The organism is Saccharopolyspora soli, from assembly GCF_022678645.1.
GTDB lineage: Bacteria > Actinomycetota > Actinomycetes > Mycobacteriales > Pseudonocardiaceae > Saccharopolyspora > Saccharopolyspora soli.
In genome coordinates, this window is record NZ_JALBWV010000017.1 from 55,962 (window position 1) to 113,389 (window position 57,428).

The 57,428-nt window shown below is 68.0% G+C and carries 53 protein-coding genes (2 of these 53 cut by a window edge); 15 read left to right on the forward strand and 38 right to left on the reverse strand.

Annotated features, from left to right (window positions below):
• From MOQ72_RS15155 to MOQ72_RS15210, 12 genes are all read right to left on the reverse strand, one after another.
• Window positions 1-321: the 5' end (the start) of a LacI family DNA-binding transcriptional regulator gene (locus MOQ72_RS15155; protein ID WP_242184155.1), read on the reverse strand. Its footprint begins 699 nt before the window's first position; only the first 321 of its 1,020 coding nucleotides appear in the window; its start codon is at window positions 319-321; the stop codon falls past the left edge of the window.
• 37 nt (window positions 322-358) lie between these two features.
• Window positions 359-565, reverse strand: a complete 207-nt coding sequence (locus MOQ72_RS15160) for a hypothetical protein (protein ID WP_242184157.1) — start codon at window positions 563-565, stop codon at window positions 359-361.
• Between the two features lie 82 nt (window positions 566-647).
• Window positions 648-1,145 carry a LeuD/DmdB family oxidoreductase small subunit gene (locus MOQ72_RS15165; RefSeq protein ID WP_242184159.1) on the reverse strand — a complete coding sequence of 166 codons (498 nt, stop codon included), beginning with the start codon at window positions 1,143-1,145 and terminating at the stop codon, window positions 648-650.
• Window positions 1,142-2,398, reverse strand: a complete 1,257-nt coding sequence (locus MOQ72_RS15170; protein ID WP_242184161.1) for an aconitase family protein — start codon at window positions 2,396-2,398, stop codon at window positions 1,142-1,144. The genes MOQ72_RS15165 and MOQ72_RS15170 overlap by 4 nt, the downstream gene beginning before the upstream one ends.
• Window positions 2,395-3,663 carry an aconitase/3-isopropylmalate dehydratase large subunit family protein gene (locus MOQ72_RS15175; protein WP_242184163.1) on the reverse strand — a complete coding sequence of 423 codons (1,269 nt, stop codon included), beginning with the start codon at window positions 3,661-3,663 and terminating at the stop codon, window positions 2,395-2,397. Before MOQ72_RS15175 ends, MOQ72_RS15170 begins: the two co-directional genes overlap by 4 nt.
• Window positions 3,664-3,820: 157 nt before the next feature.
• A complete protein-coding gene (locus MOQ72_RS15180; protein ID WP_242184165.1) occupies window positions 3,821-4,327 on the reverse strand; it encodes a LeuD/DmdB family oxidoreductase small subunit in 507 nt (168 codons plus the stop codon).
• The gene (locus MOQ72_RS15185; RefSeq protein ID WP_242184167.1) at window positions 4,324-5,403 is read right to left on the reverse strand and encodes an ornithine cyclodeaminase family protein; all 1,080 of its coding nucleotides are present in this window, start codon (window positions 5,401-5,403) and stop codon (window positions 4,324-4,326) included. Before MOQ72_RS15185 ends, MOQ72_RS15180 begins: the two co-directional genes overlap by 4 nt.
• The gene (locus MOQ72_RS15190; protein WP_242184168.1) at window positions 5,400-6,377 is read right to left on the reverse strand and encodes an aminopeptidase P family N-terminal domain-containing protein; all 978 of its coding nucleotides are present in this window, start codon (window positions 6,375-6,377) and stop codon (window positions 5,400-5,402) included. Before MOQ72_RS15190 ends, MOQ72_RS15185 begins: the two co-directional genes overlap by 4 nt.
• A complete protein-coding gene (locus MOQ72_RS15195; RefSeq protein ID WP_242184169.1) occupies window positions 6,377-7,549 on the reverse strand; it encodes a M24 family metallopeptidase in 1,173 nt (390 codons plus the stop codon). The genes MOQ72_RS15190 and MOQ72_RS15195 overlap by 1 nt, the downstream gene beginning before the upstream one ends.
• A 32-nt stretch (window positions 7,550-7,581) precedes the next feature.
• Window positions 7,582-8,982 carry an MFS transporter gene (locus tag MOQ72_RS15200; protein WP_242184170.1) on the reverse strand — a complete coding sequence of 467 codons (1,401 nt, stop codon included), beginning with the start codon at window positions 8,980-8,982 and terminating at the stop codon, window positions 7,582-7,584.
• Between the two features lie 72 nt (window positions 8,983-9,054).
• Complete coding sequence (locus MOQ72_RS15205; protein ID WP_242184171.1) at window positions 9,055-9,531, reverse strand: MarR family winged helix-turn-helix transcriptional regulator; 477 nt, start codon at window positions 9,529-9,531, stop codon at window positions 9,055-9,057.
• Between the two features lie 192 nt (window positions 9,532-9,723).
• The gene (locus MOQ72_RS15210; RefSeq protein ID WP_242184172.1) at window positions 9,724-10,389 is read right to left on the reverse strand and encodes a class I SAM-dependent methyltransferase; all 666 of its coding nucleotides are present in this window, start codon (window positions 10,387-10,389) and stop codon (window positions 9,724-9,726) included.
• Window positions 10,390-10,459: 70 nt separating this feature from the next.
• Between MOQ72_RS15210 and MOQ72_RS15215 the strand changes: the two genes are divergently transcribed.
• Together MOQ72_RS15215 and MOQ72_RS15220 are read left to right on the forward strand one after the other, a co-directional pair.
• Complete coding sequence (locus MOQ72_RS15215) at window positions 10,460-11,425, forward strand: helix-turn-helix transcriptional regulator (RefSeq protein ID WP_242184175.1); 966 nt, start codon at window positions 10,460-10,462, stop codon at window positions 11,423-11,425.
• Window positions 11,426-11,647: 222 nt separating this feature from the next.
• Window positions 11,648-12,586 carry a 2-dehydropantoate 2-reductase gene (locus MOQ72_RS15220; protein ID WP_242184176.1) on the forward strand — a complete coding sequence of 313 codons (939 nt, stop codon included), beginning with the start codon at window positions 11,648-11,650 and terminating at the stop codon, window positions 12,584-12,586.
• A gap of 29 nt (window positions 12,587-12,615) precedes the next feature.
• Here the strand turns inward: MOQ72_RS15220 and MOQ72_RS15225 are convergent, their stop codons facing one another.
• Genes MOQ72_RS15225 through MOQ72_RS15240 form a run of 4 tightly spaced genes read right to left on the reverse strand, consistent with a single transcriptional unit; the run spans window position 12,616 to window position 16,382 of the window.
• Window positions 12,616-13,254 (reverse strand): alpha/beta hydrolase, encoded by a 639-nt coding sequence (locus MOQ72_RS15225; protein ID WP_242184177.1) that lies wholly within the window; start codon window positions 13,252-13,254, stop codon window positions 12,616-12,618.
• Entirely contained in the window at window positions 13,251-14,429 is a 1,179-nt protein-coding gene (locus tag MOQ72_RS15230; protein ID WP_242184178.1) for an acyl-CoA dehydrogenase family protein, read from the reverse strand. The genes MOQ72_RS15225 and MOQ72_RS15230 overlap by 4 nt, the downstream gene beginning before the upstream one ends.
• Before the next feature lie 5 nt (window positions 14,430-14,434).
• Window positions 14,435-15,418, reverse strand: a complete 984-nt coding sequence (locus tag MOQ72_RS15235; RefSeq protein ID WP_242184179.1) for an alpha/beta fold hydrolase — start codon at window positions 15,416-15,418, stop codon at window positions 14,435-14,437.
• Window positions 15,419-15,428: 10 nt separating this feature from the next.
• Window positions 15,429-16,382, reverse strand: a complete 954-nt coding sequence (locus MOQ72_RS15240; protein ID WP_242184180.1) for a VOC family protein — start codon at window positions 16,380-16,382, stop codon at window positions 15,429-15,431.
• Between the two features lie 202 nt (window positions 16,383-16,584).
• On the opposite strand from MOQ72_RS15240, the gene MOQ72_RS15245 reads away from it, so the two are divergent.
• Together MOQ72_RS15245 and MOQ72_RS15250 are read left to right on the forward strand one after the other, a co-directional pair.
• A complete protein-coding gene (locus MOQ72_RS15245; protein ID WP_242184181.1) occupies window positions 16,585-17,574 on the forward strand; it encodes an AraC-like ligand-binding domain-containing protein in 990 nt (329 codons plus the stop codon).
• A 222-nt stretch (window positions 17,575-17,796) separates the two neighbouring features.
• Window positions 17,797-18,948, forward strand: a complete 1,152-nt coding sequence (locus MOQ72_RS15250) for a glycosyltransferase (protein WP_242184182.1) — start codon at window positions 17,797-17,799, stop codon at window positions 18,946-18,948.
• Window positions 18,949-19,103: 155 nt separating this feature from the next.
• On the opposite strand, the gene MOQ72_RS15255 is transcribed toward MOQ72_RS15250, so the two are convergent.
• Complete coding sequence (locus MOQ72_RS15255) at window positions 19,104-19,367, reverse strand: hypothetical protein (protein ID WP_242184184.1); 264 nt, start codon at window positions 19,365-19,367, stop codon at window positions 19,104-19,106.
• A gap of 680 nt (window positions 19,368-20,047) precedes the next feature.
• Here MOQ72_RS15255 and MOQ72_RS15260 point away from each other — a divergent pair.
• The gene (locus MOQ72_RS15260) at window positions 20,048-21,028 is read left to right on the forward strand and encodes a tripartite tricarboxylate transporter substrate binding protein (protein WP_242184185.1); all 981 of its coding nucleotides are present in this window, start codon (window positions 20,048-20,050) and stop codon (window positions 21,026-21,028) included.
• A gap of 7 nt (window positions 21,029-21,035) precedes the next feature.
• Here the strand turns inward: MOQ72_RS15260 and MOQ72_RS15265 are convergent, their stop codons facing one another.
• The 6 genes from MOQ72_RS15265 to MOQ72_RS15290 form a co-directional block, all read right to left on the reverse strand.
• Entirely contained in the window at window positions 21,036-22,070 is a 1,035-nt protein-coding gene (locus MOQ72_RS15265; protein WP_242184186.1) for a LacI family DNA-binding transcriptional regulator, read from the reverse strand.
• Between the two features lie 134 nt (window positions 22,071-22,204).
• Window positions 22,205-23,329, reverse strand: a complete 1,125-nt coding sequence (locus tag MOQ72_RS15270) for a mandelate racemase/muconate lactonizing enzyme family protein (RefSeq protein ID WP_242184187.1) — start codon at window positions 23,327-23,329, stop codon at window positions 22,205-22,207.
• Window positions 23,326-24,693, reverse strand: coding sequence for an MFS transporter (locus MOQ72_RS15275; protein ID WP_242184188.1), 1,368 nt, complete (start codon window positions 24,691-24,693; stop codon window positions 23,326-23,328). Before MOQ72_RS15275 ends, MOQ72_RS15270 begins: the two co-directional genes overlap by 4 nt.
• Complete coding sequence (locus tag MOQ72_RS15280) at window positions 24,690-25,826, reverse strand: mandelate racemase/muconate lactonizing enzyme family protein (protein ID WP_242184189.1); 1,137 nt, start codon at window positions 25,824-25,826, stop codon at window positions 24,690-24,692. The genes MOQ72_RS15275 and MOQ72_RS15280 overlap by 4 nt, the downstream gene beginning before the upstream one ends.
• 251 nt (window positions 25,827-26,077) lie before the next feature.
• Complete coding sequence (locus MOQ72_RS15285) at window positions 26,078-26,713, reverse strand: hypothetical protein (protein WP_242184190.1); 636 nt, start codon at window positions 26,711-26,713, stop codon at window positions 26,078-26,080.
• A gap of 103 nt (window positions 26,714-26,816) precedes the next feature.
• Complete coding sequence (locus tag MOQ72_RS15290) at window positions 26,817-28,280, reverse strand: beta-galactosidase (RefSeq protein ID WP_242184191.1); 1,464 nt, start codon at window positions 28,278-28,280, stop codon at window positions 26,817-26,819.
• Between the two features lie 136 nt (window positions 28,281-28,416).
• Here MOQ72_RS15290 and MOQ72_RS15295 point away from each other — a divergent pair, with 136 nt between their 5' ends.
• Both MOQ72_RS15295 and MOQ72_RS15300 read left to right on the forward strand, forming a co-directional pair.
• Window positions 28,417-29,037 (forward strand): TetR/AcrR family transcriptional regulator, encoded by a 621-nt coding sequence (locus MOQ72_RS15295; protein WP_242184193.1) that lies wholly within the window; start codon window positions 28,417-28,419, stop codon window positions 29,035-29,037.
• 280 nt (window positions 29,038-29,317) lie between these two features.
• Window positions 29,318-30,004, forward strand: a complete 687-nt coding sequence (locus tag MOQ72_RS15300; RefSeq protein WP_242184195.1) for a dienelactone hydrolase family protein — start codon at window positions 29,318-29,320, stop codon at window positions 30,002-30,004.
• Window positions 30,005-30,049: 45 nt separating this feature from the next.
• On the opposite strand, the gene MOQ72_RS15305 is transcribed toward MOQ72_RS15300, so the two are convergent.
• The 6 genes from MOQ72_RS15305 to MOQ72_RS15330 form a co-directional block, all read right to left on the reverse strand.
• Window positions 30,050-32,665, reverse strand: coding sequence for a type 1 periplasmic-binding domain-containing protein (locus MOQ72_RS15305; RefSeq protein WP_242184196.1), 2,616 nt, complete (start codon window positions 32,663-32,665; stop codon window positions 30,050-30,052).
• Between the two features lie 133 nt (window positions 32,666-32,798).
• Window positions 32,799-33,533, reverse strand: a complete 735-nt coding sequence (gene fabG, locus MOQ72_RS15310) for a 3-oxoacyl-ACP reductase FabG (protein ID WP_242184197.1) — start codon at window positions 33,531-33,533, stop codon at window positions 32,799-32,801.
• Between the two features lie 25 nt (window positions 33,534-33,558).
• Window positions 33,559-35,145, reverse strand: coding sequence for an acetyl-CoA acetyltransferase (locus tag MOQ72_RS15315; protein WP_242184198.1), 1,587 nt, complete (start codon window positions 35,143-35,145; stop codon window positions 33,559-33,561).
• A 39-nt stretch (window positions 35,146-35,184) separates the two neighbouring features.
• Window positions 35,185-37,314 (reverse strand): acetate--CoA ligase family protein, encoded by a 2,130-nt coding sequence (locus MOQ72_RS15320; RefSeq protein ID WP_242184199.1) that lies wholly within the window; start codon window positions 37,312-37,314, stop codon window positions 35,185-35,187.
• A 22-nt stretch (window positions 37,315-37,336) separates the two neighbouring features.
• Window positions 37,337-38,479 (reverse strand): acyl-CoA dehydrogenase family protein, encoded by a 1,143-nt coding sequence (locus MOQ72_RS15325; protein WP_242184200.1) that lies wholly within the window; start codon window positions 38,477-38,479, stop codon window positions 37,337-37,339.
• Between the two features lie 18 nt (window positions 38,480-38,497).
• Entirely contained in the window at window positions 38,498-39,814 is a 1,317-nt protein-coding gene (locus tag MOQ72_RS15330; RefSeq protein ID WP_242184201.1) for an MFS transporter, read from the reverse strand.
• A 250-nt stretch (window positions 39,815-40,064) separates the two neighbouring features.
• On the opposite strand from MOQ72_RS15330, the gene MOQ72_RS15335 reads away from it, so the two are divergent.
• The 4 genes from MOQ72_RS15335 (at window position 40,065) to MOQ72_RS15345 (ending at window position 44,151) form a co-directional block, all read left to right on the forward strand.
• Window positions 40,065-40,952 carry a LysR substrate-binding domain-containing protein gene (locus MOQ72_RS15335; protein WP_242184202.1) on the forward strand — a complete coding sequence of 296 codons (888 nt, stop codon included), beginning with the start codon at window positions 40,065-40,067 and terminating at the stop codon, window positions 40,950-40,952.
• Between the two features lie 389 nt (window positions 40,953-41,341).
• On the forward strand, window positions 41,342-42,664 hold the full coding sequence (locus MOQ72_RS15340; protein ID WP_242184203.1) for an MFS transporter: 1,323 nt from the start codon (window positions 41,342-41,344) through the stop codon (window positions 42,662-42,664).
• Between the two features lie 131 nt (window positions 42,665-42,795).
• Window positions 42,796-42,903 (forward strand): DUF397 domain-containing protein, encoded by a 108-nt coding sequence (locus MOQ72_RS45560; protein WP_372495387.1) that lies wholly within the window; start codon window positions 42,796-42,798, stop codon window positions 42,901-42,903.
• Between the two features lie 912 nt (window positions 42,904-43,815).
• A complete protein-coding gene (locus tag MOQ72_RS15345; RefSeq protein WP_242184204.1) occupies window positions 43,816-44,151 on the forward strand; it encodes a putative endonuclease domain-containing protein in 336 nt (111 codons plus the stop codon).
• A 72-nt stretch (window positions 44,152-44,223) separates the two neighbouring features.
• Here the strand turns inward: MOQ72_RS15345 and MOQ72_RS15350 are convergent, their stop codons facing one another.
• Together MOQ72_RS15350 and MOQ72_RS15355 are read right to left on the reverse strand one after the other, a co-directional pair.
• Window positions 44,224-45,756, reverse strand: a complete 1,533-nt coding sequence (locus MOQ72_RS15350) for a UxaA family hydrolase (protein ID WP_242184205.1) — start codon at window positions 45,754-45,756, stop codon at window positions 44,224-44,226.
• 184 nt (window positions 45,757-45,940) lie between these two features.
• Window positions 45,941-47,329, reverse strand: a complete 1,389-nt coding sequence (locus MOQ72_RS15355; RefSeq protein ID WP_242184206.1) for a M20 family metallopeptidase — start codon at window positions 47,327-47,329, stop codon at window positions 45,941-45,943.
• A gap of 330 nt (window positions 47,330-47,659) precedes the next feature.
• Between MOQ72_RS15355 and MOQ72_RS15360 the strand changes: the two genes are divergently transcribed.
• From MOQ72_RS15360 to MOQ72_RS15370, 3 genes are read left to right on the forward strand one after another with little or no spacing between them, the layout of a single operon-like run.
• Window positions 47,660-48,925: an MFS transporter gene (locus MOQ72_RS15360; RefSeq protein WP_242184207.1), complete on the forward strand. Its 1,266-nt coding sequence runs from the start codon at window positions 47,660-47,662 to the stop codon at window positions 48,923-48,925.
• A 4-nt stretch (window positions 48,926-48,929) separates the two neighbouring features.
• Entirely contained in the window at window positions 48,930-49,883 is a 954-nt protein-coding gene (locus MOQ72_RS15365) for a ribonucleotide-diphosphate reductase subunit beta (protein WP_242184208.1), read from the forward strand.
• A gap of 2 nt (window positions 49,884-49,885) precedes the next feature.
• On the forward strand, window positions 49,886-50,314 hold the full coding sequence (locus MOQ72_RS15370) for a hypothetical protein (protein WP_242184210.1): 429 nt from the start codon (window positions 49,886-49,888) through the stop codon (window positions 50,312-50,314).
• On the opposite strand, the gene MOQ72_RS15375 is transcribed toward MOQ72_RS15370, so the two are convergent.
• The 5 genes from MOQ72_RS15375 to MOQ72_RS15395 all read right to left on the reverse strand — a co-directional run bounded on the left by MOQ72_RS15375 (window position 50,294) and on the right by MOQ72_RS15395 (window position 54,982).
• Window positions 50,294-51,202, reverse strand: coding sequence for a GlxA family transcriptional regulator (locus tag MOQ72_RS15375; RefSeq protein ID WP_242184211.1), 909 nt, complete (start codon window positions 51,200-51,202; stop codon window positions 50,294-50,296). The two genes, MOQ72_RS15370 and MOQ72_RS15375, sit on opposite strands and share 21 nt — an antisense overlap.
• Before the next feature lie 262 nt (window positions 51,203-51,464).
• A complete protein-coding gene (locus MOQ72_RS15380) occupies window positions 51,465-51,758 on the reverse strand; it encodes a hypothetical protein (RefSeq protein WP_242184212.1) in 294 nt (97 codons plus the stop codon).
• 318 nt (window positions 51,759-52,076) lie between these two features.
• Complete coding sequence (locus MOQ72_RS15385) at window positions 52,077-52,667, reverse strand: isochorismatase family protein (RefSeq protein WP_242184213.1); 591 nt, start codon at window positions 52,665-52,667, stop codon at window positions 52,077-52,079.
• Between the two features lie 69 nt (window positions 52,668-52,736).
• Window positions 52,737-53,519 (reverse strand): SDR family NAD(P)-dependent oxidoreductase, encoded by a 783-nt coding sequence (locus MOQ72_RS15390; protein ID WP_242184214.1) that lies wholly within the window; start codon window positions 53,517-53,519, stop codon window positions 52,737-52,739.
• Window positions 53,516-54,982, reverse strand: a complete 1,467-nt coding sequence (locus MOQ72_RS15395; RefSeq protein WP_242184215.1) for a DHA2 family efflux MFS transporter permease subunit — start codon at window positions 54,980-54,982, stop codon at window positions 53,516-53,518. The genes MOQ72_RS15390 and MOQ72_RS15395 overlap by 4 nt, the downstream gene beginning before the upstream one ends.
• Window positions 54,983-55,170: 188 nt before the next feature.
• Here MOQ72_RS15395 and MOQ72_RS15400 point away from each other — a divergent pair, with 188 nt between their 5' ends.
• Entirely contained in the window at window positions 55,171-56,088 is a 918-nt protein-coding gene (locus MOQ72_RS15400; protein ID WP_242184216.1) for an SDR family oxidoreductase, read from the forward strand.
• A 149-nt stretch (window positions 56,089-56,237) separates the two neighbouring features.
• On the opposite strand, the gene MOQ72_RS15405 is transcribed toward MOQ72_RS15400, so the two are convergent.
• Together MOQ72_RS15405 and MOQ72_RS45185 are read right to left on the reverse strand one after the other, a co-directional pair.
• Entirely contained in the window at window positions 56,238-56,690 is a 453-nt protein-coding gene (locus MOQ72_RS15405) for an Imm1 family immunity protein (RefSeq protein ID WP_242184217.1), read from the reverse strand.
• A protein-coding gene (locus MOQ72_RS45185; protein WP_242184218.1) for a DddA-like double-stranded DNA deaminase toxin crosses the window boundary here: on the reverse strand, window positions 56,687-57,428 show its 3' portion. It continues 8 nt past the right edge of the window; only the last 742 of its 750 coding nucleotides appear in the window; its start codon lies off the right edge, out of view; it ends in the stop codon at window positions 56,687-56,689. The genes MOQ72_RS15405 and MOQ72_RS45185 overlap by 4 nt, the downstream gene beginning before the upstream one ends.

A 57,428-nucleotide genomic window follows, 5' to 3' on the forward strand; every position in this document is an offset into this window, starting at 1 on the left:
TTCCAGCTCCCGCTCGCGCATGCCGCCGGTCTGCTCGACCAGCACGGTGTAGCCGCGCTCCGCCGCTGCCACGATGATCTCGTCGGAGAGTTCGGCGAAGTACGGCAGCCGCAGTTCGGGCACCGCGAGCGCGATCATCCCGGTGCGCCCGAGGCTCAGGTTCCGCGCCGAGAAGTTCATCTGGTAGCCGAGTTCGGCGATCGCGGCGAGCACCCGTGCCCGCGTCGCAACGCTCACGTGCGGGAAGTCGTTGACCACATTGGACACGGTCTTGACCGACACCCCGGCGAGCCGCGCGACGTCGCGCATCGTCGCGGACACTGCTCGTCACCCCCGTAGCTGGTTCGTCGACGTCCCACTATGGCATCCGGCCACCCGGCCTGGTGGACAGCGGGCGCGGCACCGGATTACGTTCAAGGTAACCGGTTACCACTGGCGAGGAGAAGTCGTGACAACGCTGCCGTGGCTGCACGTCGAAGGTGCCCGGATCGTCGATGAGCAGGGCCGCGCGGTCATCCTCCGCGGCGTCGGCCTGGCACTTGGCGTCAGCCGGTTTCGCGCTCACAAACCCATTCACTTTCGCCTTGTGGTGCAACGGAGTTTCCGGTGGTGGCGAGCGGTCGGTCTCGCCACCACCGGAACCTTCCTTACTCGAACAGGTCGCTTCGGGCGGCGGCTAGCTTGATCAGGCCGCCTGCTTCGAGCATCTGGAGCAGGAACGGGTCCGCCGGGGCGGCGGTTCGGACCGCTCCCGTGGTCTCGTTGCGGAATTCGCCCGTGGCGATGTCGACCGTGAGCCGGTCGCCGTCGTCGACCATCCCCGTCGCCCCGTCGAGCGCCAGCGCGGGCAGGCCGATCTCGAAGCAGTTGCGGTAGAAGGTCCGGGCGAAGGTGTCGGCCACCACGCAGCCGATTCCGGTCGCTCGCAGGGCTTTCGTGGCGATCGCCCGGCCCGAGGACTGGCCGAAGTGCTTACCGGCCACCACGATGTCGCCCGGCTGGACCTTCGCCGGGAACTCCGGGTTGAGATCTTCCAGCACGTGCTTGACGATCTCCTCCATCGGATCGAACACGTATCGGGACTTGACGAGCTGGTCGGTCGGGATGTTGTCGCCGAACTTCCAGCACCGGCCGGTGAACTTCATGCGCCGACCTCCCTCGGATCGGTGATCACGCCCGTTACCGCCGCCGCCGCGACCGAAGCCGCCGAAGCCAGGTACATCGCGGCCTCCGGACTGCCGTTGCGGCCAGGGAAGTTCCGGGAGTGGGTGGAGATCATCGCTTCGCCGGGCGCCATCGCGCCCATGTTGATGGCCTGGTTGGAGCCGGTGCTCGGCGGGAACCAGGTCGCCCCCGCCTCGTGCAGCTGGAGCACGAGCCCTTCGCGGGCCGCTTCGGTGAACACCTCGCGGCTGGAGGGGACGATGTTGAACCGGACCGACGGGTGCACCTTGCGGTCCCGCAGCACCGCCGCGGCGGTCCGGATGTCCTCCAGCCGTCCGCCGCCGTGCCCGCCGAGCTCGGTCCAGCCGACCGGGTTCCCGGCCACCGAGGTGACCGACTTGACGTTGCCGACCGTGGGCGGGCAGGCGACCTGCGGATCCACCTCGCCGACGTCGAAACGCAGCACCTGCGCCGCCTCGCCGCCGTCGCTGCGCGGGAACACCGCGGGCATCTGGCCGGGCAGAGTGCGGACGTATGCCTCGGTCGCCTCGTCGGGCTCCACGAAGCTGCACTTGGCGCCCAGGTCAACGCACAGCAGCGGGAACAACCACCGGTCCCAGAACTCCAGCTGCTTCACGTACGGACCGGCGAACTCGACGGCCGCGTAGTTCAGCGCGCCTTCACCGATCTTCGCGACCAGCCACAGCGCGATGTCGCGCGGCGAGGTGCCCGGCTGCGGGGTGCCGGACAGCTCGATGCGCACGGTGTGCGGCACCTTGAACCACGCCTTGCCGTAGGGCAGCACGGTGCCCGCGTGCGAATCGTTGCCCAACGCCACCGCGAGCGCTCCGACCGTGCCGTGCACCGGGGTGTGGCTGTCCGAGCCGACCACGATCATGCCCGGCTTGACCAGGCCGCGGCGCACCAGCACGTGGTGGATGTTCCCGCTGCCGCAGTCGAACAGGTGGATGCCGCGCTTGCGGGCCCATTCGCGGTTGGACTCCAGCACCTTCGCCTGCTGCTCGGTCGGCGGGGAGAAGTGGTGGTCGAAGACCATCACGACGCGGTCCGGGTAGCGCACCTCCCCGCCCACCTGCTTGTCGAACACGCCCGCGGTCAGGTAGCCGGACAGGTCGTGCATGATCAGCCGGTCGACATTGGCGATCACGATCTCGCCGGGCTCCACCGACGTCCGGCCGCTGGCCTGGGCGAGGATCTTCTCGACGACGTTCATCCGACCACCGCCATGACCTCGCGCGGGTTGGCGATGCTGCCCCGGATCGCGGTCGCCGCCGCGGTGGCCGGGCTGCCCAGGTAGATCTTGGACTGGTAGCTGCCCATCCGGCCCTGGAAGTTGCGGTTCGCGGTGGAGAACGTCGCCTCGCCGTCGGCCATCGCGCCGCCGTTGCCCGCGCAGGCCCCGCAGCCGGGGTTGGTGATCATCGCGCCAGCGTCGATCAGCGTGCTCACGATCCCGTCGGCGGCGGCCTTGGCCATCACCGAGCTGGACGCGGGCGTGACGATCAGCCGGACACCGCTGGCGATCCGCTGCCCCTTGAGCACCGATGCCGCGATCGCCAGGTCGTCGTACTTGGCGTTGGCGCAGGAGCCGATGAACACCTGGTTCACCTTGGTGCCCTCGACCTCTTCCACCGGCACCACGTTGTCCACCGTGTGCGGCACCGCGACCTGGGGCGAGAGGTTCGTGCCGTCCACGGTCAGCGTCTGCTGGTAGTGCGCGTCCGGGTCGGGCAGCAGGACCTCGTAGTCCGCCGCGCCCGCCTCGTCGAGGTAGCGCAGGGTGGTCGCGTCCGGAGCCACGAAGGCGTTCTTGGCGCCCATTTCCATTGCGAGGTTGCAGAAGGTCATCCGCTCCGACACCGACATCGAGGAGGTGAAGGAACCGGCGAACTCGACCGAGCAGTAGGTTGCCCCGTCCGCGCCGAGGTCGCCGATCAGCCGCAGCATCACGTCCTTCGGGTAGGTGCCAGCTGGCAGCTCACCCTCGATGTCGATCCGGATGCTCTGCGGCACCTTCATCCACAGCTTGCCGGTCACCCAGGCCGCGGTGATCTCGCTGAACCCGACCCCGGTGCCCAGTGCGCCGAGCGCGCCGTAGATCGTCGAGTGCGAGTCGGTGCCGATCACCAGCTGGCCGGGCTTGATGAGCCCGTTCTCCATCAGCACGATGTGCGCGATGCCAGCGTTGACGTCGAAGAAGTGCTTCACACCCATCTTCTCGGCGAACTCCCGGCACAGCTGGTGGTCGGCCGCCGTCTTCGCGGTCGACGCCGGGGAGATGTGGTCCATCACCATCGCGATGCGGTCCACGTCGTATAGCTCTTCCACGCCCATCCGCTCCAGCGTGCGGATGCACCGCCAGCTCGCGGTGTGGCTCATGTAGAGATCTGGGAAGGCGTCGACGATCTGGCCTGGTTCCAGGTCGGTCTCGCCGGATGCGCGTTCCAGGGCCTTCTGCGCGAATGTCTTGCCTGCCACTAGTCCGCCTCTCCGCGATTCACTGTTCCGCCTCTCCGCGATTCACAGTGGTGGTTGCTTCCAGCACGAATCTCCCGTTTCGCGGTTTCTTGTGGCTGGCTTGCGTCACGGTCCCCTGAGGTGCGGTTGAGGAGGACTGGGGTTGACACAGGGCTACTCATGCGGTTCTCCGCATCAGATAGGGGATCAGCCCGCCACTGGCCAGAATTTCTTTGATGCCCTGCGGGTACGGCGCGAATTGGAAGCGCTGCTCGCCCACCTCGACCACGCCGGTGTCGTAGTCGACCCAGACCGGTGTGTCCTCGCCGACCGCGGCGACCGCCTCGGGGCACTCCACGGCGATCAAGCCGGTGTTGATCGCGTTGCGGAAGAACACCCGCGAGAACGACTCCGCGACCACGGCCTTGATGCCCGCGCCGATGAGGCAGCTCGCCGCCTGCTCCCGCGCGCTGCCGCACCCGAAGTTGCGGCCCGCCACCACGACGTCGCTGTCCCGCAGGTGCTGCTGGACCTCCGGTCCCAGCGGCTCGAACGCGTGCTGGGCCAGTTCCTCCGGGTCGATGCTGACCAGGTAGCGGCCGGGAATGATCACATCCGTGTTGATGTTGTCGCCGAACACGATCGGCGCGCCACCCGCGCGGGTGGTCGTCGTTTCGTCCGTCACGGGCTCGTCTCCTCCAAGAACCAGTCGGTCGGCACCTGGTGGCCGAGGTCTTGCTCCTCCGCGAGCTTGAGCGCGCGGGCGCACACGGCGGCGAACTGGATGCCCATGCCGGTGTTGTTGGCGAAGATCGTCACGTCGTCGTGGCTGGTGCGCACCGGGGCGTCGTCGAGCAGGATGTCGCCCAGCTCCTTGATGTCCTCCCAGGCCATCAGCCCGCGCTCGACCGGGCCGAGGATGTCGAACTGCTTGTCGTGGTGGACCTGTTCGCGGGAGAGCACCACGATGCGGTTCGCCCGGTCGAACGTCGCGTCGTCGAGTTCGCGCCGGGTGGCCGTGCCGTCCGGTGAGGTGATCGCGGTGATGTGCGTGCCGGGCTCGACCCAGCCGCCCTCGAAGCACGGGTCCATCGCGGCGGTCGCGCAGGTGACGATCCCGCAGCCCTCGACGGCTTCCCGCGCCGTTTCGGCTGGCACGATGCGGCGCCCGGTGCGCTCGCTCCAGGTCTTGGCGAAGGAGATCCGGTGCTCCGGGGTCGGGCTGTAGACGCGCACCTCCTCGATCTCCGGGCGAACCATCAGCAGGCACTCCAGGTGCGCTTCAGCTTGCCAGCCGGACCCGAACATGCCAGCGACCCGAACGTCCTCATTGGACATCTCGCGGATGCCCAGCGCCGAGGTGGCGCCGACGCGCATCTTCTGGATGAAGCTGTCGTGCAGGATCGCCAGCGGTTCCAGGGTGGTCATGCTGTAGAGCGTGACCAGGCCGACGTAGCGACCGCCGGGTGCGGCCGGGATCAGTCGACGGCGCTTGACCCCGCTGGGCAGCGTCTCCACCCCGGCGATGTCGGAGGTGATCCGCAGCGCCCAGACGCCGCTGGAGACGTTGCCGCCCTCCTGCGACTTGAACCGGTAGCGGAATCCGGGATGACGCGGGTCCTCCACCGGGAAGTACGTGTGGTTGCGGGGCCGGTTGGCACCCTTGCCGGAGGACAGCTCCCGGTATGCGGTCTCCAACGCGTCGATCGTCTCACCGGGCGTGAGAACCTTCTCCACATCCGAGTTGGACAGCACCCTCATGATCCGACGACCTCCTTTCCTGTCAGGTTTTCCACGCCCGACTCGGTGATGACAACGGTGTCCGCTGCCGTGGATTCGGGACTTCCCACCGACACCACGACCACGTCACCGGCCGCGAGCTGGCGGCTGGGGGAGTGGCTGGCGTACTCCCCGTCGGTGGACAGATCGGCGTGGTGCACCACGCGCACCTGCGCGTCGGTCGCCTCGGCCAGGGAGCCGGTCGTCACGCCGTCGGCCACTGCGGCCAGCACGTTCCGCAGTGCAGCCGCCAGAGTGCCCTGCTCGACTTCGCGGGCGATGCGCAGCCAGCTGTTGCGGTGTTGGCCGGTGATCTCCACCGAGGTGTCCGTGGCCCGCACGAGCACATCCGTGAACCCGGCGTCGCGCACCACGCGTTCTGCGACGGAAATCCGCTCCTGGCGGGAAAGTCCGGCGCCGGTCGCCTCCTCGGCCGCCTTCGCCAACGCGACCGACGCCTGCCGCAGCAGGGCCTTCTCCTCCTCGGAGGGCCGGATGCGGAACTGGCGGACCAGGCCCTCCAGCGGGCGCACCACCCAGCCGGGGGCCGCCGCGCTCACCTCGTCGATCAGCGCGGTGGGCCACAGGCTGGCGTCCACCAGGCCCAGCGTGCCGGGCTCGCGCCCGGCGACCAGTTCGGCCACCAGCGTGCCGAAAGCCTTGCCGCTGCGCAGATCCGTCAGCGTCGAGGTGCGTCGCATCCAGGTGTGCACCCGCGGGGACAGCTTGGTCAGCAGCGCCGGATCCCCGTCCGCGGGGATCGCGAGCATGCCCTCGTTCCAGTAGATGCACAGGTTGGTCAGGTAGGCGATGTCGTCCGAGCGGAACACGTCGCCGTAGACGAGCGCGACTTCGACCTCTTCGGCGACCAGCTGGGCGCGGACCTGCTCGATCCGCTGCCGCCACTGGGCCTCCGGGATCTCGTTGTGGTCGAGGACCACGAGACCTCGCTTCATCAGGCGTTCACCTCGCTCGTCTCGAAGAGCTTCCGCTCGGTTTCCAACAGCACCTCGCAGCCGTCCGCGGTGACCCGGACGGGGTCGCCCAGCACGTGGTAGCCAGCGATGGGGGTGTAGGTGTTGGGGTGGATGATGAACACCGCGTTCTCCGGCAGCACCGTGTGGTTGCCCTCGATGATCGGCGTCTCGTCCAGGTGCAGCCCGTGCCCGTGTCCGCGCACGCGGGTGTACTGGCTCGTGCAGTACTCGCCGTAGCCCTGCGCGCGGAACACGTCGTTCTGCGCCACCGCCACCTCGTGCGCGGTGATGCCCGGCCGCACCACCGACATCCCGGCCTCGACAGCCGCGTTGAACAGGTCGAAGGACCGCTTCTGCGCGTCGCTGGCCCGGCCCACCACCGCGGAGCGGCAGATCTGCAGCCAGTACCCGTCCATCTGCGGGGTCAGCTCGGTGCGCACCATGTCACCGTCGGCCAGCAGCCGGTCCGAGGGCGGGGTCATGCCGCGCACCTCGTCCTTGCCGGAGGCGATCAGCATGAAGTTGTCCTCGGCGCCGAGCCGCTTGATCTCGGCTTCGACCGCCGCGACGATCTGGTACTCGGGCAGGCCCGGTTCGAGCACGTCGACGAAAGCGCGCCAGCCCGCGGCGCAGACCTTCGCGCTGCGCCGCATCCGCGCCAGCTCCCACTCGCTCTTGACCAGCCGGGCGTTGTCCAGCAGGGCGGTGGCCGAGACGACCTCCGCGCCGGGCAGCGCTTCCCGCAGGATGTTCAGCAGCACCGAGGGCAGCAGCTCGTAGTGGGCGACACCGACCCGCTTGGCCCCGCTGTCGCGCAGCCAGGTCAGGAACTCGGCCGGGTCGTGGGGATCCAGGTGGTGGACGTCGGTGACCCAGCCGTGGCTGGCGATCTCCGGGAGGTCCTGGTGCCTGGTCGAGAACGCGCTGGGTGCGCCCTCGGCGGGCAGCGCGACGAACGCGGCGCTGCCGGTCACCCGAGCGTCGGCCAGGTAGCGCACGTTCTCCCGGCGCCAGCCCGGTCCGAACGCCAACAACAGGTCCAGCCCGTCCTCGGCCATCGCGTCGCGGACCCGCCGGTAGCGCAGCTCCCGTTCGGCGTTGTCGTCCTGGTCAGGGGGACCGGCGTCCACCACGGCATCGGTCAACGTCATGCTTTCCTCGATTCCTGGTCGAACGGTGGTGTTCAAGAGCGGATCGGATCGGCCTGCCGATCCGCTTGGCTCGGCGCGCCGCCGAGTTCGGCCGCGATCTGCTCGACGCTCTTGCCGCGGGTCTCCAAGGTGGCGATCGCACCCGCGAGTGCGGCGATGCCGGAGATGACGGCGAAGAGCACGAAGAAGACGTAGGAGGAGACGTGCCAGGACAGCACGACCCCGGCCGTCACCGGCATGAGCAGCCCGCCCACCTTCTGCCAGGCGGCGGCCCAGCCCAGCCCGGTGGCGCGATTGGCCGTCGGGTACAGCTCGCTGGCGTAGACGAACAGGGTGCTACCGGCGACGCCGCTGCCGAAGAAGGTCGCGAGCGCACCGGTCACGACCACCGCGGCCGTCCCGGAGACCGAGCCCCACACCAGGCACAGCAACCCGCTGAGCAGGAAGGCCGGGGCCAGCGCCCAGCGCCGACCGACCCGGTTGACCACCTGCCCGGCGGCGATCGCCCCGGCGACACCAGCGGCCGTGATGATCCCGGTGTAGGCGAAGCTGGAGAGGATGCCGATGCCTTGCGACTTGAGCACCGTCGGCAACCACGTGGACAGTCCATAGAGGAATGCCCCGGCGCAGACCTCCATCACCCACATCGCGATCGTGTAGCGGAAGTACCTGCCGCGCAACAGGTTCCGCACCGAACCAGCCGTTTCGCCGTGCGCCGGGGCGGTCGACGCCGCAGGTTGCGGCGCGCCTGGCGCGTGCCGGGCGAGCTGGTCGACGATGGCGTGCGCTTCCCGGTGTCGTCCTCGCTGCAACAGGCACCGCACGGACTCCGGTAGCGTGAGCGCGACGGCCAGCGCGACCAGCAGCGGCAAGGCACCGACGAAGAACATCGAGCGCCAACCCAGCGTTGGCACGATCGCGATCGCGATCGCCGACGCGACCGGCAAGCCGATCAACCAGCACGCGGTGGCCAGCGTGACCAGCGGGCCGCGCTTGCTGATGGGCACGAATTCCGTGATGTAGGGCAGCACGATCGCGATCTCGGCGCCCAGCCCGATGCCCTGCACGGTCCGGGCGATCACCAGCACGGGGAAGTTCCAGGCGAAGGCCGCCAGCAACGAGAACCCGGCGAAGACGAGGATGGCCAGCGCCAGCGGGTACCGGCGGCCGAGCCGGTCGGAGATGACGCCCGCGACCGCCGCGCCCACCAGCATCCCGGCGAACATCGCCGAACTGAGCAACCCGGCCGCGCTGCTGGTGATGGCGAAGGTCGCGATGATGCCCGGCAGCACGAAGCCGGTCAGGTTGATGGTGAAGCCGTCGAAGAAATGCCCCGCCACCGCGGTCAGGTAGATGCGGGCGTGCCGCGGGGTGAAAGTCGAATTGTCCAGACGGTGCAGCAGTTGCGCGTCTGTGCTGCCTGTTCTAGCCATGGGTGGGTGACACCTCTCTGTGTACGGGCACCCCGGTAGTCAGCGCGATTCGCCGAACCCACGTGTCGACCGTCAGTCGTCGTCGAGACGACCCTCGGTCTCGGCGTAGAGCCGGTGAATGACGTTGAGGAGATCTTCTTTGACCTGCTCGTCCAGCCCCGACGTGAGCTCGGAGCTGAACTTTTCCAGCGCCAGGCGCCCGGCCTCGTGGGCCACGCGCCCGGTTGCGGTCAGCGCCAGCGCCATCGTGCGCCGGTCGGCCGCTTGCATCGTGCGGGTCAGCAGTCCCTGCTTGACCAGCTTGTTGACACTTTCCGACATGGTCGGCGGGTTGCGGTGCGCGAGGCGGCACAACGCCATCAGCGAGGTGTGCCCGGCATCGACCCTGGAGAGGATCCGGTACTGCCGAATGGTCAGCGGTACGTCCAGCCCGGCGAGGATCTCCGTCTGCAGACGGGTCAGCCGCCCGGCGAACGAGAGCAGCATTTCGCCGAAGGGCTGCACGGCGGGCTTGGCTGGCGCCGCCGTACGGTCAACTTCTTCGCTCACTTCGCCCACCATAACTTTCGGTGCCCGAAACATTTGATGAGCGGACAGTACAGCCGCGTCGGTGCCGATGACAAGACCCCGCCGCGCGCCGTTCTGGACCGGCATAACGGCGCTGACCAGGACAATCTGGACCTACCGCCCCCTCGCTCAGGCGGAGCGGCGGGCTGCGGCACCGGGCTGTCCGAACCGGGGCTACTCCTGGGCTGGTCCGCTCGGACGGGCCAGTTCGATGCCGACCTTCCCGCCGATCCGCAGTGCCATCGTGCGGGTCGGCTCCACGGCGAAGCCAGCTGCGGCGATCCGCTGCGACACGGCGTCGCCGACGTTGTCCCGCATCCGGTCGCGGGCGCCCGGCCGATGTCCGTGGCCGTGCTCGTCGAGCACCATGTCGGCCAAGACCAGCAGGCCGTCGGGCCGCAGCACTCGGCGCACCTCGGCGAGTAGCGCGTCCTTCGACGGGCTGTCCAGGTGGTGCAGCATCAGGCTGGAGAAGACCCGGTCGAACGAGCCGTCGGGATAGGGCAGTTCCTGGGCGAACCCGCGGTCCAGCCGCATTGCGAGGCCAGCCCGCCGGGCCTTGCGCGAGGCACGGGACAGCGCGTTCGGGTCGGGGTCCAATCCGACGAGTTCGGCCTTGCGGGACTGCTTGCCGATCGACCGCAGCAGGTTTCCGGTGCCGCAGCCGACGTCCAACACCTGTTGCCCGTCCCGCAGCTCAGCGAGCGCGATCATCTTCAGGTGGATCGGGTGCAGCCCGAACACGCTGTGCGCCACGTCGTAGAGCGGTTGCAGGAAATGCTTTCCCAGACCCGGGATGTAGTCCCGTTCGGGTTGCGATTGAGACATTCTTTCGGTCATGTCGAAATTCTGACCCCTCCCGGAGCTGCGAATCTGTACTGATACGTGGCTCCAGTGGGACGATTCGACGGTGCGGACCACGCGGATGGCGCCCGGCCGGGACCGGCCGCCGACCTACTCGATGGTGCCGATGCCCGGCGAGCTCCCCGTGGCGACTTGGCGGCTGGAGCACGCCTGGGAGACCAACGACTCGTTCGAGGAGCACGCGCACGACTTCCCCGGCCTGGCGTACTTCCAGACCACCGGTGGGCTGCTGCGCACCGGTCGGCAGGTGTGGCCGATCCAGGCGGGCGACCTGTTCGTGATCGCGCCTGGCGACGTGATGGGCCGGATCCAGACCGCCGACCTGGTGGACAGCCGCGGCTGGGGCGTGTTCTTTACCGCCGACGCGCTCGGCCCGGACGCCCCCGGTGCCCACCTGGCCTGGCGTACCCACCCGCTGTTGTTCCCGTTCGTCCGCGGCGGGGCGATCGGTGCGCTGCGGTTGCGGGTGGCCGAGCCGGAGCGGCCCGAGTGGGAGGCCCGGATCCGGGCCCTGCACGACGAACTGGTGCAGCGCCGGGACGGCTACCGGGAGGCCGTGCAGGCCCACCTGGTGTTGCTGCTGGTCGGCGTTTCCCGGCTGGCCGCCGACGTGGTGGGCGACCTGCGCGAGAACCGGGAACCGTTGCTCGCCGAGGTGTTCGAGGTCATCGAACGGCGCTACCCGCAACCGCTGTCGCTGCGCGACGTGGCCGCCGCGATGAACATCTCCCCAGGTCACCTGACCTCGACGGTGCGCAGGCGGACCGGCCGCACCGTGCAGGAGTGGATCACCGAGCGCCGGATGATGCAGGCCCGGCGATTGCTCGCCGTGACCGAGCTACCGATCGGTGAGGTGGGTAGGCGGGTGGGCTTCCCGGACGCCGGGTACTTCGCCCGCGTCTTCGGCAAGGTGCACGGGGTGAGTCCCGCGCGGTGGCGGCGGGCGGGCACCGACCCCGCAGCGGGTCGAGACGATGCGAAATCCCGGTCCGCGCTGGTGGAATCCGAGTGAGGAGCTTCGGACCGGCGGTCCGGGGAGAAGCGGACCGCGGACGGGTGTGCCTATCCTCGGGAGGACGCACCGGTCCCAGGCGGTGCGGTGGCAGGGGGTCTCGTCATCGGGGGTGGAATTCGTTGGTAGTGGCTCGTTCTGCCATCCGCTGCGACGTCCGCACGTCGATCGCCGCGTCCCGAGTTCTGCTGGCGGCTGCTTCGACTTCTCGGTGTTCCGGCCATGTCCGCGCCTGACGCCGTCGCCGTGGTGGGCACCGGTGCCGTCGGGATGACGCTGGCGGGTCATCTCGCTGCCGCCGGGCATCCGATCGTCGCGTGCGGGGGCACCTCGATCGAGGGCATCGCGATCACCGACGACGCTGGTACCCGCGACTACCCGGTCACCTGGCTCGCCACCCCGAGCGCGGCCCGCCGCGCCGCGTGGGTCGTGCTGGCCACCAAGATCCACCACACCCCGAACGTCACCGAGTGGCTGGACGCGCTCACTGACGCGGACAGCCACCTCATCGCCGCTCAGAACGGAGTCGACCACCACGAGCGCCTCGCGCCGTGCACGGCGGCGCACATCGTCCCGACTTTGTTCTACCTCAACGCCGAACGAACCAGGCCCGGTCACGTCCACTGCCGCAGCACGGGGCGGGGGATCGTGGTGCCTGACGATCCGGCCGGGCGTCGAGTCGCGCGGCTGTTCAGCGCCACCGATCTGCCGGTGGAGACGGTGACCGACTTCGGCACGGCGGCCTGGGAGAAGCTGCTCACCAACGTCACCGCCAACCCGCTGACCACGCTGACCGAACGCCGCGTCGAAGTGCTCCACGATCCCGCCGTCGCGGCGGTCGCCCTCGACCTGCTCCGCGAAACCATCGCCGTCGCGAGGGCGGAGGGGGCCGCGCTGACCGACGAGAACGCGCACACCACGCTCGCCTGGCTGCAGAACCTTCCGCCGCACGCCACGACTTCCATGCTGCAAGACCGGGTGGCCGGACGGTCGCTGGAACACGACGGGCTCATCGGTCCGGTGGTCCGCCTCGGTGCGAAGCACGGCATCCCCACCCCGGTCAACCGCGCCATGCTCGCGCTCGTGGCCAACCTGCGCGGTCCGGAACAAGCGCCGAACCCGGTCACCGCAGCCGAGCAGGACGACTCACCCGAGCACTGAGGCCAGAACCCCCGTGCACGCGGAATTCTTCATCGAGACGAGCGTCCGGCTGCGAGCAGGTTCGTCGCGGCCGCGCACGCCTCGTCGGTGATGATGTGCTCGTTTCCGGGGTCGATGCGCAGATCGACCGATGCCCCGGCGTGCCGCAGCGTCGCCGCGGTGCTCGCCACCCGGTGACGCGGCACCCAGGGGTCCTCGTCGACGCTGCGCATCAGGACTTCCACACCGCGCAACGGCGAGCCGCCCGGTGGCCGCAACGGAAGTGGCCCGATATAGCCGCCGGTGAACAGGATGATGCCGCCGAACTGCCTGGGCGCGACGGTCAGCACGTAATGCGAAAGCAGGCAGGCGCCCTGCGAAAAACCCCACAGGACAACGCGTTCCGGCGGGAAACCCTTGCTCGCCAACTGATCCACGCACTCGCCGACAACACCGAGCGAGATGTCCAGCGCGGGCTGGTTCTCTTCGATGGGCACCAGGAACGGCTTCGGGTACCAGGTGTTGCCGACCGCCTCCGGCGCGTGGAAGCGAACCGGCGCCGGACCGAAGCGATCCGCGGTCTCCCGCATGAAACTCGGACTCTGATCGCGTCCGTGCACCGCCAGCACAACGAGCTCCGCGCGCTCCAGCGGCACGCCCCACTCGACCATCGGGACGTCGGTTTTCACTTCTGCTCCGCCAGATCGAGGAACACCCAGCGCGCGTTCGGGGCCAACCCGCTGAGCAGCTTTCCGCAGTTCTGCAGCACCACCGGACCGGAGGTGACGTGCTGGGTGCCAGCGTGCAGGTCGCGGAAGAAGCGTTGCAGCGCGCCCTGGCGCAGCGCCGCGGTGCCCGCCCACTTGTACACCGTCTGGCCAACCGAGTGCACCGACCACGTGGTGTTGTTCAGCATCAGCCGGGTGAGCGTCTCCTGCTCGGTCGTCAGGCGCTCACCGCGATCGAGCGTCGCCTCGCAGTCCGCCCACACCTCCATCGCGAACGCCCGCGCCGACCGCAGCTTGGCCTCCGCCTGGGCGTACTCGGCGTAGAACTGCTGGGTGTCCACGGTGGCGTTGGGAGCGCCGGATTTCCTCGCGGCCAGCGCGCGCATCTCGTCCAGCATGCGGCGCCCGACTCCGAGCGCCCATCCGGTGTGGCAGATGCCCGCCATGTTGGCCAGGCCCATCCGGTAGATGGCGCCGCCGGTGCGCACGTCCATCGTGGCGATCTCGTAGGCGTAGGCGTCCGGTACGAACACGTCCTCGAAGGTGTAGTCGATGCTGCTCGTCGCGCGCAGCCCCATCACGTCCCAGTTGTCCACCAGGGTGGCCTGATCGCGGGGCAGCGTGAAGATCAGCGCTTCACCGGTCTCCTCGCACAACGCGGCGGTGTGGACGTGGCTGGCCATGGAAATGCCGGAGGCGAAGTGCCAGTGCCCGCTGATCCGGTAACCGCCGTCGACCTTGATCGCCTTGCCCAGTTTGGTGCCCTGCCCGGCCATCAGCGCGTGGCGTCCATTGTGGACGTCGGGGAACAGCTCGGCCGCCGCCGCTGGTCCGAGGTAGGCGGCCGTCGTGCCGGTGGCCAACTGCAACGCCATGAACGCCCAGCCGGTCGAGGCGTCCGCGTACGAGATCTCCGCGATCGTGTGGATCACCTGCCGAGGCGAGAACTCGTATCCGCCGAGCTCGTGCGGGATGCCGATGCGCAACGCACCGCTGGCCAGCAGGGCCTTGGCGGCCTCGTCGGTGAGCCGCCCCAGTTCCTCGCCCTGCTCCGCGTTCTCCCGCAGCACCGGGGAGATCTCCGCCAACCGTCCGATGAGGGCGTCGAACTCGTCGCTGACGTGCAACTGGCTCATGGTGGTCAATCCCCTTCTACCGTGCGGATCCAGTCGATGACCGGTTTCACCGTTTCATCGGAGTTGGCTTCGAAGATCAGCGCGTGACCGTTGCCGGTGATGCCGTGGTCGGGCAGGTGCAGGTGTTCGGCGCGGGCTCCGGCTGCCTGGAGGAATTCCACGACCTGCGGTGCGAATCCGGCGAATGCCGACGCGCCACCGGTGACGACCGCGACCGGCTTGTCCGCCAGCCCCGGAATCCGCCGCCCGGCAACGTCTTCGGGACGCTGGGCTGGCGGATCGCAGGTGATCTTCGCACTGGTCAGTCCCCAGGTGAGGGTGCCGAGGCCGGGGAATTCCGCGTATGCCGGTCCCATCGGCTCGATCGCGACGATCGCCGCGACCTGGTCCGGTCGGGCGTTGGCGGCCAACCAACCGACCGGCCCGCCCGCGGAATGCGTCACCAGCACGGCCCTGCCGATGACATCAAGCAGGCGGGCCAGCCGGTCGGCGTCCAAGCGCTGCGATTCGGCGAGATCGGCCGGTAGCGGTCCCATCGGACTCACCAACTGGTCGACGTCGGCGGAACCGATCTCCCGCTGGAGGGTCCACTGCGTCTGTTCACCGCGAGCGTCGTCGGGCAGGAACAGGGCGGTGGCCGCCTCGTACGGAAACTGCGCACCCATCGGTCCGACGACGTCCGGGTGGTAGGGCGAGCGCCCGTGGCCGCAGCGGTCCACCACGTACACCGCGAAACCCGCCTCGACCAACCGGGTCGCCCAGCCGGGGCGCCCGTCCGGCGTACCGGTCCAGTCGGTGCCCTGCCCACCGCCACCGTGCACCAGCACGAGCGGCAGCGGGTGCGCGTGCTCGGGCGGCGCCTCCCACTGGACGAACATCGGTGCCCGCTGCACGGTGCCGCCGGGGGTCGCCACCCGCTCACCGGGAATCCAGAACTGGCCGCGCCGGATGGTGATCTCCCGGCCAGGAAACTCGTGAGGTGCTGCCATCCGCCTGCCCCTAGATGTTGATCGGTTCGAGTTGGCTGAAGATCTCCTCCCGGCGGTGCTCGAACTGCTCGGGCAGTTGGAACTTCGTGCCGAGCTCCTGCGGCGACTCGTCGCAGGTCCAGCCGCCCTCGGCGTGCGTGACCGCGAGTTCGAAGAGCGCGCCGCTGGGGGTGCGCACGTAGACGCTCTTGAAGTACTTGCGGTCCTTCAGTTCTGAGATGTCGGTGTAGCCGTGGCCTTCGATCTCGAACTTGACGTCGTCCTGGTTCTCCAGCGTGGCAACGTTCCACGCGAAGTGGTGGTAGGTGCCCGCGCCGTACCGCCAGGTGCCCTGGTCGTCGGTCCGGTTGAAGGTGATCTCGATGTGGTTGCCGTACTTCTGGTTGCCCACCTGCAGCGCGGCGACGTCGCCTTCCTCGGCGAGTTTCCCCTGGGAGAAGAACGATTCGCTGGCGAATTCCAGCATTCGGTCCGGTGTGGTCATGTGCACGCCCACGCCGTGCAGGCCGTGGATCGCGTGTTCCTGCGGCACGCCGTGACCGGTGTGCCCGACGCGCTGGTCGCCGGAGTTGCCGACGAAGAAGTACTCGATGCCGCAGGGATGGCGGAAGGCCAGCCGCCGCTGCCCGAAGCGCTCGACGTCGGTCACCTGGATGTCGTGCTCGGTGAGCCGCTGGTGCCAGTAGCTCATCGACTCGTGCGGGATCGACAGCAGCACCTCGCGGGCCTGGTTGGTGCCGCGCTTGCCGAAGAAACCCGCCTGCGCCCACGGGAACGTGGTCACCACGCTGGACGGATCGCCGTTGGCGTTGGAGTAGTACAGGTGGTAGATGGGCAGCGAACCGTCGAACAGCACGGTGCGCTTGATGAAGCGCAGCCCGAGGACCTTGACGTGGAAGTCGACGTCCTCCTGGGCATGCGCCACGGACAGCGTTACGTGGTGCGAACCTTCGACGTAAGCCATGAGCAACCTCCGCAATGCGCCGACGGACTTGCGTCGACCCTAGGAATGGCCTGCGGGGCAGGCGTTGTGCGAGAGCGCACGGACATCTCGTATCCGCGCATGGTCTCGGCTGTGACGTGTATCATGTCGGCGTCTTGTTCCGCGATCGCGCTTGAGCAGCGTGTCCCGATCGAGCGCGCGACCGTGAGCCGTGGAGATGACGATGACGTCGCTGGCGGAGCACACTGCCGACCTGCTCGCCCCGCCGCGCGATCCGGAGGTGCCGTTCGGCGCGTGGACCAGTGCCGTGCGGCGCAGCGTGATGAGCTTCCAGTTCGACTGCGATCGGCCGCGCGCCTTCGCCGGGATGATCCGCGACCGGTCGCTGGGCGGCGTCGACTTCGTCAACATGGCCTGCGCGAAGCACGCCGCCTATCGCGACCACAGCGCGATCTCGGCTGCCGACGCCGGTTTTTACGTGATGACGTTGCAACTGTCCGGGGAGTTGCGGATCGCGCAGGACGACCGGGTCGCGGTGCTCAAACCGGGGTTGTTCGCGATCTACGACTCGTCCAGGCCTGCGGCGCTGACCGCCAGCGATGACTACAAGTCGACCTGCATCCGGTTCCCGAAGGAGCGGCTGGGTTCCCGCAACGCCGACCCGCTCGGTGGCGTCACCGCGACCGCGTTCGAATACGCGCCCGGCCTGCCCTCCGTCGTGTGGGACATGCTGATCAGCCTGAACCGCAACCTGGATTCGCTGGGCGCGCACGGCGCGGTCGCGGTGCACAACGTGATGGACCTGGTGAGCACCATGCTGCGAACCGAACTGGGCGGGAACGTCGAGCCCAGCACGACGCGGCGAGACGTCCTGCTGCAACGGATCCGGGAGTACATCGACGACCACCTCGGCGACCCGGAGCTGGGCCCGGCGCAGATCGCTGCGGCGCACTACATCTCGCTGCGCCACCTGCACAACCTGTTCGAGCAGACGGATTCCAGCGTAGCCCGGTGGATCCGCACGCGTCGGATCGAGCTGTGCCAACGAGATCTGTCCGACCCGGCGATGGCGGGCATCACGGTCTCGGCCATCGCGGCCCACCGGGGCTTCACCAGTCCATCGCACTTCGGCCAGGTGTTCAAGCGGGAAACCGGCCAAGCTCCAACCGAATACCGCCACCAAGCCATGGCCAATCGCGTCCTGCTGCACTGACCGTCCACAGTGGCCACCGATGGCTCACGTCGTCAGTCGCGTGGCTGATCATGACCTCGTCGTCGATGCCGGACAACTGGCTGTTGCGTCGCATCGGTGGTCCGACATCACCTTTCTGGGTTATTGGAAGATTGGGCGAGCCGGGCTCGGCTGAACCGTGCCGACCGGGTTCGTCGCCCGTGTTCGACCCCGGTGTCGTGGTGCGCGGCTAGAGTCGGTGGAGTGCGTTTGCTCTTCACTTCCTTGGCGACCCATGGACACATGTATCCGCTGCTCCCGTTGGCGGTAGCCGCTCGCGATGCCGGGCACCACGTCGTCTTCGCGACGGCTGACGAGTTCCTGCCGACCGCGCGGAAGGCCGGTCTGGAAGCCGTACCCGCCGGGCTCAGCGTGCGTGCCGCGTTCGGTGCGGCGTTCGCCGGGGAGACCCGGCAACGGGAGGAGATCTCCACGGCGGAACTGGACCAGGTCATCGCGTCCGTGTTCGGTGATGTCCTGCCGCGCCGGTTCGTCACCGACCTCGGTGCGCTCTTCGAACGGCAACGACCCGACCTGGTGGTCTACGAGGCCGGGAACACCGGCGGCGCGATCGCTGCCGAGCTGGCCGGGCTTCCCGCGCTCAGCCACGGGTTCGGCCGGGTCTCGCAGAGCGATCTGGGCTCCGCGATCCAGCAGCGCATGGCCGCCTGCGCGGCCGAGTTCGGTATCGGGGGAGCCGATTTTCCATCCTTCGGCAACCGCTTCATCGACATCTGCCCGGAATCGGCGCAGGCGCCCGAATTCAAGGCCCGTGCGAACCGCGTGCCGTTGCGACCGGTCGGTTGGAACGAGCCGGGCGACCTGCCCGCGGGCATCGCGGACGAGGGCCGGAGCCGTCCGCTGATCTACCTGACCCTGGGGACCGCGATGGGCAGCGTTCCGGTCCTGGGCGAGGCCATCGCGGGTCTCGCCGTGCTCGACGCCGACGTCCTGGTCGCGACGGGGCCGACGGTGCAGGTGGCGGAGCTGGGCGACGTCCCGGCGAACGTGCGCCTCGAAGCCTGGGTGCCGCAGGCGGACCTGCTGCCGCACGTCGACCTCGTCGTGCACCACGGAGGTAGCGGCACCACGCTCGGTGCGTTCGGGGCCGGGTTGCCGCAGCTGCTGCTGCCGCAGGGCGCGGACCAGTTCACCAATGCCGACACGGTGTTCGAACTCGGCGTCGGCGACCGCCTGTTGGGCGAGCAGGTCACCGCGGAAGCCGTCACCGAACAAGCGCGACGGCTGCTGACCGACGAGTCCGTCCACTCGGCAGCCGAACGCCTGGCCGCCGAGGTAGCCGCCATGCCAACCCCCGCCGAGGTAGCCGCACAACTCCCCGCTCTCGCGGTCTGAAACCTACCGGTGAACAACCCGCACACGGCTCCGCTCCGACGCGGCGCACCACCAATCGAGTGGTGAGCGAAGGGCACCTCCTACCAAGTAACTTGGTAAAAGGTGCCCTTCACCCTTCACGCGAACGGAGTATGTAGCGGTGTGGTGGGTGGGGTTCAGCAGTAGGTGGCTGTGCCGTCGGTCCACTCGTCCAGGCGGGTTCCGACGTGGCCGGGGAAGTCCTCCAGGGAGTTCAGCCGCCGCCGGATTTCCGCCTGGACGACCAGCACTTCACGGCGGTGCCGCTTCACGAGTTCCCAGCACTGCTGTTCGAGGGCGTGGTTCATGCAGAGCTCCGCGAGATTGGCCCGCCGATCGAGTTCGTCCAACGAGCAGGCGGCGAGTTCCGCATTGCGAGATTGCTGGATGAGCTGGGACATGGTCACACACCCCGATTCCTCGGTGGCTGTCTGGTGGGTCAACCTGTTTTCCGTGCTGTCCAGCGTGACGTTCGACACCGGAGTCGGATATGCGCCGAACTACTCATCCCGCGCACGCATTCGGCCTGAGTACTGCCGCGACCACCCCGCAGCTCAACCGGTCTGCGCTGGTCAGGCGCCCTTCGGGCGTGCGCGGCCCGCCGATGGCGCCGAGCGGATCGGTCGGCCTGCGGGTGCTCTGACGTGCGGGGCGACCGCGTTGGGCGCCTCGACGCCGACCCGCCTGGCTCTCATGGCACCGCTGCTGGAGCGGTGCCACGCCGGAGTGCGGTCGACCGCCGCCGGGCACGTGGCGCTGCACGGTCTACAACGACCTGAACCGCGAGCAAGCCGACCGAACCTGAAACCCGGTCGGCATCAGTTTTAGGCAGTCAAACCTGACCGGATATTTCAGGCGCTGAAGGCTGCCAGTTCTAGGCAGCACTGTCCGCCCGTTCGCCATGCACCGGCCTCACCTGACATCGAGTCCATTGTGGACAAGCTATTCATGCACAATGGACACCATCTCGATTGAGATCGAAAACCTATCAATCGTGGTCGGAAAACGAATCAAAGCATGATCCGGATTCGGGCTAGTGTCCCCGATCGAAGCCGCGCGTTCCCGACGGTGTGAGGTTGGCATGGCTCGATCGACATGGCAGGCGCTGTGCGCCTTGACCGCCGCGCTGTTGGCGGCGTTGTTGCTCGCCGCCTGCGGTTCGGGCTCGCGCAGCGGCGAGGAGGCTTATCCCACCAAGCAGATCCGCATGTTGGTGCCCTACACCGCAGGTGGCCCCACCGACATCGCGGCCAGATCCCTCGGCCGCTACATCGAGCGGGAACTCGGCCAGCCGGTCGTCGTGGAGAACCTGCCCGGCGCATCCGGCACCGCGGCGTACCAGGAATTGCTCTCGGCCAAGCCGGACGGCTACACGATCTCGATGTGCGCCCTGCCGACCCTGGTGCTCAACTACCTCACCAACGACGTCGGGTACACCCGCGAGAACTTCAAGCCGATCGCCGTCGCGACGCAGGTCCCGTCGGCGCTGGTGGTGCCCGCCGATTCGCCCTACCAGGACTTGAAGTCCCTGTTCGAGGACGCCAAGGCCAATCCGACCAAGGTCAAGGTCGGGACGCCCGGCGCGACCAACACCCACGCCGCGGAGACCAGGCGGATCACCAAGCTCTACGGCGTGCCGCTGGAAGTCGTTCCCTTCAACGGGAACTCGGAGGTGCAGGCGGCGTTGCTCGGCGACAACGTCACCGTCGGCTTCGTCAACGCCTCGCAGGACGTGCTGCCAGCCATCGAGTCCGGTCAGCTGCGACCACTGGCCGTGGGCACCCCGACACGGCTGGACTACCTCGACGCGCCGACCTTCGCGGAGCTGGGATATCCCGAACTAGTCCACAGCACCACGACATTCGGCGTGCTCGCTTCGCAGGAGACGCCCGATCCGGTGGTGCGCAGGCTCGAAGACGTGCTGCGCCGCGCTTCGGCCGACCCCGGCGTGCTCGACAACCTCGACCGGCGTTACGTGCCCACGCAATTCCTCGGCGGCGCCGACCTTGCCCGCATGCTCGTGGAAACCGAGGAAACCTTCCGCGGCGTGGTCGGCAACTGAACCGGGATCACCTCGGGCGGGTGATGCTTTCACCTGGTTCGAAGGACGTCGGCAGGTGCAGGTCTTCGAGTTTCCCGGTTCCCGCGAGGTTTTCCACGAGCATCCCGGCCGCCGCCCGCCCGAGTTGGAAGGGGTCCCGGCGCACGGTGGCGATCCTGGGCCGGAAGAACCGCAACAGCGGCACGTCGTCGCAGGTGACCAGGGATACGTCTGCTGGATGCGACAGGCCGGCCGTCTCCAGCGCGGCCAGCACGCTGCCGAGCATCTGGTTGTTCCCGGCGATGAACGCGGTCGGCGCGTCGGGCGCGTCGAACAGCCCGAGCACGTCATCCGTCCCGATCGGGGTGAAGCCTTCGGTGGCTCGCACGGTGCAGCGCAGACCGAGGGATTCGGCTGTCGTGGTGGCCGTTTCGATGCGTTCACGGCCCGGACGAAGAGTGGCGAGTCCGGCGATCAACGCGATGTGCCGGTGACCGGCCTGGTGCAGCGCGCGCACCGCGTCCGCGATGCCGGTCCGGTGATCGGAGCACACCGAGCCGATGGCGGTGCTCAGCCGGATCTCCCGGTCGATGGCCACCATGGGTCCTTCGAAGTGCTCCAGGTTGGTGAGCAGCTTCGCGTCCCGTTCGGTCGTGACGGACAACAGCAGCCCGTCCACGCGCCGCTGCTCCAGCATCCGGAGGTTGCGCAGTTCGCGGTCGGGGTCACCCATCGAGTTGCTGAGCAGGAGGGAGTACCCGTGTTCGCCGAGCACGGCCTCGGCGCCGAGTGCGATCTGCGCGAACAGCGGATTGGAGATGTCGCCGATGGCGAAGCCGACGGTCCGGGTAGCGCCGCGCCGCAGCATCTGGCCGAGAGCGTTGGGCTGGTACCCGAGTTCGTCGACGACGGCCATCACGCGGTCGCGGGTGGCCTCGCTGACATCGGGGTGGTCGGACAGCACCCGCGACACGGTGGACATCGCGACTCCGGCGCGCTGGGCGACGTCGCGCAGGTTGACGCGGCCGCCCGGCTCGGTCACGGGCTTCGACTCGCCGCCCAACACGTCTCCAGATGATTTCCGGCCGCCCGCGGCGGCGCTCGCACTCCGGCGCAATGGTAACGCCGCCACAACGGACCGAACCCGCCCAGCTGCGTCACCCGCACCGCCACGCAAAACGAGTTCGAAGACGGCTCCTAGGTGTCGAGGCGGTGGCGGTGGATGTAGTCCCAGTCCAGGTCCCAGCCGAAGCCTGGTCCGGTCGGCAGGGCCAGGTGGCCGTCGACGAGCCGCGGCCGGTTCCGCACCAGGGACCACCAGAACGGGTCGCGGTCCGGGTGGAAGCACTCCGCGAACGTGCCGTGCGGCACGCTCGCCACCAGATGCGTGCTGACCTGCGGTTCTTCGTGGTGTCCCATCTCCACGTCGTAGGTCGTCGCCACCGCGGCGGTGCGCCGCCAAGCGGTGGGCCCTCCTGACCAGGACGCGTCGAAGTTGCACACGTCGATCGAACCGGTCTCCATCAGATCGCGGCAGCCGCTCGGCGTCAGCTCGGTCTGCCCCGCGGCGACCGGGATGCCGCCGATGCTGCGCACGTCGCGCAGCCCCCTGCGGTCGTTGTGCCAGCGGACCGGTTCTTCGAACCACCGGATGTCCAGGTGCCGGATCCGCTGGCACAGCGCGACGGCCTCCGGCACCGTGTAGCCCTGGTTGGCGTCGATGCAGATCACGAAGGCGTCGCCAGCCGCCTCGCGGGCGGCCTCGACCCGCTCGGCGTCGACGGCCGGGGCGCGTCCGCCCACTTTGAACTTCACCCCCGCCAGCCCCAACTCGTCGCGGTAGTAGGAGATCTCCTCGGCGATCGACCCCAGCGGCTCGCCGTAGTAGCCGCCGATGGCGGTCATCGGCACCCGGTCGCGAGCCCCGCCCCACAGCCGCCACAGCGGCTGCCCGAGCGCCTTTCCCACGGCGTCCCAGATCGCGGCGTCGACCGCCGCGAGGGCGACGAGCCCGATGCGGCGATCCCGCAGGATGTCGAACGTCACCGGGTACATCGCTGCCCAGCACCGTTCGGTGGCCATGGCGTCCATCCCGACGACCACCGGGGTGACCTCCTTCCGGATCACCGCCAGGATCTCGGCCGCGGTGGCGTCCTCGTCCCCGGCGTACGCCTCGCCGACGAGGCCCTGGTCCGTGATCAACCGCACGACGATCGTCGCCCGGTGCGTCATCCGGTAGTAGCTGCCCTTGAACTCGCGAGCCAGCGGAGCCCGGATGGGGATCGCCTCGACATCGACGATCTTCAGCGGTGTCAAGCTCATTCAGTCGATCCAATCGGTTTCGAAGGGAGTTCGGCCGCGCGGGCGTCCTCGGCTGCTTCGGGGAACATGTCGACGTCGCGCGTCTCGGGTCCGAGCCAAACGGAGACGGTCGTGATGACCGCCAGCCCGGCGATGTAGACGACGACCCAGTGCGGCGACCCGCCGCCCAGCGCGAGCAGCGAGGCCGAGATCAACGGCGCGAGCCCACCGGAGAGCGGCGCCATGCCTTCCCTGGCGAGCGCGAACCCGCTGTAGCGCACGGCCGACGGGAACATCTCGGCGAACCACCCGGCCTGGGCCGCGGTCATCATGGTCTTCGCCACCCCGGACGCGAAGATGATCGACAGCCAGATCCACAAGGTGCTCCCGGTGTCGAGCAGCAGGAAGAACGGGTAGGCGAACAGCGCCGAGAGAACCGCGCCGAGGATGTAGACCGGTCGGCGCCCGATGCGGTCGGACAGCGCCGCGAACGCCGGGATGGTGACGAACTGGATCGCCGAGGCGACGAGCAGACCGGTCAGCACCATCTGCTCCGGCAACCCCAACTCGTCGGTGACGTAGACGATGACCAGCGACTCGAAGATGTAGGCCAGCGACTTGTCGCCCATCTGCGCGCCCCAGGCGCACAGCAGGTTCCGCCAGGACCGCCGGAACACCTGGACGATCGGACGCTTCGCCTGCTGACCGGCCTGCTTGATCTCCTGGAAGACCGGGGTCTCGTGCAGCCGGAGGCGCATGACGAGTCCGATCGCGACACCGACGATGCTGAGCAGGAACGGGATTCGCCAGCCCCAGCTGAGGAATTCCTCCTCCGGCAGCCCCGACATCAACGCGTAGACGCCGTTGGCCATGATCAGCCCGGCCGCGACGCCGGTGTAGGGGAGTGCCGAGTAGAACCCGCGGCGCCGCACCGGCGCGGTCTCGGCCAACATCAGCACCGCGCCGCCGTATTCGGCCCCGGCGCCGAATCCCTGTGCGGCGCGCAGCAAGGTGAGCAGCACCGCGCCCCAGATCCCGACCGAGGCGTAGGTCGGCAGCAGCCCGATCAGGGTGGACGCCACGCCCATCATGATCAGCGTGATGACCAGGACGTTCTTCCGGCCGATCCGGTCGCCGAAGTGGCCGAAGAACGCCCCGCCGAGGGGACGCACGAAGAACCCGATGGCGAAGGTGGCGAACGCGCTGATCGTCCCGGTCGTCTCGTCGAACTGCGGGAAGAACAGCTGCCCGAAGACGACCGACGACGAGATCGCGAACAGGTAGAAGTCGTACCACTCGACCGCCGTGCCGATGACGCTCGACACCAGCACCCTGCGCAGTTCCGATCGGCTCAGCTCCCGCGGAGCGGCCGACGCCGCGCTCACCGCGGACCCTCCGCGATGAGCCCGTTCTCGTCGTAGACCACGGCGTACTTCCGGATGAAGTCCTCGTCGAGTTCCCAACCCAGCCCCGGTCGGTCGCCGAGGGTGATCGTGCCGCCTGCCAGGTCCGGCTTGTTGGCGATCAGCCCGTGCCAGATCGGATCGCGGTCGACGTGCATGGTGTCGGCGAAGGTGCCGTTCGGGATCGCCGCGAGCAGGTGGGCGCCGATGTGCGCTTCCTCGTGGTGGCTCATGGTCACGTCGAAGGTCAGGGCCATCGCCGCGACGCGCAGCCATTCGGTCGGCCCGCCGGACCAGGAACCGTCGAAATTGCAGAAGTCGATCGCCCCGGCGACCATCAGGTCCCGGCAGCCACCGGCGGAGAACTCGCTCTGCCCCGCGCAGATCCGCGCACCCGACCGGTAGCGGACGTCCCGCATCCCGCGGTGGTCGTTGTCCCACCGCACGGGCTCCTCGAAGTAGAACAGGTCGTGGTCGGCGACCAACCGGGCGAACCGGACCGCCTGCTCCGGGTTCCAACCCTGGTTGGCGTCGGCGATCAGCACGAAGTCGTCGCCGACCGCCTTGCGCGCGGCGATGAACCGCTCGGCGTCCTCCTCTGGGGTCAGGCCGCCGACCTTGAACTTCATGCCGTGCACACCAGCGTCCTCGGCCCGCCGCAGCTCCGCCTCGATGCCGCCCGGCTCGTCGTAGTACCCGCCGGTCCAGATCATCGGGATCTCGTTGCGGAATCCGCCCCAGACCTGCCACAGCGGTTGCCCGTAGCACTTCCCGATCGCGTCCCACACGGCGGTGTCCACGCACGCCTGGGCGACCAGGCCGATCCGCCGGTCGCGGAGGATGTTGAAGGTCACCGGGCGCATCAGCTGCCAAACCCGCTGCACCTGCAACGCGTTCTCGCCCTCGACCTTCGGGAAGATCTCGTCGTGGATGACCCGCTCGATGGCGGCGTTGGTGTCGTCCTCGTCTCCGACGAACGCCTCACCCACGATGCCGTTGCTCATGTGGACCCGGGTGACGATCGTCGACCGGTGGGTCATCCAGTAGTAGCTGCCCCGGTAAACGCGCCCCAGCGGCACTCGCAGCGGAATGGTCTCGATTCGTTCGATCCGCATCGTCGACCTGCTCGATTCCTGCACGACCAGCTCCCTTGCTGTCCTGGAATCGTTCCTGGAAACGATTCCAGGAAGTTACGCGGCCAGCTCGGAGTTGTCAACGAACGGTTTCCTGTCGACTCCGCCCAGTTATGACTGCCAGCCGCTGTTCCGACAGGACATCTGTCCACAGTGGTCATAGGCAGGCGGCGCCGCCGTCGCGTCGCACTGTCCACAGTGGTGTCATCGAGTCGGAACTCGGCAGCGGTGGTTCAGCAGGAGCCGTCGGCGACGGTGGCCGTGAGCGCGTACCAGTAGCTCGGCGGCAGATAGGTCGATGGGTACGCCTCGCCGATGTTGGTGGCGCTGACCGTCATGCAGACGGCGGGGGCGTCCTCGGCGCTGATCGTGTAGTGCTCCACGGTCACCTGGCCCTCCTGCTCCACGGTGTCCTCCGGCGGGGGATCCTCGGCCTGCGAAACCGTGAACAGCCCGTTGTCACCGCCCGCGTCGGTGTCGCGCAGCTTGTCCTGGAGGTAGGCCGCGAAGTTGTGGTCCGTCGGGTCCCGGAGGATGCCGTCGGAGTCGTCGGGCAGCCGCGAAGCGACTTCCTCGGCGGCTTCCTTGATCTCCCCGCCGCTCAGCGATAGGTCGTCGGCGGTGCTGTAGAGCTGGAAGCCCCCGAAAGCCAAGCCCGCCGCGCCGATGAACCACACCACCCGCTGCACCGCGAACGCCGCATCCGAGGGTTCGTTGGCCTCCGGGTTCGCGTACCACATCGCTTGGAAGCGCCACCACAACTTGCGTTGGTCCTGGAACCCGAGCACCACGAGCACCAGGGCGGCGAGCAGAGCGAGGACCGCGAAGGCCATGAACATGCCGAAGGCTTCCTTCGTCGATGTGCGCAACGGTGCGCCACCGACCACCAATCGATGGCGCACTGGCTGGGACGTGCCCTGAGCGGACTCGGTTCCCGCTGGTGGCGTCGGACTTCACCTGCATCCGCGAGGATCATCGGTGCTGTCCCGGCGTGATGAAGACGGGTGTGACGGACAGGGGAAGGTGGAGGCGGCCGTCCGCGACCTCGACCCGGACCGCGCCGCCGAAGGCGTCGACGGCGCACGCGGTGGGGTGCGGCCACGGCCGGTCGAACGGGATCGCGGGTTGGTCCTCGGCGTCGAAGTCGTCGCATCGCCGCCAGGCGACCAGCAGCGGTTCGTCGCACGTGCGATGCACCTCGTAGAGGTGGATTTCAGGGCGCTCGACGAGCTCGATCCGGCGTACTTCGCGCACTCCGTCTAGATACCTGGACAGCAGCTCGCAGGTGTCGGCGGTTGGCTGGTGGCGGGCACCGTCGAAGTCCATGAGCGCGAACGAGCCGAACATGAGAGCCCGGACGGTGTGCGGGTTGTCCTGGTTGGGGGATTCGGGCGCTAGTTGGAAACACGCTGTTCGGCGGACACCGCCTGCCAGCAGGAGCAGGGTGCGGGTCACGATGTCCCGGCTGGTGAGGCGGCGACGCTTGGCCGCCAGGTCGGGTGAGCAGCCGGTCATGAACATCCGCAGCGTCGCCGGAAGGGTTTCCAGCCGCTCGTAGAGCGCGGCCACGGCGGGCTCGGACTCGCTCTCCTGCGGTCCTCCGTCGGGGATCGAGGTCTCGCCGAGGAACTGCTGGCGATGCGCGGCGAGCACCGGTCCGAGGTGCGTCAGGTTCTGCCGGAAGCTGGTCGGCATCGGGCCGTTGAACTCCGTGGCGGCGATCGGCTTGTCGTAGCCATGCTTCGCCATCTGCCGTTGGCACGCCTGGATCATGGCGGGGATCTGGTACGGGTCGCCGTAGGGATGGATGTCGAAGACGTCGAAGTCCGGACCGCCGTCGCGGAGGATCCGGTCGAAGTAGTCGATCCACAGCGCGTTGCCGCTCGGGTCGTCGGCGATCATGGCGGCAGGTACCGCGCCGCCGAGCGCGACGAGCGCACCCGGATCGGCTTGCTTGACCGCCTCGTGGAAGACGTGCAGGTGGGCGAGGTACTCCTCGGGCGTGCCGGACCACAGCATGGGGATGCAGGGTTCGATCTCGCACTGCCAGAACCGAATCCGTCCTCGACCGCGTCGCACCAACTCGTTGATGAAGCTGCGGTAGCGGTCGAGGTCCTCGGCTGGCGACGCAGGCAGGAACCACGTTGGTCGCTTGATGGCCCACGGCGAGCTGGCGACCACGGTGACCCATGCTTCGTCGCCGTCCTGGAGTTGATCGAAGAAGGTGTCGGCCACCGTCCAGTCGAACCTGCCCCGTTCGGGTTCGACCTGCGACCAGCAGAGGTTCACGCGCACGAACCGACCGCCCAACGCGCGTACCTGGGGCATGAACTGCTCGGCGTCGCCGAACAGGCCGTACGTGGCACCTCGGTTGATCCCCGTGCGGATGTCGGGGAGCGGCCGCGGATCGTTGGCGGTGGGGGAAAGCTTCGTCATGGCATACACTGCCTAAATCGTTCGTGAGGACATCATGTCCCTTATTTGGGTACGATGAGTACCGTAAGGCGCGGAGCTGGCGAAGCGCAACAAGGGACGGTTGAGAGCGCAAGACCGCGATCGGAGGAGGCTGGGCGTGCCGCCAGAGCGAAAGGCGTCGAAGGCCGCGGCGGAACCGGACAAGCGTTCCCGGCGGCGCGGCGCGGAGTTGGAGAACGCGATCTTGCAGGCGGCGTTCGACGAGGTGGCCGAGGGCGGCTACGCCCGGCTCACCATGGACGGGGTCGCACAGCGCGCGGGCACCAACAAGACGGCGATCTACCGGCGCTGGCCGAACCGCGCCGCGCTCGCCCTGGCCGCGCATCGCCAGTTCGTGGCACAAGCGGCCACCCCGCCGGACACGGGTGAGCTGCGCTCCGACGTCCTCGCGCTGCTGCGCGGCGTGGTCGCCCGCATGGCGTCATCGGTGGGCGGTGAGATCCTCCGCGGCGCCATGTCCGAGCTGCACCAGCAGCCCGAGCTCATCCGCGAACTGCGCGAAATACTGGCTGACGAACCCGGCACCATGATGACCATCCTGACCAGGGCGGTGGCGCGCGGCGAAGCCCGACCCGCGGCGCTGACGCCGCGGGTGGCGGCCGTGCCCGTCGTGCTGCTGCGCCACGAGTACCAGATCAGCGGCCCGGTGCTGGAGATCCCGGACGAGACGGTCGTCGAAATCGTCGACCAGGTCTTCCTGCCAATGGTCCGGACGTGAGCGACCCTTGTTCCAGTGTGGACGTTCAACTCCGCGGCGGTCGGCGGAGCTGATCGGTCCACCTCGATCCTGTCCCCGGCTTGGTGTCGCGGGACCGCACCGGCTCTTGGCACGCGGCGGGTGTCCTCGATAACGTGTTGATCTTCGCCGGGCTCGTCCTGCTGCTGTTCGTGCGGGAACGCCAGGCGACCCAGGTGTGACCGCGTGCGATCACCCCGGTCGGGCGCGACGATGTGCCGGTCGGGGTCGAGGCTCAGCCGCCGGACAAAGGAGTACGAGCGTGACGAATCCGCACCAGAACGTCAGCTTCGCCAGCAATGGGCGCACCGCGCACGGATATCTGGCGACCCCGTCCGGTTCGGGGCCTGGGGTGGTGGTGATCCAGGAGTGGTGGGGGTTGACCGACCACGTCGCCGATGTCACCAACCGGCTGGCAGCCGAAGGGTTCGTCGCGCTGGCCCCCGATCTCTACGGCGGGCACACCACGCACGACGCCAAGGAAGCCGCCCGGCTGATGCAACAACTACCGGTGGACCAGGCGGCCCGCGACCTCTCCGGTGCGATCGACCACCTGCTGGGCCACGAATCCGTGACGAGTTCGTCGGTCGGCGTGGTCGGGTTCTGCATGGGTGGCGGGTTCGCGATCGTGCTCGCCGCGCAGCAGGGCGACCGGGTCGGTGCGGTGGTGCCGTTCTACGGCACGCCGTCGGTGACCGACACGGACTTCTCCGGCCTGACCGCGCCGATGCTGTGCCACTTCGCGGAATACGACCGGACCATCAGCATGGAGACGGTGGCCGAACTGCGCGACAAGATCCAGGAGCAGTCGAAGGTCCGCCCGCAGGTCCACGTCTACCCGGCCGGGCACGCGTTCTTCAACGACCAGAACCCGGCGGCCTACCACGAGGACTCGGCCCGAACGGCGTGGCCCCGAACCCTCGACTTCTTCCGCCGCCACCTGACCTGACCACCGGTCGTGAGTGCGCAACCGGGTTCTGGACCGGTTGCGCGCTCACGACCGCTGGTTGCCGTCGGGTATTGATCCATCGGTGTTCAGACCGAATTCCAGCAGCCGTTCGGCGCCTGGGAAATCTCCCCGCTGTGCGAGTTTCACGAGCTGCTGCGACGAATACCGGTCACCCCGCGCAGCGCTTTCGCGCAGCTCCGCGACCTTGCCGTGGTCGGCGAGCAGCTGCGCAAGCCTGCGGGTTGCCGAATTGTCAGCGTACGTGAAGTTTTGCAGCACTTCCAGTGCTTCCCGCTCGTTGCGTCCATGCATGAACAGCCTGATCAGCTCATAACGAGCACGATCATTGCCCGTGTCGGCGAGTTGGCGGAGCAGGTCGAGCTTCCCGTTCTTCGCGAGGTGTTCCGGCAACCACTCAAGTGCCCACTGCTCGCCGACGCGGAGCAGTTCGAGGACTTCCGGCCAGCGTCCCTGCTCGGCCAACAGGTCCGCGAGCATGGCCTTGACGCCGGTCTTCGGCACGTGTCCGGCGAAATCGCTGACGACGATCCGTTGCAGGAAAGCGATCGCCTCCGCAGCGCGGTTGTGCGCGGCCATCGCACGAACGAGACCTCGGAGCGTTTCCTCGCGGAGCTCGAAGTGAAGCGACGACGTGGCCCTGTCGAAGATCAACTCCTGGGCATGATCGAACCGACCTTGCTCGGTCAGCAGCTCGACGAGCCGGTCCACCTTGCCGCGCGGTGGTTGGTTCGGACCGAGAGCTCGCAGTGCCTCGATCACGTCGATGGCCGGGTCCTGCTCAATTCGCAGCTCCGTCAACAGCCACTCCGCGTCCGGCGAACCGACCTGGGCGAAGCGGTCGAGCTGCTCGGTGTTGCCCGCCTTGGCGAACTGCCTGGCAAGCCAGCCGGGGCCCCAACCGTCGTCGACCCGGTCGCGCACCAGCCGCAATGCCTGTTCCGCGCGGCCGCACGTCACGAGCAGGTCTGCCAACTGCTCGCTGGCGGAACCGGAGGGATCGCCGCCAAGCCATCGACCGCCCAGCTGAATGTCTCTGCTGCTCGAAGTACTCGCGTTGTCATGTCCGCGTTCGATGTATGTCTTGAGGGTCTTGATCGCGTCTTCTTCCCGACCGAGTTTCACGAACAGGTGGGCCAACCGGCGGGTCGCCCAGTGGGCGTAAATCCGGGCATCGATGAGTCCCTCCAGCACGGCCAACGCGTCTTCGTCGCGTCGTTGGTCAATCAAGGTGTCCACGGCTGCCACGTACTCTTGCCTTGGCAGGACCTCCTCCAGGGTGTCGTGTTCGGGATCGAACTCGGCCAACAGCGCGACGGCCTCTTCGACGCGACCGTACTCGGCCAGCACGGGGACCATCCGCTCTTGAAAGAAGGGGTTGGCCGTGCTGAGGCTGCGGCGGTACAAGGCGTTGCCGTGCCGGTAGAGCAGGCGGTGGTAGGCGTTTTCCGCGAACAGGTACTGGTCGAACGGGTCCGTGGTGTGCGTTCGGAGCGCTTCCCAAAGGGAGTCCGGTACCAACGCCCTGCGCCGGGTCGCCCGGCCGTGCTGTTCGAGGTAGTCGTGCAGTTCGTAGCCGTCCGGCGGACCTGCTCCGGGATGGTGGCGTCTCGGCACGAGAGCGGTGATGCCGTATTGCGCGTCGTCGGCGGCTCGGGCCAGCCCCTGTGCGAACCAGTCGTGGGGCGGATCGATTCGATCGGGTTCGCTGAGGTAACCGTGGGCGGCATCGGTCAGCAGGGCGCGTGGCAGCAGGCTCTTCGAACCGAGGCGTCGGACGTCGATCACTGCTGCGATGATGGCCGCCGCGTAGCGGTCTTCCGGCGTATCGGGGTGTTCGAAACGCTCCACCAGGGCAGGGCCACCAGCCAGGGTTTGGATCACCTTGCGGTCTGCGCCGGTCGCGCTGGCTGCTTGGGAAAGGCGCGGATCGATCAGCTCGCCGCTGCGAAGATCTGCCAGGTCTGCGTCGCTGAACTGCTCGGCCACCCGAATCCGGCGCACCGAATGCTGCAGCAGCGCTCGCGCGTACGGATGATCGTTGGTCGTGTCGGCGATTAGTTCCGCCCAGTACTGCGGCCACAACGTGCCCAGCACCACCACCGGGCCGGGAATTGAACCGTCCAGCAGCATGCGCAGGCATGCCGCGGCAGCTTCACCTGCGGGCCCGGTGAGGAAGTTCTGGGTTTCGTTGAGCCAGAGCACTGAGCCGGGCACCACTTTGCCGCTCCGCAGTAGGCTCACCAAACCATCAGCCGTGCGCGGGTGGTGCAGCGGCCAGTTGCTCAGCGTTTCGTGGCTCCGCACGGATTCGTAGAGGGCGCGGGTCTTGCCGGTGGAGGATCCGCCGGTCAGCACCACCATCAGGCTGCGAGTGGGGTCGACCAGCTGGGCATCGAGTTCGCCATCGTGCGTTCGGCGCAGGTATCGCGGTAGTTCCGGCAGTTGCTCGTTCGCGGCCGACAGGACGATCGCTCGGTGCACATCCAGGTCGAAAGGGGTCCAGTCGCCGACCGGCCGGGGGACTGGACCGCGCGCAGCGGTCTGCGGGGCGTGCAGGTGCACGTCACCTGCGATCGTTCCCGCTTGCACGACATTGGTGAAGTCACCGGTCGCCTCGTTTCGCGCGATCTCCTCCGCCATGTGCCGATTATCACCGCTCGTGAGTGCGCAACCGGCCCAGAACCCGGTGTGCCCTCACGACTGATCGGGGTGTTACTGCTGGCCCTGTCACGCGAGTCAATCGCGCACCTATTGGGAAATTCTCGCCTCCTGGTCAGATGTGGCGTCCGCCGGTGATTTCCAGGACGCAGCCCGTCATGTACGACGACAGGTCGCAGGCCAGGAACAGCACCACCTTGGCGACCTCTTCGGGTTCTCCCGCGCGCTGCATCGGGATCTCGGCGAGTTTGGCCTGCCACACGTCCTCGCGCAGCGCCGCGGTCATGTCGGTGCGGATCAGGCCCGGCTGCACCGCGTTGACCCGCACGCCCTGGTGCGCGACCTCCTTGGCCGCTGCCTTTGTCAACCCGATGATGCCCGCCTTGGCCGCGCTGTAGTTCGTCTGGCCGATCATGCCGACCTTGCCGGAGATCGACGAGATGTTCACGATCGAACCGCTGCCCTGCTCGCGCATCACCGCGGCGGCTGCCTGGGTGCCCAGCCACGCGCCCTTGACGTGCACGTCCAGGACCGCTTCGAAGTCGGCGAGCGTCATCTTGCGCATGGTGGCGTCGCGGGTGATGCCCGCGTTGTTCACCATGACGTCCAACGCGCCGAATTCGTCGGTGGCCGTCCGCACCGCCGCCTGCACCGCGTCCGCGTCGGTGACATCGCAGGCCACCCCGAGCGCGATGCCCTCGCCGCCCAGCTTCGCGGCGGATTCCCGTGCGTGCTCGGCGTCGATGTCGGCGAGCACCACCTTCGCGCCGTGCGCGACGAAGTTCTCCGCGATGGCGAATCCGATCCCCTTGGCGCCGCCGGTGATGATCGCGACCTTGTCCTGCAACATGAAGTCCTCCTCGGAGAGTGTTCGGTCACAGCGTGCTTTCGGTGCCGAAGATCGCGGTGACCTGGCTGGACAGCACACCGCCGTTGCCGTGCGCGAGCGCCACGTCGGCGCCTTCGATCTGCCGCGCACCGCAGTCGCCGCGCAGCTGCCGGACCGCTTCGATGATGGTGAAGATCCCGTACATGCCGGGGTGGCAGTAGGAAAGGCCCCCGCCGTTGGTGTTGACCGGTAGCTTCCCGCCCGGGGCGATCTGCCCTTCGGCGACGAACGCGCCGCCCTCGCCCTTCGCGCAGAACCCGAGGTCCTCCAGGAACAGGACCGGGTTGATGGTGAAGGCGTCGTAGAGCTCGACCACATCGACGTCCTGCGGCGTCAGCCCGGCCATCCCGAACGCCCGGCTACCGGATTCCACCGCCGCGGTGACCGTCAGATCCGGCATCGCCGAGATGCTGCGGTGCGAGGTCGCCTCGCCAGCCCCGAGCAGGAAGACGGGCTTGCCGGGCAGCTCCCGCGCCCGCTGCGCGCTGGTCAGCACCACCGCGCCGCCGCCGTCGGTGACCAGGCAGCAGTCCAGCTTGGTCAGCGGATCGCTGATCAGCCGCGCGGACAGCACTTCCTCGCGGGTCAGCGGCTCGCGCAGGAACGCCGCCGGGTTGAGCTGCGCCCACTGCCGCGCGGCCACCGCCACGTCGGCCAGCTGCTCGCGGGTGGTGCCGTACTGGTGCATGTGCCGCGCGGTCGCCATCGCGTACATGCTGATCGGGTGCCGGGCTCGGTAGGGCGCCTCGAACGGGTTCGGCTTGGACGGCGAGACCAACCGACCGCCATCGGAGCGCTGGGTGCTGCCGTAGACGATCAGCGCCGTGGAGATGATCCCGGCGTTGATCGCCGCTGCGGCGTGCAGCAGGTGCGAGACGAACGAGCTGCCACCGATGGTCGATCCGTCGACGTATTTCGGCCTGATGCCGAGGTATTCGGCGGTGTCCATGCCCGACATCGGGTAGTACGACGACGCGGTGAACAGTCCGTCCACTTCGGACTTCCGGATGCCCGCGTCGGCCAGCGCCCGCACCGTCGCCTGCCCGACCAGGTCCAGCGGGGTCAGGCCCGGTGCGACCGCCCCGAGATCCGACTCGGCCACCCCGACGACCGCAGCGGTGCCGCGCAACGTGGTGTTCGAAGCCCCAGCGCCCGTTCGACTGACGCGAGCGGGAACGGGTTGCTGCTCGGGGCGGCCCGTGGTCCGGAACAACGCGACCGGCGTGCCATCCTCGTCGGCCACGGCGAACGCGACGCGGGACCCGATGACCACCTGGTCGGGATCGACGTCGTCGACCCGCGACATCATCCGGAAGCCCTCGTCGAGATCGATCAGCGCGACGTTGTGCACCCCGCTGCGGCTGCGCACCGCAGTTGTCGAGTAGACGCTCCCGAGCCCGCTGCTGCGGTGCCAGCTCAGATCATCGCTGCCGCAGTCCGGGCACAGCACACGCGGTGGGAACACCACCGCCGAACACTCGCCGCAGCGCTGGTACCGCAGCTCACCGGCCGCCAGGCCGTCCCGGAACACCGTCTCGGGAGCTGCCCCGTCCAGGGGCGTCAGGTCGTTCATCGCTTGCGTACCTTCCCGGTCGTGAGCGACCACTCCCACTCACGACCCATCCGTGACCACCGCCAGGCAGTCCACCGCGACAGCGCCGTTGCCGACCGCGTCCACCAGCAGCGGGTTGACGTCCAACTCCGCGATGTCGTCGGCCAGATCGACAGCCAGCCACGACAGCCGCGCCACCACGTCCGCAGCGGCGTCCAGGTCGCGTGCGGGCTTGCCTCGCACCTCCCCGAACAACCGGCTGCCGCGCAACGATGTCAGCAGGCGCTTCGCCGCGTCGGTGTCCAGCGGCGCCACGCCGACCTGGCTGTCGGCGAGCACTTCCACCAGCACGCCGCCGAACCCGACGACCACCACCGGACCGAAGGCCGGGTCGCGCTTGATGCCCACGATTAGTTCGGTGTCGCCACCGGCCATCCGCTGCACCAGCAGTCGCGCGCCGGGATCACCGGCGTCGCGGGCGACGCGCAGCAGTTCCTCGGCAGCGGTGCGGATTTCGGCGTCGTCGGTCAGTGCCAGCCGAACCCCGCCGATGTCGGACTTGTGTCCAATGTGGTCGGACAGCAGCTTGACCGCGACCGGGCCGCCGAGGTCGTGCGCCGCCGAGACGGCGGCATCCGGGGTTTCGACCGGGAACGCCCCGGCGCACGGCACGCCGTATGCGGCGATCAGCCGACTCGACTGGTGCTCGTCGAGCTGCGTGCGGCCGTGCTCGCGGGCGTCCCGGATGATCGCGCGGGCCACCTGCTCGTCGATGTCGGTGGGCCGCGTCGGGTTCGGCAGCGGCGGTCGCAGGCTGAAGTCGGCGAGCGCGCCCAGCGCCGCCGCGGCCCGTCCGGGGTCGGTGTAGCACGGAATGCCGAGCTCCTGAAATTGCTGGCGAGGTCGACCGCTGCCGCCGGTCCACACCACGACCAGTGGTCGGTCGGTGGACCGGTATGCCTGCTCGATCGCGTCGATCAGCTGCGTGGCCGCGTTGTCGGCGTTGCCCAGCAGCACCGCGATCATGTCGGTGCCCGGGTGTTCGACGGCGATCTCCAGCGCCCGCCGCAGCATGCCCGGTTCGCTGAGCAGCGCCGCGGTGAGATCGACCGGGTTGCGCGGCGAACCGAACGGCGGGATGACCTCGGCCATCCGCCGCTGCCACGCCTCGTCCCAGGGCTGCACCTGAAGACCGTTGCTGCTGGCCATGTCCGCCATCAGCACCCCGGCGCCGCCGGACAGCGACAGCGTGCTCAGCCGCCGACCTCGGGTGCGTCGACCGGCGGCGAACACCAACCCGGTGTCCAGCAACCGCTCCATGCCGTCCAGCCGGATGATGCCGAACTGCCGGGTCGCGCCGTCGAACACGGCGTCCTCCCCGGTCAGCGACGCGGTGTGCGATCGCGCGGCACGCGCCCCGGCCTCGGAGCTGCCGACCTTGACCGCCAGGATGGGTTTGTCCAGCTCGTGCGCCCGGCGGGCCACCGCCAGCAGCTCGCGACCGTGGTGCACGCCTTCGAGGTAGGCCATCAGGACTTCGCTCTCGGCGGTCTCGACCAACCCGCCGAGCACTTCGGCCACCGACAGGTCGGCCTCGTTGCCGGTGTTGAGGAAGTGGGAGATGCCCAGCCCGGCGGCCTGCGCCGCGCTGAAGATGAAGGTGCCGAAAGCCCCGCTCTGGCTGACGAAAGCCACCGGCCCCTCGCGCAGCTCGGTGCTGTCGTCCATCGCCGAGGTGAAGGTGGGCAGCGCGCGATCGCGCAGGCTGAACATGCCCAGGCAGTTCGGGCCGAGCACGCGGATGCCGGTCTCGGCGATGACCACCTGCAACTGCCGTTGCAACAGCTCACCGCGCTCGCCGATCTCGGCGAACCCGGAGGCGCCGACGATCGCGGCCGGAATGCCGCGTTTCGCGCAATCCCGGACGCCGTCGACGACCTTGTCGGCGGGCAGCATCACCATCGCCAGGTCGATCTCGCCGCCGACCTCGTCGAGGCTGCGGTAGGCGGGCAGGCCCTGCACCTGCGTGCGCCGGGAGTTGATCGGCAGCAGTCGACCGGTGTAGCCGAAGCGCTTCATCAATTCGATGGGGCGGCCGGACAACTTGACCGGATTGTCCGAAGCGCCCAGGATGGCGATCGATCGCGGATGCAGCAGTCGTTGGATTGCCGAGCTGTCAACGGCGCCCACGAACCCCTCCTCGCTAGATTCCTCAAATTTGGCGCAGCAGTTGCTTCGCGATGATCAGCTTTTGGATCTCGCTGGTGCCTTCGTAGATCCGGAACACCCTTGAGTCGCGGTAGAAGCGCTCCACCGGCACGCCGCGCATGTAGCCGGATCCGCCGTGCACCTGCACCGCGCGGTCTGCGACGCGGGAAACCATTTCGCTGCAGAACAACTTCGCGCACGACGGCGCGAGCCGGGTGTCCACCCCGGAGTCGTACTCGCGGGCGGCCTCCAGCACCATCGACCGCCCCGCGTACAGCTCGGCCTGCGACTCGGCGAGCAGCGCCTGCACCAGCTGGAAGCGGCTGATCGGTTTGCCGCCCTGCTCGGCCTCGGCGGCGAAGCGCACCGACTCCTCGACGATCCGGGTGGCCAGGCCGACGCAGATGGCCGCGATGTGCAGTCGGCCGCGGGTCAGCGACGACATCGCCGCGGCGAACCCGGTGCCCTCCTGCCCGCCCACGATCGCCGTCGCGGGCACCCGGACGTCGTCGAAGAACACCTCGGCGGTGTGCGCCCCGGCCTGGCCCATCTTGGCGTTCGGCGGCCCGATCCGGACCCCGTCCCAGCCGGTCTCGACGAGCAACACCGAAATTCCCCGGTGCGCCTCGGCTTCCTCGTCCGTGCGGGCGAACACCACCAGCAGATCGGCCTGCGGCGCGTTGGTGATGAACCGCTTGGCTCCGGAGAGCACATACGCTCCGCCATCGCGAACCGCCTTGGTGCGCACCGAGCTCGGGTCCGAACCTGCTCCGTCCTCGGTGAGCGCGAACGAAGCGATGGCCGCACCGGACGCCAGCCGGGGCAGCCACTCCTGCTTCTGCTCCTCGGTGCCGTACTTGACGATCACCTGCCCGGCGATGCCGTTGTTCGTGCCGAACATCGAGCGGAACGCCGGAACCGCGTAGCCCAGCTCGATGGCCAGCCGGACGTCCTCGCTCATCGAAAGGCCGAGCCCGCCGTACTCCTCGGGCAGGGCGAAACCGAACAGTCCCATCTCGGCGGCGGCCGTGCGCAACCGCTGCGGGATCGCGTCCGTCTCCTCGATCTCGTCCTCGCTGGGCACCACCTCGTTGCGGACGAAATCGCGGACGGTGCGCAGGACGTCGTCGAACACGTTCGGATCCATCGCTCTCCTCACCACTGGTCACGAGCCAGCCAGCGCGGACTCGGCGGCTTCCTGGTGCGCACCACGTGCGGACCGGGTCAACAGGATTCGGACCCCGACCAGCGACATCAGCACGGTGACCAGCGCCCAGCCGATCACCGGCAGGATCGAGCCGGAGGCGGTCAGCAGCAGCTGGCCGATCATCGGCGTGGTGCCGCCGAGCAGCGTCCCGGCCAGGCCGTAGGACAGCGAGATGGCGGTGTAGCGGACGCGGGCCGGGAACGCGTCGGCCAGCACCCCGGCGAGGATCGAGTAGAACATCACGTGCGGGACGGTCGCCAGCACCATGCCCACCACCGACAGCGCGAAGCTGCCGGTGCTGATCATCAGGAACATCAGCGGCATCACCGGCAGCTCCGCGACCAGCAGCAGGGTGACGATCTTGCGGACGCCGTACTTGCTGGCCAGCAGCGCGCCGAAGGGCTGCACGACGAACTGGGTGATGCTGGCGATCAGCACCACGGTCATGAAGGTGTTCCGCTCGAAACCGAGCTCGTTGGTCGCCCACGACACGGCGAAGGTGTTCTTGAAGTACGAAGCGGAGAACACGATCGCGCAGGCGAAGACGCCCAGCGCCACCAGCCCGGTGTGGTGCCGGAAGGTGTCCAGCAGCGGGAACTTGGCGGTCAAGCCGGTTTGCTTGAGCTTGGTGAGCTCCGGCGACTCCTCGATGCTCAACCGGATCACCAGCCCCAGCACCACCAGCACGGCCGACGCGAGGAACGGCAGGCGCCAGCCCCAGGCGTAGAACGCGTCGTCGGGAAGTTGCGAGACGAGGGTGAAGGCGAGCGAGGAGAGGATCTGGCCGGACGGCGAACCCTGTTGCGCCCACGAGCCGGAGATGATGCTGCGACCTTTGGGGGCGTGCTCGGTGGCGATCAGCACGGCACCGCCCCACTCGCCGCCGACGGCCAGGCCCTGCACCACCCGCAGCAGCACCAGGAGGATCGGCGCGGCGATGCCGATGGTGGCGTAGGTGGGCAGCGCGCCGATGCCGACGGTGGTGCAGCCCATCAGCAGCAGCGTGATGATCAGCGCCTTCTTGCGGCCGACGCGGTCACCGAGGTGGCCGAAGATGATGCCGCCCAGCGGACGGGCCAGGAACCCGACCCAGAACGTCGCGAACGACACCAGCACGCCGATGGCAGGCGTGACGACCGGGAAGAACAGCTTGCCGAACACCAGTGCCGAGGCGGTGCCGTAGATGTAGAAGTCGTACCACTCGATGCTGGTACCGACGAACGAGGCGATCCCGGCCTTGCGGCCCATTCTCTCCTGCGCAGAAAGCCGTCTCATCGCGTTGGCTCCGTCTCGACCGGTCGCGGGCCATCCACCGAGCCCTCGGCGGATCGAAACCCGTTGGCACAGCTGAAGATCCGCCGATGCGGTGCGGTCGACGTCGGTGCCGCCGCATCGCGATCCCGTGCTTCGACGCTAGGTCAGCGGATGTGTTCCGTCTAACACCAAATTCAGGTAGGTTTGATTCGTTGCGCGACACAATCCGCGTTGACCTGGGCAAAGGCGCTCGTGGTCGGGAGGTTGGGCGGTGGAGCTACGCCACCTGCAGGCATTCGTCGCCGTGGCGGAGGAGCTGAACTTCCGCCGGGCCGCGGTCCGGTTGCACATGTCCCAACCGCCGCTGTCGCAACAGATCAAACGCCTGGAGCACGAAGTCGGGGTGCCGCTGCTGCGCCGCACCACGCGGCAGGTCGCGCTGACCGCGGCCGGGGAGGCGTTCCTGCACGAGGCGCGCAAGACGCTGCAAGCGGCGGAAGCCGCGCCGCGGTTGGCCCGGCAAGCCGCGGCGGGGGAGATCGGCGTGGTCCGGCTGGGGTTCAGCGGCCAGACGTCGTACCAGGTGATGTTGCTGATCGTGCGCAAGTTCCGGGAGCGCTATCCGAAGGTGCGCTTCGAAATCCGCAGCCCGCTCTACGGCGGCGAGCTGGTGGACCGGATCAACCAGCAGGAGGTCGACGCGGGGCTGCTGCGCCTGCCGGTGCCGACCGAGGGTCTGTGCGTGCGGGAACTGGAGCAGCACGCGTTGGCGGTCGCGCTGCCGGAGGACCACCGGCTGGCCGATGGTCGCAGCATCGGGCTGGCAGATCTGCGGGGCGAAGCGTTCATCAGCTACCCCAGCGGGCGGGGGTCGGTGGTCAACCAGCTGGTGCAGGCGGCCTGCCTGCGACACGGCTACAGCCCGGATTTCGTGCAGGAAGCACCGGACACGCACACGATCCTGTCGTTGGTCGGCGCCGGTTCCGGGATCAGCCTGGTCCCGATGACCGCCGAACACCTGAAAGTGCCTGGGGTGGTGCTGGTTCCGGTGCACGACGCGCCGCCGATCCCACTGGCCCTGGTGTGGCGCGCGGACGACCAGAACCCGGCGCTGGCCGGCCTGGTAGGACTACTCGACGAAGTAGTAGCGGAACTCTGAATCTTCTTCAGCAGGACTCTTTTGCGTGGCGGTGCGGGTAGCGGAACCTCAGACGCCGTCTCGCTGTGGGATCCCCGACATCATGAATGTCCCGTGGCTGTCCTCGCGAGACGACGTCTGAGAACCCGCGGCGGTGCCGGTTGCGTACGTGGGCTAAGCGGCTTCCCCGCTCCAAAGAACAAAGACAGGAGCTTCGCGGGCTGATCTTTGGAGAGTCCACAGTGGATGGATCTGCGAGTTTCTGATGAGATCGGGAAAAACGGATGGGTGCGGAAAGTGTGGTGCAGTGCACGTGCTGTTTCGGTAACCCTGCGTTGTGTCGAGCCGACAGAACAGATGAGTAGGAGATCACCGATGATCTTGACATTTTCTGAATGAGGAGGTTCTTCGTGGCTGCCGACCGACCGGAGAGTCGGGCATGGTGGATCTGGAGTGCGGCGGTGGTTGCCTACCTCGCCGCGGTATTTCACAGAGGCAGCTTGGGGGTTGCCGGAACGCAGGCGCTGGACCGGTTCGACGTCGGACCCGCCGCGCTGAGCGCGTTCACGGTCCTGCAGGTCGGCATCTACGCCGGGATGCAGATTCCCACCGGATTGCTGGTGGACCGGTTCGGGGCCAGGAAGGTGGTCACCGTCGCGGTGCTGCTGTTGGGCACCGGGCAGGTGCTCTTCGCCCTCGCCGGGTCGTATCCGATGGCCTTGCTCGCCCGCGCCGTGCTGGGCCTGGGCGATGCGCTGATGTGGGTCAGCATTCTGCGGCTGGTGGCAGCGCACTTCTCCGCCCGCCGCTACGCACTGGTGGCAACGGTGTCCAGCGCGCTGGGGGCGCTGGGGGGTGTTGCGGCCACGTTCCCGCTCGCGCTGGCGTTGCAGAACATGGGGTGGACGGCGACATTCCTGCTGGTGGGCGCATTGACGCTCGGCTACGCGGCGGTCACCGCAACGGTCGTGCGGGATGCCTCGCCGGGCAGTCCGCAACCGCGTAGTGGGGGTGCGGTCTTCCAGCAGGTGCGCGCCGCGTGGTCGGTGCCGGGCACGCGGCTCGCGTTCTGGGCGCACTTCTGCACGATGTTCGTCTCGGGCGCGCTGACCCTGCTGTGGGGTTTCCCGTACCTGGTGAACGGGCTGGGCGTGCCTGCCGCGACGGCGAGCGTGCTGCTGAGCGTGCTGATCATCGGGCAGGTGATCGGCGGTCCGGTGGTGGGTGCGCTGATCGGCCGCCGCCCGGAGTGCCGGATGTGGATCGTGCTCGGCTACCTGCTGCTCAACGCCCTGTCCTGGGTGGTGCTGCTGGGCTGGCCGGAGGGGAGACCGCCGCTGGCGGTGATCGCGACGGCCTTCATGGTCTTCGCCCTGGGCGGCCCGGTCTCGGCGGTCGCCTTCGCCCTGGTGCGCGACTACAACTCGGTGCGCCAGGTCGGCACGGCCACCGGTGTGGCCAACGCGGGTGGGCACTCGGCAACCGCACTCGGTGTCCTGTGCGTGGGCCTGGTCCTGGACCTGGCACAGGGCATGCCGGGCGGCTCGGAGTACCGAGTGGCGATGCTCGCGCTGGTGGCGCTGCTGGTGTTCGGCACGTTCCGCACGGTGGTGTGGTGGCGTCGAGCCCGAGCGGCGGTGTTCGCGGCGGAGGCCCGAGGAGAAGGTGTCCCGGTCGTCCTGACCCGCCACCGCTGGGACCTCGACATTCCCCGCCAAACCGTCAACGCCTGATCGGCCCGAATGAGTCGTGAGTGCGAAAGCGGGCTCCAACCCGCTTTCGCGCTCACGACTGTGCCAGCTTGGTGCGGATTTCTTCCAGGCGCTGGGTTTCGAGTTCTACCGCGGGGGTCACGCGTGAGGCTGTGGGATTTCGTGACTCGATTGATCGTGCTGGGGGTGTTTTCGAGATGAGCCCGCAGCGGTGGAGCGCCTTCACCCAGGAGATCAAGAGCGGTCAGTTCGACCAGTAACGGCGGCCGAGCACGCCGTTCGGATTGGAAAGGGTGGCGCGCCCAAGTTCGTCGGCAGCACGGGTTCCGCCTAGCCGAAACCCTGCAGCCCCTCGGCCGCGCTCCGCGAACTCCTGCCCCGGTCGTGAGTGGTTACGGCCGCTCTGGCGACCACAACCACTCACGATCGGTGCACGTGAGTTGTCCACAGGCGACAGAGCTGTCCACAGATTCGCCAACCCCCCTGGTGTGAAAACGCGTTGGTGCAGATCGTGGGTGCATGTCGAACACTCCACTGTGGTGCAACAAGAACTTCCTGCCGCGAGAAGACCGAGAGCGATGGCTGAAGCTGATCGATTCTCAGCACGGAATCGTGTGTCACAACCAACTGCCCGAATTCGGGGTTTCCCGGAGCACGGTCCGGGCGCACCTCGCGGCCAACCGGTGGCGGCGAGTGCTGCCGGGGGTGTACTCGGTGTTCACGGGTCCGCTACCGAGGTCGTCCCTGATCTCCGCCGCCCTGTGCTACGGCGGCCCATGTGCGGTGCTCAGCCACCGCGCCGCGGCCGAGGAATGGGGAATGCTGCCCTCGGCATCCGACTCGCAGGTGCACATCACCGTGCCGTACTCGAATTCGGCGATCTCGCAGCTTCCAACGGTCCAGGTGCACCGTTCCCGCGCCTTCCGACACATCGTGGCTCCGGCGGAACCACCGCGCACGAACCGGGAGGACACCATCATCGATCTCGCGACGGCCGAACCATCGGCCGAGCAGGCGCGAAATACCTTCATTCAACTCGTCGGTTCTACTCGCATAGCGATCTGGCGCGTGCACAGCCAACTTGAAGCCGCCATTCCGGTATCGGAAGGTGTTGAAGCAGGCGTTGGAACTGCTGCGCGGTGGTGCGCTCTCGGTGTTGGAAAGCAGAGTACGTGCTCAAGGTCGAGCAGGCGCATGGGCTCCCGGCCGGGACACGGCAGGTTCCGTTCGCGGTCGACGGTGTTGTTCTCTGGGAAGACGTCGCGTATGACGATGTCGGGTCGCGTTTGACGGTGCGCCTCGACGGGCGCCAGTTCCACACCACGAGCCGCATTGCCTTCCGGGACCGGCGTCGTGACAACGCGGCCGAGTTGGCCGGTCGATCCCGCCTCGTTTACGGCTGGAACGAGGTGCACACCGATGCGTGCGGCGTTGCGGCGGAAGTGTTGCAGGTGCTGCGGCGAAGTGGCTTCGAACCGCAGAGCAAGCCGTGCCGAAGTTGCGGTTGAACAGTCGTGAGTGGTTACGGTCGCCATAGCGGCCGTAACCACTCACGACGGTGAGGTGCTCGCTGGCGCGCTTCAGAGCACTGTGGATAGGTGCCAGGGGACGAATTCTTCTTCTCCGTAGCCGAGTTCTTCGCTCTTGGTCTGCTCGCCCGACGCCACTCGCAGGATTTGGTCGAAGATCTGCTGGCCCATTTCCGCGACCGTCAGTTCGCCGTCGGCGATGACCCCGCAGTTGATGTCCATGTCGTCGGTCATCCGCTCGTACAGCGGCGTGTTGGTGGCCAGCTTGATGCTCGGCGCTGGTTTGCAGCCGAACGCCGAGCCGCGTCCGGTGGTGAAGCACAGCAGTTGGGCGCCGCCAGCGATCAGCCCGGTGGCGTTGACCGGGTCGTAACCGGGCGTGTCCATGAACATCAGGCCCTGCTCGGTGATCGGCTCGGCGTACTGCAGCACGTCGACGAGGTTGGTGGTGCCGCCCTTGGCCGCCGCGCCCAGCGACTTCTCCAGGATTGTGGTCAGCCCGCCCGCCTTGTTGCCGGGGGAGGGGTTGTTGTTGATGGAGCTGCCGTCGATCTGGACGTGCTTCTCCCACCAGGAGATCCGGTCCACCAGCTTCTCGCCGACCTCGCGGCTGATCGCGCGCCGGGTGAGCAGGTGCTCGGCGCCGTAGATCTCGGTGGTCTCGCCGAACACCGCGGTCCCGCCGTTGCGGATCAGCAGGTCGGCTGCCGCACCCAGCGCGGGATTCGCGGTGATCCCGGAGTAGGCGTCGGAACCGCCGCACTCCATGGCCAGGACCAGCTTGTCCGCGGAAACCGTCTGCCGCTGGTAGGCGTTGGCGATCGGCAGCATTTCCTCGATCCGCCGCACGCCCTCGGCCACGGTCTTCTTGGTGCCGCCGAGTTCCTGGATGGTCATGGCGTGCACCGGCATGCCCGGCGGCAGCCGCAGGTCCTCGGTGAGGCTCTTGACCTGGTTGACCTCGCAGCCCAGCCCGATCACCAGCAGGCCCGCGATGTTGGGGTGCCCGGCGTAGCCCTGCAACGCGCGGCGCAGCACCTCGAAGCCCTCGTTGCCCCGCCCGCTGTGCCCGCATCCCAGGGTGTGGGTGAGCGGGCAGACGCCGTCGACGTTCGGGTAGTCGTCGAGCAGCCCGGATGCCTCGACCCGGCGCGCGATCATCTTGGCCGCGGTCGCCGAGCAGTTCACCGAGGTCAGCACCGCGAGGTAGTTGCGGGTGCCGACCCGGCCGTCGGGCCGCACGAAGCCCTCGAAGGTGGCCCGCTGCGCGCTGGGCACGTACTCGGTGGGGACCACTTCGGTGCCGAACGCGTGCTCTCGCTGGAACTCCTGGTAGGCCACGTTGTGCGTGTGCACGTGCTCGCCGGCCTTGATCGGGCGGGCGGCGAAGCCGATGATCTGGCCGTACTTGCGGATCGGCGCGCCCTCGGCGATGTCCACTGTGGCCAGTTTGTGGCCGCGCGGCACCGCGTCGGGCACCGGCACACCGGAGTAGGTGCCGGGTTCGACGTCGTTGCGGGCGATGAGGACCGAATCATCGGCGTGCAGGCGGAATCCCAACTGGTCCAGGTTCGGCGACGACAAACCGGATCACCCTCGTTTCACGAATATGAAATCGTTTCTCCCTGGTGAACTATGGTAGTCGCCGAACGCCCAGGTTGTCACCGAAGACCGATCCGTCGGCCGATCGCCATGGCGGGGCAATTTCGCGAGAAATTGCCCCGCGCCTCGTGCGGGGAGGGTGCCGATTTCTCGCGACATCGGCAACTCAGCGCCGCGTCTGGGCGACGTCGCCGAGGTCCCAGAACAGCCCGGCCATGATCCGCAGTGCCTCGCGGGCCACCGAGCCCAACAGGTGCTCGTCCGGGCCGTGCTGGGCGCAGGCCGGGTAGGAGTGCGGCACCCAGATCGTGGGCAGACCGAGCACCTCGGCGAAGGCGTCGTTGGGCAGGGTGCCGCCGAGGTTGGGCAGCAGCGCGGGCTTGACGCCGGTGGTCCGGCGCAGCGAGTCCAGCGCCCAGCGCACCCACTCGTTCTCCGGGTCCAGGCGGGTGGCGGCGACGCTGCTGCGCATCTCGATCTCGATCATCGAGAACCCGCGGTCGTCGAGGTGCTTGCGCACGATCTGCTCGACGTTGCGCCAGTCGGTGCCGACCACGAAGCGCAGCTGGCAGTGCGCCTCGGCGCTGCCGGGGATGGCGTTGACCGGTGCCTGCGGGGTCCCGGCGGTGAACGCCAGCACTTCGAGGGTGTTCCAGCCGTAGACCCGCTCGCTCGGGGTCAGTCCGGGCTCGCCCCAGTCGGCGTCGATGGTCGGCGAATCCGGGCCGCCGTCAACGGTCACGTCGGACAGCGCCTCGCGCACCGAATCCGGGATCGCCGGTGGGCGCAACCCATCGACCAGCAGTTTTCCCTGGTCGCTGACCATGCTGGCGAGCGCGTTGGCCAGCACGCTGGCCGGATTGCGCAGCAGTCCGCCCCAGTTGCCCGAGTGGTGGGCGCCGTCGCGCAACTTCAAGCGGAGCGCGAAGTTGACGGCGCCGCGCGAGCCGAGGAACAGCGTCGGCCGTTGCGCCGCCAAGCGGCAGCCGTCGGAGGCGATCAGCAGGTCGGCGGCGAGTTCGTCGGAGTGCTCGGCGCAGACTTCGCCCAGGCCCGGCGAGCCGATCTCCTCGCTCATGTCGAGCAGGACCTTGAGGTTGAAGCCGAGCTTGCCACCGCGGACGTCGAGCACCTTCTCCAACGCGGCGAGGTTGATCGTGTGCTGGCCCTTGTTGTCGGCGGTGCCGCGCCCGTACCAGCGGTCACCCTCGATCGAGAGCTGCCACGGGTCCAATCCGGTGCGCCATTGCGCGTCGTGGCCCAGCACGACGTCGCCGTGACCGTAGGTGAGCAGGGTGGGCAGGGCATCGTCCTCGTGTCGATGCGCGAGGAGGAACGGTCCGCCGCCGGGCACCGGGTTGTCTACGATGCGGGCCGAGCAGCCGAGGTGTTCGACGGCCGGGATGATCTCGGCGAGGAGGTACTGGCGCAGCACGTCGGCGCGCTGCGGATCCTGGCTCTCGGTGCGGAAGGCGACGCGTCGCGCGAGATCCGTGCGGAACGCACCGGAGTCGAAGTGCCGCGTTGCCCGTTCGACGGCCGCATCTCGGGTCATTGCGATGTCCCTCCCGCATTCGCTTGCGCACCAACGACAACCGGTGCGCGGAACTTCGGTCGCAAACCCAACCACACCGAACACCGGGGGACCAGCACCATCCGCGACGATCGCGGTGCGGCGGCGTTCGGGCGTAATGTGCCGGTAACACTTGACACTTCCCGAAGTCGGCTCCGACCCTGTTGGCTACCTGTCGAATTTTAGAGGGAGATTCTAGGGTCGGGCTCGGGCCGGTTGTGGCGGTAGGCCGCGGGCCGGTCGCGGAAGGGCGGAGCAATGGGGCTCTCGTACGTTCGTGAACTCTCCGAGTATCCGACCGGATCCCGCCGGATGCGGATCCTGGCCATGGCGGTGCTGGCCAGCCTGATCGGCTCCTACGAGGGGCAGATCGCGCCGGTGGTGCCGCTGTTGCTGGACGACCTGGACATGAGCCTGGTCACCTACGGCTCGGTGTCGGCGCTGGCCCTGACCGTCGGGGCGGTCGCGGCGATGGTCGGCGGGCGGCTGACCGACCAGTTCGGCCGGGTCCGGGTGCTGATCCCGCTGATGCTGCTGACCGCCCTGGCGTGCTTCGGCATGACGCTGGTCGGTTCGCCCGGCGAACTGCTGGCGGCCCGCGCTGTGCTTTCGGTGCTCGACGGCATGGTGATGGCCGCGACCGCGCCGCTGGTGCGGGACTTCTCGCCGCGGATGGGCCGTGCGCAGGCGTTCGGCTTCTGGACCTGGGGGCCGGTCGGCGCGAACTTCCTGGCCGCCGCCATCGCCGGGCTCACGCTGCCGCTGTTCAACAACTCGTGGCATTCGCAATTCCTCATCATGGGCTCGGTTTCGCTGGTCATCTCACTGGTGATCGCGTTCAACATCGCCGACCTGACGCCGCAGCTGCGGGCGCAGATCCAGCAGACCGAGCACCGTTCGCTGGCCGCCGCCGACATCGCGCGGCCGGTGCGGATGCGCGAGCTGTTCGGCCACGCGACGATGTGGGCGCATGTCGTCGGCATCTCGGTGTGGCTGGTGCTCTACCTGACGTTGTCGCTGTTCGGGCAGACGATGCTGGCGGACAGCTTCGGCCTCAGCGCCGCCTCGGCATCGGCGGTGATGAGCGGGTTCTGGGTGCTCAACCTCGGCACGCTGATCGTCGTCGGCCGGATTTCCGACCGGCTGCAACTGCGCAAACCGATCACCGCCGCGGGCACCGTCCTCGCGGTGCTGATGACCGGATATCTCGTGGTGCTGATCGGCCGGGACTCGATCGCGATCGGACATCTGCTGGTCGCCGGGGCGCTGCTGGGCGCGGGCATGGGTGCCGCGTACGGGCCCTGGATGGCGAACTACTCGGAGAACACCGAGGACATCGATCCGCGGTTGCAGGGCAGTGCGTGGGGCGTGTACTCGTTCCTGACCCGCGCGATGGCCGTGGTGGTGCTGTTCCTGCTGCCGCGCGTGGTGGAAGCCGCCAGCTGGTCGCTGTGGTTGTCCATCGGGCTGGTATGCATGGTGTTGTTCCTACCGGTGATGTTGCTTTTCCGCGGACCGTGGCGGCGTCCGGCGGCCGGAGTGGTCGCCGCGCCCGCTGTCGAGAAAGCCGAAGGGTGAGGAGATGCCCGAACTTTCCCAGGACACCGTCGATCAGGTCGATCTGACCGGGATCGGCCACGTCGACATCGACGACGTGCTGGCCTACCTGCACCGCGACCTGAAACGGTTACCCGGCTACCTGGACCTCTACCGCCGCTACCTGCGCCAGCGCTGGAACGTCTACGAACTGGACTTCACCCAGGACGCGGTGGACTGGACCGACCGGATGAGCCAGGTCGAGCGGGACGCGTTCGTGGCGATCTCCTCGGGATTCCACCACGGCGAACGGCAGGTCGAAGTGGAACTGCCGGTGTTCATGCTCGGCGGCAGCGAAGAGTCGAAGATCTACATGTCCAGCCAGATCGAGGACGAGGCCCGGCACACCGTGTTCTTCGACCGCTTCTACCGCGAGGTGGTCGGGCTGCCCGGCGAGTCGATCCAGGACGTGCTGGACGCGTCGTTCCACCACGTGGCCGAAACCTTCGTCGGGCCGTTCGGCCTGCTCGCCTACCAGGCCGACGAACTGCGCAAGGACCCGGAGAACCCGGCGTTGCGGGTGCGCTACGGCACCAACTACTTCCTGTGGATCGAGGGCGTGCTGGCGCTGTCGGTCATGAAGATCACCCTGACCTACTGCCGCGACCGCGGCTTCCTGCCCGGCTACTACGCCGGATTCACCGCGACCTGCCGCGACGAGGCGCGGCACGTGCAGTTCGGGATGCGGTTCCTGCGCGACTCGGTGCGCGAAGATCCGCGGCTGCTGCTGGAAATCCACGACACGCTGCGCACCATCCTGACCATCAACGGGGCGACCAGCCGACGGGTGGCGCTGGAATCGCTCGGCTGGTCACCGGAAGACGTGCGGCGGCTGATGATCCGCCAGCTGAACATGAAGCTCTCCGACGTCGGCATCGACCTGGCGCCGGATATCGAGCGGATGATCGAGGGCATCGAACCCGAACTGGCAGGGGGATGAGCGTGGAGCTGTTCAGCCCGCAGTGGGCGCAGGAGGCTCGGGAGGTCGTCGATCGCGGCCCCGACGAGGCGATCCGGGCGACGAAGTTGGAGAGCTACTGGACGTGGATCGACCGCGCCCGCGAGTCCTACTCGTCGTCCTGGGCGCTGGGCCTGCGGGAAACCGGGCAGTACCTGCGGTTGCAGTGGACGGACGGGAAGTGCGTCGAAGCGTCGATCCGGGACGAGCCAGCCGCGGACTACGTGCTCACCGCGGCAGCCGACGTGTGGCGGGACATCCTCACCGGTGAAGACGCCGGACGACTGCTGATGTACCGGCGGATGCGGTTGGTGCGCGGCGATGTCCTGCTGTTCTTCCGGAGCATCTACTTCGTGGTGGAATCCATCGCGGCCATCGGGCGCATCCCCGCCTCACTGCCCGCGGGCGCGTAGTCGGCGGAGCATGCGAGCGTCGGCGAAGCCGACCGCGTGCGCGGCGGCCTCGATCGTCGCACCTTGGCCGATCAGGTGTTCGGCGCGCTCCACGCGGAGCGTCTGCTGGTAGCGCAGGGGCGTCAGCCCCGTGGCGCGCACGAAGGAGCGGGTGAGGGTGCGCTCGCTGCAGTCGGCGGCGTTGGCGAGCGCAGCGAGCGTCAGCGGCTCGGCGAAGCGCGCGTCGATGAGGTCTTGGACGCGGTGCACCGCGTCGTTGAGATGCGAGCGGTGTCGCAGCATCGCGCTGGCCTGCTGGTCGTCGCCGTTGCGGCGGGCGTAGACCACCATGCCGCGAGCCACCCGCGCCGCCGCGCCCGGACCGTGCCTGGTCGCGACCAGGTGCAGCGCGAGGTCGATTCCGCTGGCGATCCCGGCCGAAGTGATGATCCGGTCGTCCTCGACGAACAGCACGTCGCGCACCACAGCCGCCGTCGGATACCTGCGGGCGAGTTCGTCCTGCAGGTCGTGGTGCGTCGTGCAGCGGCGATCGCGCAGCAGCCCGGCCTGCCCCAGCGCTTCGGCACCGGAACACACGCTGGCCACCACACCGCCCGCCGCGTGGTGTGCGCGAAGCCGGTTCGCGCTAGCGGGGCGCAACTGCGGCCAGCGCGGCGGGTTCCGAATGCGCGAGCCGGGGACGATGACCAAGTCGTCTGCGGTCAGCGCGGGCCAGTCGGTGTCGGAGCGCAGCGGCAAACCCTGTGCGCTGAGCACGTTTTCGTCCTGCCCGACGTAGCTCAGCGAGTAGTCGTAGCCGAGATTGGCCGCAGTGGAGAACACCTGCGCCGGACCGGCCAGGTCGAGCAGGTGCAACTTGGGCAGCAGCAGGAAGACGACACGGGTCACGATCTGGTCAGCCTACCGCGCGCCCTGATCTCGTCTGGAGCTGGGAATGTTCCGGTGTGGATGATCATCGGCCCGTGCCGATTTCGCGCACCGTAAATCCTCGGCGGGTGTGGACAAATCTCGAACCGGCCCGCCGAATTGCTCGTCGATCGCGGAATGTCGAACGCGTGTTGAAATCCGGCCCGATGCCACAGCCCTCAGTTGCTCCGAACAGGCATTCTCAGATCGCGAGCGAGCGGTGCGGACCGACTGCTCGTGCGAATCACATCCCTGGGAACTGAAGGTCCCCCGGTTGTCCGACGGGTCCGTGCACCCCGCTGTTGCCACCGGAGCTCTCGGATCCGCTGTTGCCGCCCGAGCCGCTCTCGTTGTGGCCGGGGCGGTGGTCTCTAGCCGGGTCGGCGTGCGAGCCGCCGTCACCGTGGTCGTGGTCCGGGTGGTCGGCCAGCACCAGCGTCGTCGGTGCGGTCGTGGCGGCCGAAGCGACTCCACCGATCCCCAGCGCGAGCGGCGCGGCCAGCGCCAACGCGACCACTGCTCGTGCACTTGTACGCATAGCAGTATTCCCCTGTCCTGAAAGTGGAGATGATGTACCGGATACGAGCCCTGATCCTCGTCTGAGGGCGGGGAAATGTGAGCTCGCGCCAATATCCACCCTAGCCAACGAAGTTAGGAAAGCAAAATGTTCCCCACATGTTCTGCTAGGATTCGGAAATCTCCGGGCGATCGAATTTAGCTCTACTCCTGGGCGAGTTATCCGGAAAGGGGACAAAGTCCTGAGATATTGAGGACTAATTACCCGAAAATGGGATCGTCGAAGTGCTGCTTGATATTTTCCGGGTGGAAATCATCAGTTGCCCGTAGTTGTCGGAAATCACGCCGCTGTGTCGGTGAGCTCCGCCACTGTGCGGATGTTCGCGAAGCGACCGGACAGCGCGTACTCGGTGCGGGCGATGATGTCCGCGGGGTGCAGGGTTCGCGGATCGGCCAGCAACTCGGCGACCGTCTGGTCGGCTGGGGCGTCACGATGCGCGATCGGGTTGGTCGCCGTCGCGTCGGTCACGAACGTGACGTCGTAGCCGAGATCCGAGGCGATTCGGGTTGTGGTTTCGCAGCATTGCTCGGTGCGGATCCCGGCGACCGACAGTTCCCGGATGCCCCGCCGTGTCAGGATCTGGTCCAGGTTCGTGGTGGTGAAGGCGTTGTGCGCGGTTTTGGTCAGCAGCGGATCACTGTCCGCCGCGGCGAGCCCGTCCTGCAGGCGGACGTGGCCATTGTCCGGGTCGAACGCGTTGCCGGTACCCGGTTCGCTGTGCAGGACCCAGACGACCAGGTCGTCTTCCGCGCGGGCGAGCGCCACCAGCCGGTTGATCTGCTCGACGATCCCGGGGTTGGAGATCGCGTGCCACAACGGCCGCTGTCGGAACGATTCTTGGACGTCGACGACGAGGAGTGCTTTGTTCACACCCGGAAGTCTTGCCACTAGCTAGCCCGTCCGGAAGGCATGATCGCGGCACGAACCGGAACGATCTGGTCACCGCTGGAGTTCGGCGAGCAGGTCCTGGGAGAAGGCGATGCGGCCGGTGAGCTCCTGCGGCGGCCGGGTGCACAGCGCCAACGCCGCTTCGGCCATCACGTCCGGTTGCTCGGCATCCGGGTCGTCCGTGGTGGTCAGCTTGTGGAACAGCGTGCCTGGGGTGGGCACGACCTGGTTCGGGGCCAGCGAATTCACCGCGACACCGTCGTCGAAGACCTCCGCGGCGAGGCCGGTGGTGAACCGTTCCAGCGCTGCCTTGCACATCCCGTAGACGGTGCCACCGCGCTTGGCCCGTGCACCGTAGGGCGGCTCGGGATGCAGCGCGGCCCGCGACGAGATGTTGAGGATCCAGCCCTGCCCGCGTTCCCGCATGCCAGGCAGCACGAGCTGGGCGAGGTGCATCGGTGCGGTCACCTGCACTTCGAACATCAACGCCTGGCGCTTCGCGGTGAACTCGACGATCGGCGTGAAGTAGGTGACGGCCGCGTTGTTGACCAGGATGTCGATCCGTCCGAAGGCCGCGATCACCTCGGCTACCAGCGATTCCCGCTGCTCGGCCACCGCGAGGTTGGCGGGGAAGGCCCGTGCGGTACCGCCGGTTTCGGCGATGCGGGCGGCGGTTTCGCCGATCGTGCCGGGCAGCGGCGAGTCGTCGGCGGAGACCGACCGGGCCGACACCGCCACCTCGGCGCCTTCGGCGGCCAGGCGTTGCGCGATGGCCACCCCGATGCCTCGGCTGGCTCCGGTGACCAGCGCTACTTTCCCGTTGAGCAGGTTCATCGACGACTCCTTTGCTCAAGGCGCGCAACCGGTTCCGGCTGCCCGGCGGCGCGTCGCTTGACCACGGACGCCGCCAGCCCGCACAACGCGATCGCGGTCATGCACAGCAGCGCTATCCGGTAGCCGAGGACGAGCTGGTCCACCGCCTGCCCGGACACGCCGGAGATGGTCCCGGCGAACACCTCGTCGCGGAGTTCGCCGGGCAGTGGGCTGGTGATGATCGACAGTGCGAGCGCGGTGCTGACCATCACCCCGACGTTCTGCACGGTCAACCGCATCGCATTGCCGATGCCGACCCGGTTCCGCGGCAGGCCGTTCATCACCTCGGTGGTGTTGGCGGGCATGAAAAGCCCCGATCCGGCGCCGATCAGCACCAGCGCGAGGGCAATCGGTCCATAGGGGACGGTGGGCGACACTGCGATGGCCAGCAGCACCAGACCGACGGCGGTCAGACCCGCCCCGGTGACGGCGATCGCGCGGTTCGACATCCGGCCGTGCAGCAAGCCGGAGCTGGTCGAAGCGATCACGGTGGTCAACGGCAGCAGCAACACCTTCAGCCCGGCCGCCACCGGGTCGTCGCCCTGCACCGCCTGGTAGAACAGCGCGACCAGCAGCAGCACGGCCATCCGCGCGATGGTGTTGAGCAAGCCCGCAACGAGGCCGAACGAGTAGCCGGGATCGCGGAACAGGTTGATGTCCACCGCCGGGTTCCGGCGCCGTCGCTCGACGGTCAGGAACACCGGCGCGAGCACCACGAACAGCGCGAACGAGCCGAACACCAGCGGATCCGCCCACCCGCGCTCGCCCACTTGGGAGAGCCCGAGCAGGAAACTGCCCAGGCAGAACAGGATCAGGATGTTGCCCGGCGCGTCCACGCCGCGTTCGGCGGTCCGCCCCTTGTCGGTGCGCAACACCGCCGCGCCCCACACCAGGCACAACAGGCCGAACGGCACGTTGCTCCAGAACACCCACTGCCAACCGAACCGATGGCTGAGGAAACCGCCCAGCGTCGGTCCGAGCAACTGCGCGACGGAGAACGACGCGATGTAGATGCCCATCCCGCGACCGAGGTGCTGGCGCGGAAACGCGGTGGTCAGCAGCGCCGCGCTGTTGGCCAGCAACATGGTGCCCCCGGCGGCCTGCAGGACGCGCAGCGCGACGACTGTCCAGGCGGTCGGCGCGAAACCCAGCGCCAAGCTCGCGGCGGTGTAGGTGGCCAGCCCGCACAGGTACATCCTCCGGCGGCCGAACAAGTCGGCCAGTCGGCCGAAGAAGACCATCAGGGTGGTCGTGGTGAGCATGAACGACAGCAGCATCCAGCTCGCCGCGGTGGCGCTCGCGGCGAAATGCCGGGAAACCTCGGGCAGTGCGACGTTCAGCGAACTGGTGCCCAGTCCGGTCAACACGCTCGCGATGCTGACCACGGACAAGACGCGCCACGCGTAGCGCAGCTGATCGTCCACGTCCGAGCCTCCTCGCCGAGCGGTGAATACTAGAACCGTATTCTCCAGCCGGTCGTCGGCGGAAGCGCCCATCTGTGCAAGAAGTCTTGACAGTGGCGGGAATCACTGGCCACTGTTTCTAGAAGTGTGCTCTAGGAACTCGTCCACGAACTCGTCCAGGCACAAGACCAGGCTGCGGAGGAGTGCAGATGACCGGCATCGTCGAAGGGCGGATCGTCATCGTGACCGGAGCGGCTCGTGGCATCGGCCGCGGGTACGCGCTGGAGTTCGCCAGGCAGGGTGCGAAGGTCGTGGTGAACGACCTCGGCGCGGAGGTGGACGGCACCGGGTCCTCCACCGGACCGGCCGGTGAAGTCGTCGAGCAGATCCGCGCGGCAGGTGGCGAGGCGATCGCCAACGGCGCGGACGTCGCCGACTTCGAGGAGACCAAGCGCCTCGTCGAGTCGACCGTCGAGCACTTCGGCGACCTGCACGTGCTGGTCAACAACGCGGGCATCCTGCGCGACCGGATGCTGTTCAACATGACCGAGCAGGAATGGGACGCGGTGATCCGGGTGCACCTCAAGGGCACCTTCAGCCCGCTGCGGCACGCCGCGGCGTACTGGCGAACGAAGGCGAAGGCGGGCGAGGAAATCGACGCCCGCGTGATCAACACGACCTCGTCATCCGGCATCTACGGCAATCCAGGTCAGGGAAATTACGGCGCGGCCAAGGCGGGCATCGCCGGACTGACCGTCATCGCGGCCCGCGAGATGGAGCGCTACGGCATCGCGGTCAACGCGATCGCCCCAGCCGCGTTGACCCGGATGACCGATGGTCTGGGGCGCCAGGTCCGCGCCCCGGAGGGCGAGTTCGACATCTCCAACCCCGAGAACATCGCGCCGCTGGCGGTGTGGCTGGCGAGTGCGGCGGCGAAGGGCATCACCGGCCGGGTGTTCAACGTCCGAGGCGGCGCGATCAGCGTGGCGGAAGGCTGGATCGCCGGGCCTGGCGTGGACAAGGGCGAGCGGTGGAACCCGGCCGAACTCGACGAAGTGGTCCCGGCACTGGTCGCCAAAGCACGCGAGAACGCCCTGACCAACGGCAAGCTCCCGGCCGACCAATGACCTGGGGCTCCCACCCCGTGCCGCCGGGCTGGAGCGAGCCCACCTGTGCGCGGAGTGCACGGGCCAGAATTTGTCCATAGTGGATCAAAATCGCGAAAAGGGTTATGCTGAAAGGATTAACACGCTGTGCGTGATGGACTATGAGGATTTCAGAACCACCGGCCGTCCTGCCACTGGATGCAGGTTGGTCGCTTGCCGGTTCGGCAAAATTCCGTCAGAGCGGCGCGCACGCGTTCGATTGGTAGCACTGCGGACTCGGGAAACGCTGTCGGCGTCCCCGGATCGAACCAGATCGTCGGGGCAAACCGAGGTGGCTCGGGATTCAGGCTGTTCCAAACACCTGGCGCGTCGGGACGTCCGGCTGTGTCAACGTAGTTGAGCGCGCCCCAGCCCGCGTCGGGCTCGGTATCCAGCCGAAGCTGATTGGTCGGGTACTCGTGCAGCGAACCATCGTCGGACTCGCGGCACGGTCGGTCCCACACGTAGAACAAAGTCGCCCAATCGTGTGGCTCTGCCACGGCGGTCAAGATCAGCGAATTGACCTCCTCGCCCGTGCGCGCATAGCGGTGCTGGTTGTCGATAATCGCCGTCACCACAGTCATGGCCTGGCCTTTCCGCGAATCACAACGGGAGTGGTCGACCCCTTCTCCCACACGGTCAACGTCGATCCAAGAGGCAGGATAGCTTCGATCGCGCGTCGGCAGTTCAGACTGCCACGGCACATGGCCCGGTTCACGAGCACCACGCCGTGGATGTCGCCGCGCTGCATCGACGCAGCGATCTTGGTCTCCACATGCTTCACAACCTCGGGGCTCGCATCCTGGTTCGGCAGAGTTGGGAAATGCTCCGAATTCATCAGGATGAGGTTCGCGCGTTCGGACAGGATTTCGTCATAGCCGCTCGTCCAATGCTCCCGTTGGCCATCCCGGTCGAATGTGAAACCATGCGTTTTCTCGCCCTTGTAGAAGTCGGGCAGTTGTGACAGTTGGCAGCTTGCCCAGATCGCGTCCCACTCTGCAGCTGATGTGGAATCGTCTGGCCAGTTCGACGGGTGCGGGATGCTCGGTGGAGTGTTCTCGGCTGACGTGACGGCGAGGCTGCGGCGGAAAGTTTCGACAATTGCCTGCGCACGATCTACGAGAGCCCACTGATCGAACAGTTGGTTGCTGAGCTGTTGGTGAGTGGACAGGATCTCCAGGGCTTCGGCGCTGTTGGTGCCGTGCAGGACCGCTAGGCCCTGTTCGGCCTCTTCGAGGGCGTTCTGGGCGGTGGTGAGGGCTGCTAACGCCGTGCTGAGCTTGTCGACGACGTTGGCCAGGAGTTGGTCGAGGTCGCTTACC

Coding starts and splice junctions, on each gene's coding strand:
- MOQ72_RS15165 (WP_242184159.1), bottom strand. CDS start 1,145: ATGAAGTTCACCGGCCGGTGCTGGAAGTTCGGCGACAACATCCCGACC.
- MOQ72_RS15170 (WP_242184161.1), bottom strand. CDS start 2,398: ATGAACGTCGTCGAGAAGATCCTCGCCCAGGCCAGCGGCCGGACGTCG.
- MOQ72_RS15185 (WP_242184167.1), bottom strand. CDS start 5,403: ATGAGGGTGCTGTCCAACTCGGATGTGGAGAAGGTTCTCACGCCCGGT.
- MOQ72_RS15190 (WP_242184168.1), bottom strand. CDS start 6,377: ATGAAGCGAGGTCTCGTGGTCCTCGACCACAACGAGATCCCGGAGGCC.
- MOQ72_RS15195 (WP_242184169.1), bottom strand. CDS start 7,549: ATGACGTTGACCGATGCCGTGGTGGACGCCGGTCCCCCTGACCAGGAC.
- MOQ72_RS15200 (WP_242184170.1), bottom strand. CDS start 8,982: ATGGCTAGAACAGGCAGCACAGACGCGCAACTGCTGCACCGTCTGGAC.
- MOQ72_RS15210 (WP_242184172.1), bottom strand. CDS start 10,389: ATGACCGAAAGAATGTCTCAATCGCAACCCGAACGGGACTACATCCCG.
- MOQ72_RS15220 (WP_242184176.1), top strand. CDS start 11,648: ATGTCCGCGCCTGACGCCGTCGCCGTGGTGGGCACCGGTGCCGTCGGG.
- MOQ72_RS15230 (WP_242184178.1), bottom strand. CDS start 14,429: ATGAGCCAGTTGCACGTCAGCGACGAGTTCGACGCCCTCATCGGACGG.
- MOQ72_RS15235 (WP_242184179.1), bottom strand. CDS start 15,418: ATGGCAGCACCTCACGAGTTTCCTGGCCGGGAGATCACCATCCGGCGC.
- MOQ72_RS15240 (WP_242184180.1), bottom strand. CDS start 16,382: ATGGCTTACGTCGAAGGTTCGCACCACGTAACGCTGTCCGTGGCGCAT.
- MOQ72_RS15245 (WP_242184181.1), top strand. CDS start 16,585: ATGACGTCGCTGGCGGAGCACACTGCCGACCTGCTCGCCCCGCCGCGC.
- MOQ72_RS15255 (WP_242184184.1), bottom strand. CDS start 19,367: ATGTCCCAGCTCATCCAGCAATCTCGCAATGCGGAACTCGCCGCCTGC.
- MOQ72_RS15260 (WP_242184185.1), top strand. CDS start 20,048: ATGGCTCGATCGACATGGCAGGCGCTGTGCGCCTTGACCGCCGCGCTG.
- MOQ72_RS15270 (WP_242184187.1), bottom strand. CDS start 23,329: ATGAGCTTGACACCGCTGAAGATCGTCGATGTCGAGGCGATCCCCATC.
- MOQ72_RS15280 (WP_242184189.1), bottom strand. CDS start 25,826: ATGCGGATCGAACGAATCGAGACCATTCCGCTGCGAGTGCCGCTGGGG.
- MOQ72_RS15290 (WP_242184191.1), bottom strand. CDS start 28,280: ATGACGAAGCTTTCCCCCACCGCCAACGATCCGCGGCCGCTCCCCGAC.
- MOQ72_RS15305 (WP_242184196.1), bottom strand. CDS start 32,665: ATGGCGGAGGAGATCGCGCGAAACGAGGCGACCGGTGACTTCACCAAT.
- fabG (WP_242184197.1), bottom strand. CDS start 33,533: ATGTTGCAGGACAAGGTCGCGATCATCACCGGCGGCGCCAAGGGGATC.
- MOQ72_RS15315 (WP_242184198.1), bottom strand. CDS start 35,145: ATGAACGACCTGACGCCCCTGGACGGGGCAGCTCCCGAGACGGTGTTC.
- MOQ72_RS15325 (WP_242184200.1), bottom strand. CDS start 38,479: ATGGATCCGAACGTGTTCGACGACGTCCTGCGCACCGTCCGCGATTTC.
- MOQ72_RS15330 (WP_242184201.1), bottom strand. CDS start 39,814: ATGAGACGGCTTTCTGCGCAGGAGAGAATGGGCCGCAAGGCCGGGATC.
- MOQ72_RS15355 (WP_242184206.1), bottom strand. CDS start 47,329: ATGACCCGAGATGCGGCCGTCGAACGGGCAACGCGGCACTTCGACTCC.
- MOQ72_RS15360 (WP_242184207.1), top strand. CDS start 47,660: ATGCGGATCCTGGCCATGGCGGTGCTGGCCAGCCTGATCGGCTCCTAC.
- MOQ72_RS15365 (WP_242184208.1), top strand. CDS start 48,930: ATGCCCGAACTTTCCCAGGACACCGTCGATCAGGTCGATCTGACCGGG.
- MOQ72_RS15380 (WP_242184212.1), bottom strand. CDS start 51,758: ATGCGTACAAGTGCACGAGCAGTGGTCGCGTTGGCGCTGGCCGCGCCG.
- MOQ72_RS15390 (WP_242184214.1), bottom strand. CDS start 53,519: ATGAACCTGCTCAACGGGAAAGTAGCGCTGGTCACCGGAGCCAGCCGA.
- MOQ72_RS15400 (WP_242184216.1), top strand. CDS start 55,171: ATGACCGGCATCGTCGAAGGGCGGATCGTCATCGTGACCGGAGCGGCT.
- MOQ72_RS15405 (WP_242184217.1), bottom strand. CDS start 56,690: ATGACTGTGGTGACGGCGATTATCGACAACCAGCACCGCTATGCGCGC.